The organism is Shewanella sp. YLB-07 (assembly GCF_009377275.1).
The window spans coordinates 1-57,671 of record NZ_VOQB01000003.1; the positions used below are offsets into that span (position 1 = coordinate 1).

Annotated in this window: 55 protein-coding genes and 3 pseudogenes (1 of these 58 running past the window's edge); 20 read left to right on the forward strand and 38 right to left on the reverse strand. The window is 40.9% G+C overall.

Features of this window, described 5'->3' with window-relative positions:
• From tnpA to FS373_RS06845, 7 genes and pseudogenes are all read right to left on the reverse strand, one after another.
• Window positions 1-259 (reverse strand): IS66 family insertion sequence element accessory protein TnpA (gene tnpA, locus FS373_RS06815; RefSeq protein WP_152829126.1); only part of this gene is annotated, 259 nt, incomplete at its 3' end.
• Between the two features lie 82 nt (window positions 260-341).
• A pseudogene (locus tag FS373_RS06820) lies at window positions 342-755 on the reverse strand (transposase); the annotation flags it as partial.
• A gap of 105 nt (window positions 756-860) precedes the next feature.
• A complete protein-coding gene (locus tag FS373_RS06825) occupies window positions 861-1,385 on the reverse strand; it encodes a hypothetical protein (protein WP_144045725.1) in 525 nt (174 codons plus the stop codon).
• A gap of 117 nt (window positions 1,386-1,502) precedes the next feature.
• Entirely contained in the window at window positions 1,503-1,799 is a 297-nt protein-coding gene (locus FS373_RS06830) for a PAAR domain-containing protein (RefSeq protein WP_152829127.1), read from the reverse strand.
• Window positions 1,800-1,807: 8 nt separating this feature from the next.
• Window positions 1,808-2,371, reverse strand: a complete 564-nt coding sequence (locus FS373_RS06835) for a DUF6931 family protein (RefSeq protein ID WP_144045724.1) — start codon at window positions 2,369-2,371, stop codon at window positions 1,808-1,810.
• On the reverse strand, window positions 2,371-4,353 hold the full coding sequence (locus FS373_RS06840) for a type VI secretion system Vgr family protein (RefSeq protein ID WP_152829128.1): 1,983 nt from the start codon (window positions 4,351-4,353) through the stop codon (window positions 2,371-2,373). The genes FS373_RS06835 and FS373_RS06840 overlap by 1 nt, the downstream gene beginning before the upstream one ends.
• 2,048 nt (window positions 4,354-6,401) lie before the next feature.
• Window positions 6,402-6,502, reverse strand: a pseudogene (locus FS373_RS06845) (IS6 family transposase); the annotation flags it as partial.
• 232 nt (window positions 6,503-6,734) lie between these two features.
• On the opposite strand from FS373_RS06845, the gene FS373_RS32685 reads away from it, so the two are divergent.
• The gene (locus FS373_RS32685) at window positions 6,735-6,899 is read left to right on the forward strand and encodes a Tn3 family transposase (RefSeq protein WP_416221753.1); all 165 of its coding nucleotides are present in this window, start codon (window positions 6,735-6,737) and stop codon (window positions 6,897-6,899) included.
• 309 nt (window positions 6,900-7,208) lie between these two features.
• On the opposite strand, the gene FS373_RS06855 is transcribed toward FS373_RS32685, so the two are convergent.
• The 12 genes from FS373_RS06855 to FS373_RS06910 form a co-directional block, all read right to left on the reverse strand.
• The gene (locus FS373_RS06855) at window positions 7,209-8,207 is read right to left on the reverse strand and encodes a type IV pilus twitching motility protein PilT (RefSeq protein WP_152829130.1); all 999 of its coding nucleotides are present in this window, start codon (window positions 8,205-8,207) and stop codon (window positions 7,209-7,211) included.
• 258 nt (window positions 8,208-8,465) lie between these two features.
• Window positions 8,466-8,984 carry a hypothetical protein gene (locus tag FS373_RS06860; RefSeq protein WP_144045719.1) on the reverse strand — a complete coding sequence of 173 codons (519 nt, stop codon included), beginning with the start codon at window positions 8,982-8,984 and terminating at the stop codon, window positions 8,466-8,468.
• A 49-nt stretch (window positions 8,985-9,033) separates the two neighbouring features.
• Entirely contained in the window at window positions 9,034-9,345 is a 312-nt protein-coding gene (locus FS373_RS32690; RefSeq protein WP_152829131.1) for a prepilin peptidase, read from the reverse strand.
• Window positions 9,345-10,367 (reverse strand): type II secretion system F family protein, encoded by a 1,023-nt coding sequence (locus FS373_RS06870; RefSeq protein WP_152829132.1) that lies wholly within the window; start codon window positions 10,365-10,367, stop codon window positions 9,345-9,347. Before FS373_RS06870 ends, FS373_RS32690 begins: the two co-directional genes overlap by 1 nt.
• The gene (locus FS373_RS06875; RefSeq protein ID WP_152829133.1) at window positions 10,345-11,898 is read right to left on the reverse strand and encodes an ATPase, T2SS/T4P/T4SS family; all 1,554 of its coding nucleotides are present in this window, start codon (window positions 11,896-11,898) and stop codon (window positions 10,345-10,347) included. Before FS373_RS06875 ends, FS373_RS06870 begins: the two co-directional genes overlap by 23 nt.
• A 5-nt stretch (window positions 11,899-11,903) precedes the next feature.
• The gene (locus tag FS373_RS06880; RefSeq protein WP_152829134.1) at window positions 11,904-12,389 is read right to left on the reverse strand and encodes a hypothetical protein; all 486 of its coding nucleotides are present in this window, start codon (window positions 12,387-12,389) and stop codon (window positions 11,904-11,906) included.
• Window positions 12,390-13,193, reverse strand: coding sequence for a hypothetical protein (locus FS373_RS06885; protein ID WP_152829135.1), 804 nt, complete (start codon window positions 13,191-13,193; stop codon window positions 12,390-12,392).
• Between the two features lie 6 nt (window positions 13,194-13,199).
• Complete coding sequence (locus tag FS373_RS06890; RefSeq protein WP_152829136.1) at window positions 13,200-13,694, reverse strand: hypothetical protein; 495 nt, start codon at window positions 13,692-13,694, stop codon at window positions 13,200-13,202.
• On the reverse strand, window positions 13,691-15,115 hold the full coding sequence (locus FS373_RS06895) for a hypothetical protein (RefSeq protein WP_152829137.1): 1,425 nt from the start codon (window positions 15,113-15,115) through the stop codon (window positions 13,691-13,693). The genes FS373_RS06890 and FS373_RS06895 overlap by 4 nt, the downstream gene beginning before the upstream one ends.
• Window positions 15,102-15,512, reverse strand: a complete 411-nt coding sequence (locus FS373_RS06900) for a hypothetical protein (RefSeq protein ID WP_152829138.1) — start codon at window positions 15,510-15,512, stop codon at window positions 15,102-15,104. The genes FS373_RS06895 and FS373_RS06900 overlap by 14 nt, the downstream gene beginning before the upstream one ends.
• Window positions 15,509-16,921: a prepilin-type N-terminal cleavage/methylation domain-containing protein gene (locus FS373_RS06905; RefSeq protein ID WP_152829139.1), complete on the reverse strand. Its 1,413-nt coding sequence runs from the start codon at window positions 16,919-16,921 to the stop codon at window positions 15,509-15,511. The genes FS373_RS06900 and FS373_RS06905 overlap by 4 nt, the downstream gene beginning before the upstream one ends.
• Window positions 16,922-17,004: 83 nt before the next feature.
• The gene (locus FS373_RS06910) at window positions 17,005-17,637 is read right to left on the reverse strand and encodes a type IV pilus major pilin (protein ID WP_152829140.1); all 633 of its coding nucleotides are present in this window, start codon (window positions 17,635-17,637) and stop codon (window positions 17,005-17,007) included.
• Between the two features lie 1,051 nt (window positions 17,638-18,688).
• Here FS373_RS06910 and FS373_RS06915 point away from each other — a divergent pair.
• Together FS373_RS06915 and FS373_RS06920 are read left to right on the forward strand one after the other, a co-directional pair.
• Entirely contained in the window at window positions 18,689-18,943 is a 255-nt protein-coding gene (locus FS373_RS06915) for a hypothetical protein (RefSeq protein ID WP_144045706.1), read from the forward strand.
• A gap of 34 nt (window positions 18,944-18,977) precedes the next feature.
• Window positions 18,978-19,259 carry a hypothetical protein gene (locus FS373_RS06920; protein WP_144045705.1) on the forward strand — a complete coding sequence of 94 codons (282 nt, stop codon included), beginning with the start codon at window positions 18,978-18,980 and terminating at the stop codon, window positions 19,257-19,259.
• 337 nt (window positions 19,260-19,596) lie between these two features.
• On the opposite strand, the gene FS373_RS06925 is transcribed toward FS373_RS06920, so the two are convergent.
• Complete coding sequence (locus tag FS373_RS06925; RefSeq protein WP_194165822.1) at window positions 19,597-20,064, reverse strand: response regulator; 468 nt, start codon at window positions 20,062-20,064, stop codon at window positions 19,597-19,599.
• Window positions 20,065-20,343: 279 nt separating this feature from the next.
• Between FS373_RS06925 and FS373_RS06930 the strand changes: the two genes are divergently transcribed.
• Window positions 20,344-21,120, forward strand: a complete 777-nt coding sequence (locus FS373_RS06930; protein WP_227992570.1) for a site-specific integrase — start codon at window positions 20,344-20,346, stop codon at window positions 21,118-21,120.
• A 101-nt stretch (window positions 21,121-21,221) separates the two neighbouring features.
• The gene (locus tag FS373_RS32415; RefSeq protein WP_265575323.1) at window positions 21,222-21,389 is read left to right on the forward strand and encodes a tyrosine-type recombinase/integrase; all 168 of its coding nucleotides are present in this window, start codon (window positions 21,222-21,224) and stop codon (window positions 21,387-21,389) included.
• A 239-nt stretch (window positions 21,390-21,628) separates the two neighbouring features.
• Here the strand turns inward: FS373_RS32415 and FS373_RS06935 are convergent, their stop codons facing one another.
• The 4 genes from FS373_RS06935 to madL are packed head-to-tail and all read right to left on the reverse strand — an operon-like array spanning window position 21,629 to window position 25,719.
• Complete coding sequence (locus FS373_RS06935; RefSeq protein ID WP_144045703.1) at window positions 21,629-23,131, reverse strand: malonate--CoA ligase; 1,503 nt, start codon at window positions 23,129-23,131, stop codon at window positions 21,629-21,631.
• 43 nt (window positions 23,132-23,174) lie between these two features.
• Entirely contained in the window at window positions 23,175-24,488 is a 1,314-nt protein-coding gene (locus FS373_RS06940) for a malonyl-CoA decarboxylase (protein ID WP_144045702.1), read from the reverse strand.
• Window positions 24,489-24,508: 20 nt separating this feature from the next.
• Window positions 24,509-25,273 (reverse strand): malonate transporter subunit MadM, encoded by a 765-nt coding sequence (madM, locus tag FS373_RS06945; RefSeq protein WP_152829142.1) that lies wholly within the window; start codon window positions 25,271-25,273, stop codon window positions 24,509-24,511.
• The gene (madL, locus tag FS373_RS06950) at window positions 25,270-25,719 is read right to left on the reverse strand and encodes a malonate transporter subunit MadL (protein ID WP_152829143.1); all 450 of its coding nucleotides are present in this window, start codon (window positions 25,717-25,719) and stop codon (window positions 25,270-25,272) included. The genes madM and madL overlap by 4 nt, the downstream gene beginning before the upstream one ends.
• A 1,067-nt stretch (window positions 25,720-26,786) precedes the next feature.
• On the opposite strand from madL, the gene FS373_RS06955 reads away from it, so the two are divergent.
• The 3 genes from FS373_RS06955 to FS373_RS06965 all read left to right on the forward strand — a co-directional run bounded on the left by FS373_RS06955 (window position 26,787) and on the right by FS373_RS06965 (window position 32,263).
• Window positions 26,787-28,337: a phosphatidylserine decarboxylase gene (locus FS373_RS06955; RefSeq protein WP_144045700.1), complete on the forward strand. Its 1,551-nt coding sequence runs from the start codon at window positions 26,787-26,789 to the stop codon at window positions 28,335-28,337.
• A 92-nt stretch (window positions 28,338-28,429) separates the two neighbouring features.
• The gene (locus FS373_RS06960) at window positions 28,430-29,512 is read left to right on the forward strand and encodes a linear amide C-N hydrolase (protein WP_194165823.1); all 1,083 of its coding nucleotides are present in this window, start codon (window positions 28,430-28,432) and stop codon (window positions 29,510-29,512) included.
• Window positions 29,513-29,773: 261 nt separating this feature from the next.
• Window positions 29,774-32,263 (forward strand): penicillin acylase family protein, encoded by a 2,490-nt coding sequence (locus FS373_RS06965; protein WP_194165824.1) that lies wholly within the window; start codon window positions 29,774-29,776, stop codon window positions 32,261-32,263.
• Between the two features lie 183 nt (window positions 32,264-32,446).
• Here the strand turns inward: FS373_RS06965 and FS373_RS06970 are convergent, their stop codons facing one another.
• The 11 genes from FS373_RS06970 to paaG form a co-directional block, all read right to left on the reverse strand.
• Window positions 32,447-34,567 (reverse strand): 3-hydroxyacyl-CoA dehydrogenase NAD-binding domain-containing protein, encoded by a 2,121-nt coding sequence (locus FS373_RS06970; RefSeq protein ID WP_152829146.1) that lies wholly within the window; start codon window positions 34,565-34,567, stop codon window positions 32,447-32,449.
• Between the two features lie 108 nt (window positions 34,568-34,675).
• The gene (locus FS373_RS06975) at window positions 34,676-34,993 is read right to left on the reverse strand and encodes an EthD family reductase (protein ID WP_144045697.1); all 318 of its coding nucleotides are present in this window, start codon (window positions 34,991-34,993) and stop codon (window positions 34,676-34,678) included.
• A 24-nt stretch (window positions 34,994-35,017) separates the two neighbouring features.
• The gene (locus FS373_RS06980; protein ID WP_144045696.1) at window positions 35,018-35,944 is read right to left on the reverse strand and encodes a PaaX family transcriptional regulator C-terminal domain-containing protein; all 927 of its coding nucleotides are present in this window, start codon (window positions 35,942-35,944) and stop codon (window positions 35,018-35,020) included.
• Window positions 35,945-36,010: 66 nt separating this feature from the next.
• The gene (locus tag FS373_RS06985) at window positions 36,011-37,108 is read right to left on the reverse strand and encodes a 2Fe-2S iron-sulfur cluster-binding protein (RefSeq protein WP_144045695.1); all 1,098 of its coding nucleotides are present in this window, start codon (window positions 37,106-37,108) and stop codon (window positions 36,011-36,013) included.
• 31 nt (window positions 37,109-37,139) lie between these two features.
• The gene (paaD, locus tag FS373_RS06990) at window positions 37,140-37,682 is read right to left on the reverse strand and encodes a 1,2-phenylacetyl-CoA epoxidase subunit PaaD (protein ID WP_227992573.1); all 543 of its coding nucleotides are present in this window, start codon (window positions 37,680-37,682) and stop codon (window positions 37,140-37,142) included.
• Between the two features lie 4 nt (window positions 37,683-37,686).
• Entirely contained in the window at window positions 37,687-38,469 is a 783-nt protein-coding gene (gene paaC / locus FS373_RS06995; RefSeq protein WP_144045693.1) for a 1,2-phenylacetyl-CoA epoxidase subunit PaaC, read from the reverse strand.
• Window positions 38,470-38,482: 13 nt separating this feature from the next.
• Complete coding sequence (gene paaB / locus FS373_RS07000) at window positions 38,483-38,773, reverse strand: 1,2-phenylacetyl-CoA epoxidase subunit PaaB (RefSeq protein ID WP_407695637.1); 291 nt, start codon at window positions 38,771-38,773, stop codon at window positions 38,483-38,485.
• A 25-nt stretch (window positions 38,774-38,798) separates the two neighbouring features.
• Window positions 38,799-39,755: a 1,2-phenylacetyl-CoA epoxidase subunit PaaA gene (paaA, locus tag FS373_RS07005; RefSeq protein ID WP_144045692.1), complete on the reverse strand. Its 957-nt coding sequence runs from the start codon at window positions 39,753-39,755 to the stop codon at window positions 38,799-38,801.
• Window positions 39,756-39,757: 2 nt separating this feature from the next.
• On the reverse strand, window positions 39,758-40,960 hold the full coding sequence (pcaF, locus tag FS373_RS07010) for a 3-oxoadipyl-CoA thiolase (RefSeq protein ID WP_144045691.1): 1,203 nt from the start codon (window positions 40,958-40,960) through the stop codon (window positions 39,758-39,760).
• A gap of 14 nt (window positions 40,961-40,974) precedes the next feature.
• Window positions 40,975-41,412: a hydroxyphenylacetyl-CoA thioesterase PaaI gene (gene paaI, locus FS373_RS07015; protein ID WP_144045690.1), complete on the reverse strand. Its 438-nt coding sequence runs from the start codon at window positions 41,410-41,412 to the stop codon at window positions 40,975-40,977.
• A 12-nt stretch (window positions 41,413-41,424) separates the two neighbouring features.
• Window positions 41,425-42,234, reverse strand: a complete 810-nt coding sequence (gene paaG / locus FS373_RS07020) for a 2-(1,2-epoxy-1,2-dihydrophenyl)acetyl-CoA isomerase PaaG (protein WP_265575320.1) — start codon at window positions 42,232-42,234, stop codon at window positions 41,425-41,427.
• An 86-nt stretch (window positions 42,235-42,320) separates the two neighbouring features.
• Between paaG and FS373_RS07025 the strand changes: the two genes are divergently transcribed.
• On the forward strand, window positions 42,321-42,935 hold the full coding sequence (locus tag FS373_RS07025) for a phenylacetic acid degradation protein PaaY (protein ID WP_152829149.1): 615 nt from the start codon (window positions 42,321-42,323) through the stop codon (window positions 42,933-42,935).
• Between the two features lie 2 nt (window positions 42,936-42,937).
• Here the strand turns inward: FS373_RS07025 and paaZ are convergent, their stop codons facing one another.
• Window positions 42,938-44,986, reverse strand: coding sequence for a phenylacetic acid degradation bifunctional protein PaaZ (gene paaZ, locus FS373_RS07030; RefSeq protein WP_144045688.1), 2,049 nt, complete (start codon window positions 44,984-44,986; stop codon window positions 42,938-42,940).
• 588 nt (window positions 44,987-45,574) lie between these two features.
• Here paaZ and paaK point away from each other — a divergent pair.
• The 10 genes from paaK to FS373_RS07080 all read left to right on the forward strand — a co-directional run bounded on the left by paaK (window position 45,575) and on the right by FS373_RS07080 (window position 55,161).
• Window positions 45,575-46,867, forward strand: a complete 1,293-nt coding sequence (paaK, locus tag FS373_RS07035; protein WP_144045687.1) for a phenylacetate--CoA ligase PaaK — start codon at window positions 45,575-45,577, stop codon at window positions 46,865-46,867.
• Window positions 46,868-46,892: 25 nt separating this feature from the next.
• Complete coding sequence (locus FS373_RS07040; protein ID WP_152829150.1) at window positions 46,893-48,314, forward strand: aldehyde dehydrogenase family protein; 1,422 nt, start codon at window positions 46,893-46,895, stop codon at window positions 48,312-48,314.
• A 137-nt stretch (window positions 48,315-48,451) separates the two neighbouring features.
• Window positions 48,452-49,666, forward strand: a complete 1,215-nt coding sequence (locus FS373_RS07045) for an amine dehydrogenase large subunit (protein ID WP_144045686.1) — start codon at window positions 48,452-48,454, stop codon at window positions 49,664-49,666.
• Entirely contained in the window at window positions 49,666-50,193 is a 528-nt protein-coding gene (locus FS373_RS07050; RefSeq protein WP_152829151.1) for a MauE/DoxX family redox-associated membrane protein, read from the forward strand. Before FS373_RS07045 ends, FS373_RS07050 begins: the two co-directional genes overlap by 1 nt.
• 16 nt (window positions 50,194-50,209) lie before the next feature.
• Window positions 50,210-50,821, forward strand: a complete 612-nt coding sequence (locus FS373_RS07055) for a thioredoxin-like domain-containing protein (RefSeq protein ID WP_144045684.1) — start codon at window positions 50,210-50,212, stop codon at window positions 50,819-50,821.
• 2 nt (window positions 50,822-50,823) lie between these two features.
• On the forward strand, window positions 50,824-51,348 hold the full coding sequence (locus FS373_RS07060) for a methylamine dehydrogenase light chain (RefSeq protein WP_144045683.1): 525 nt from the start codon (window positions 50,824-50,826) through the stop codon (window positions 51,346-51,348).
• Window positions 51,345-51,770 (forward strand): cytochrome c, class I, encoded by a 426-nt coding sequence (locus FS373_RS07065; RefSeq protein ID WP_227992575.1) that lies wholly within the window; start codon window positions 51,345-51,347, stop codon window positions 51,768-51,770. Before FS373_RS07060 ends, FS373_RS07065 begins: the two co-directional genes overlap by 4 nt.
• A 68-nt stretch (window positions 51,771-51,838) precedes the next feature.
• On the forward strand, window positions 51,839-52,432 hold the full coding sequence (locus FS373_RS07070; RefSeq protein ID WP_194165825.1) for a c-type cytochrome: 594 nt from the start codon (window positions 51,839-51,841) through the stop codon (window positions 52,430-52,432).
• A gap of 29 nt (window positions 52,433-52,461) precedes the next feature.
• Entirely contained in the window at window positions 52,462-54,045 is a 1,584-nt protein-coding gene (locus FS373_RS07075) for an amidase (protein ID WP_227992577.1), read from the forward strand.
• Window positions 54,046-54,057: 12 nt separating this feature from the next.
• Entirely contained in the window at window positions 54,058-55,161 is a 1,104-nt protein-coding gene (locus FS373_RS07080) for a porin (RefSeq protein ID WP_152829154.1), read from the forward strand.
• A gap of 383 nt (window positions 55,162-55,544) precedes the next feature.
• Here the strand turns inward: FS373_RS07080 and FS373_RS32695 are convergent.
• Window positions 55,545-55,868: pseudogene (locus tag FS373_RS32695) on the reverse strand (type I restriction-modification system subunit M N-terminal domain-containing protein); the annotation flags it as partial.
• A 340-nt stretch (window positions 55,869-56,208) separates the two neighbouring features.
• Here FS373_RS32695 and FS373_RS07090 point away from each other — a divergent pair.
• Entirely contained in the window at window positions 56,209-56,535 is a 327-nt protein-coding gene (locus FS373_RS07090) for a hypothetical protein (protein ID WP_152829156.1), read from the forward strand.
• Between the two features lie 149 nt (window positions 56,536-56,684).
• Here FS373_RS07090 and FS373_RS07095 read toward each other — a convergent pair whose 3' ends face one another.
• On the reverse strand, window positions 56,685-57,671 hold the 3' portion of the coding sequence (locus FS373_RS07095; protein WP_194165826.1) for a HipA domain-containing protein. The gene runs 321 nt beyond the window's last position; the window shows 987 of its 1,308 coding nt (coding positions 322-1,308); the start codon falls outside the window, past its right edge; the stop codon is at window positions 56,685-56,687.

Genomic DNA, 57,671 nt, shown 5'->3' on the forward strand with positions numbered 1-57,671 from the left:
ACATTGCCCCTACGGCCAGGTTAATCACCGCCACTTCTTGTGGTGGCTCTGTCGTTAATGCCTCTGCTTTGGGCGTGAGTTTTACAAAGGTTGAATGGAATGCTTCCTTAGCCTTCATCAAATCGCTTCTCTTGCGGCTAAAGGTTTTAACGACAAGGTGATGCTGGGAACAAAAATCAACAATCGTTAATTTGCTTTGTTTATGAAGCTCTATGAGCTCAAGCCATTGTTCTAGTGTCTTATGTTTATGCGAGGCCATCTCAGTGACTCGGAAAGTATCGGTAACAAAGACGCAACTCACTAACCTCAGCAAGAGTTAGGTGTAGATCGCCACCCGTTTACGACAATCCCTTAGCTTCATTACCAAATATCGGAGCTAATGCAGGCTGCATATCTCCAGTAGATATACCTCTAAGATATAGCCAAGATATTAATTCTTCGATGTTTTTTGTTTTCTTTAAATAAGGAGGGATCAGTGAACTATTAAATTTGACGCCCTCTTTTTTTCGATCTCTTACTTTAGGCACTTTAACAGGAATATCGCCTAATCCAGTTTGTATTGTCCGCTCAGGCTGATAGCCATTACGCACGACACGTTGTACCCCTTCAACCTTATCATCTTGATATTGCTCCAGGAGCAATATCAACTCAGCCTCAACGGCTTGAGCTAAAAGCTGCTGAGCACCTTGTTTTAAAATCTGTTCAAGCGGGTTTTCTGGTATTTGAATCGACACTATATTATTATTTTGACTCATTGCGATGCTTCTCCTGTTAATTGTTGATCTGGCAAGATCAATTAACAGATTACATCGCAATGACTTCCTTCATACACCAGAAATGACTATAGCTCCTAAATTCCTCTACATTGGGCTTTCTTTCGAAAACCAATTCGTCGTTTTTTGGGTGATGTCATCATCACGACGTACAGCAAGATATTTCAACTCTTCAGGCGGAATGACCATTTGAAGCCACTGTGAGCGATGAATAAAAAAATCGTTAAGTGCTTGATGACGACCTTGTTCAGATTCATTTAACATCATATTCATCACAGAAAAATCAACGGGGTTCATTGAATTCCATTTACATTGCTGTAGTGGCTTTGTTGTGTATATTTTGAGGATGGTTCTTTTTGCATTGTTTGGAAGAAACGGATTGTGATACTCACCAGTAATACGGCTTACAATCGTTCGCCATATCCACATGTGATGCCGCGCCGGTGCTGTTGCTTGAGTTGCCCCCCATTCTGGGAGATTCCCCTTCATTTTAGCGATGTAAAAACCGGGGCCAATTTGACCTGTTGGTGGCAGGCACTCACGCCGAACACCTGTTTTTAAAATATTTAGTGCAGATGATTCGCTAGTACCATGATATCCAATAAATTGCATAATATTTCTCTTAGGTTATTTTGCTTCAGGCATCGTACCTTTTAACTCGTCTATTTTTGGCATTAACACTCGTACACGTGCTTATTAATTTCATCTCTTTAATCATTGTTGGACAAATTAACCTCCAATTAAAACCGTGGGCATCCCCATCACAATTGTGCCGCCATGTGCTGTGCTATCCCCCATTCTAGCCGCAGGCTTATTATTAATGAGCACCGTTGCGCTGCCTTTTATTATGCTGTCCGGAGGACCAACGCAGATACACATTTGCCCTAGCGTCGCGGCGGGTAATGCACCTATTAGAACCGTCGTTGGCAGGGGCAATAATGGACCTCCGACATGAGGTATGGGCACCGGTGCTGGGGTTTGCATCGGGCATATATGCATGTCAGTGGCGCGTGCTGCAGGTAACATATTTACTCCTAAATTTGTCCGTTGCCGCCTTTAGCGATATGTAGTGCAATATCGATAAACTGACGATAGCGCTTTTTAGCCTTGCTTCCATCGGGAAGAATAGCGGTAAGACTGATACAACCAGCCGCCGCCTGGGCGTATAAATAGGGAGGCGGAGGCACGATTGGATCATCGGGTTGTGTAATACTTCCTCCACTCCAAAATGCGGCCTGGGCCGCCCATCCTGCGCCTGATTCTAATCCTGATTTGTTCGCCATGGCCTCTGCAAAGCGTCGACTGGCCTCATCAGGTATATGTACCCAAGCCTTTGCTGCTCTGATTGCGTTGGCTTCAGCTTCATTCCAATCATCACGACTGTGGGCGCAGCAATATGCCCACCAGATGGTTTCTCGTAAGGGTAAAGCATGAGCTAAATACATCACTGCTTCAGCATAAAGTTCGTTTTCAAAAGCAATCTCTATCAGCTCTAGTGGCAACATCTTTTTATTAGCTAGCTGGCTAAATGACACTTCTGGAGTATAAAGATCTAAGATGTCCTGAGCGGATTGATATGGGATTTTTAATAATGTCATTAATTAATCTTCGCTATTCCTCCTTGAATTTGAACCATAGCGCCTCCTTTTACTGTCGTTTGTACATCACCTTTGAGGGTGAGGAGAGCGGATTTGACTTCTGCGGTAGCATCACCTTTTATTTTGATTAATGCGGCGCTCATTTGCGCTTGGCCACTGGCCTTGATGTTAATTGTAGAGCCATCGATTTTAATCGAAGTACTTTTGATGGTTATCCCTGATGAGGTAATATTAATACTGCTAGCACCGACTTTGAGTTCGATATTTTTTTTACCCGTTAGCGTGATATTGTCACCATCCACCGTGACAGCTGATTTTGCAGAAAGCGCTATATCTTTATCACTTTTTGCAGACCAGTTGTCTTTACTATTCGATTGGAGTGACTTGTCAGATTCGACTAAAATATTATCTTTAGCTTTTAAGGATACGCCTTTATCTACCTGAGTTCTTTTTTCGCCTTTAACTGTTGAGCTGTGGTTGTTGTTGATATCGAACATCAGGTCTTTTTCTGCATGAATAAAAAAATGTTCTTTATCTTTTTTATCTTCAAAACGAAGTTCATTACCCTGACTACTACTGCCCTTTGGGCTGGTTCGTGTTTTAATACCACTTTGCGTTGCTTCAGAGTAGGGATTAGTATTGACCTTAGTGTACAGTGAGCCAACAATAACAGGTCTATCTGGATCTCCATCAATATATTGCACCAGTACTTCATCGCCGACACGAGGGATAAATTGACTCCCAAATCCTTTACTTGCTAAGCTTTGCGATACAGGTAACCAGCAGGAAGAGTTCTCATCTTCCTTGCCTTGAGAGTCCCAATGAAACTTCACTTTTACTCTTCCCAGCTTATCTCGGTATATTTCTTGACCTTTTGGCCCAGTTATTGACGCTGTATGCACACTGTGAACTCGTGGTTTATTGATTGGCTGAGGTCGATAAGTAGAAGTGGTGGGCATACAGACAAACTTGTTGTGATAAATGGATGTGTTTTTGTTATGTTCGCATTCTATAAGGAAGTTAATTTTAGTGACTAGATATTCTTGATTACTCTTGGAAATTGGATGATTTTTAAGGTTGAATTTTCTTCCGCATGACAATCCTGCTAAATCAGACTCTGCATATGTAGTCGATAGCTCTGAATCTAATGCTTGAATATGACGATCTGCGGCCGAACGAATGGCATTTTTACTTTCATTACCTAGACCAAAATGGCTTGCTGTAAATTCTGCAGGATTGTGAGGAAAGGTGCTTTTCATTTCGCCACTGTCAAAGACTTCAGCTTGGTTTTGTGTATGATCTGTTAAAGACACTTTACTTGTCCCAATACGAGTTTTAGTTACCCAATTGTTTATGGTGAACTCGTCTGCATCGGTTGTTCTACCTGCATAACCAATGGTACTTAATTTACCTATTTTAAATTTGTGATTTGAATCACCAATGACCACGTAGGGTTTATATTTACTATTGTCGTATTCAAGATGGTAATGCCAGCCCTCACTTGCTAGTAAACGTTGAGAGAACTGGAGGTCTGTTTCATCAAGCTGGACACAATATTCGTGTTTCATCCCATTAACAGCAGTAGAGAAACTGAAGTATTTTCCGAACCCAGAATTGTCAAAGAGTTCTTGTAATATTGCTTTTGTTGTCATGTTCTGAAAAATTTTACGATTATGACGATAAACCAATAATGAAAGGGGATCACAAGCACAGATCGTATAGTAATAATGCTGATCAAATTTTACGAGCTCAATACTAGAAGCGATCCCTTGATAAAGCTGTGTATCAATGGTTTGCACATATGTTACTTCAAGCGGTTTACCTAATACTTTATTAATGTTTATTTCGTTATCAGCTATAATGGAAAGAGTAAATAAACAACTGGAAGAAATCGATTGTTCAGATTCAACTCTTGTCACTGTATGGTTTGTTTTATCCGCCAGTTTAACGCTAACTGGGCAAGATGGATAACATAATGCCAAATGTAGTTACTCCCCCAGTCATTTAAAACATTCTATCGCTTCGCGGCCATTGACCACCAAATTAACGTCAACCCCAAACGAGGTAAAAATATCCTTATTCACCCTTATTGAAATCGAATCATCATCCGCTATCAATATTCGCTTCTTTGCCTTTATGCGCTTTTTTGTCATTATCTCTGTCATTCCATACGACTAATAATTTCTGATTCAACATAGTATGGTCCCTCATCACATAGCCAAAATAAAAAGATATAAATCATGGTAAATCACTTTTCCAAAAACAGAATAAATACCAAATTTACATATAGACATCAACACTCTGAATAGAGCTTTATTTGCTACACGGTATTTGCCGCTAAACGCTCTACCTAGCTTCTGCTTTAGCTGTGAGTTTTACCAAGGTTGAATACTGTGTTTTCTTGGCCCTCATCAACTCACTTATCTTGCAGCTAAAGGTGTTAGTCACAAGGTAATGCCGAGAGCAAAAAAATCGTTAACTGACTGTGCTTATGAGCTCTATGAACTCAAGCCATTGCCCTAGTGTCTTATGCTTATGCTTATGCTTATGCTTATGCTTATGCGAGGCCACCTTAGTGACTCGGAAAGTATTGGTTCCTCTGTAATAGTTAGGTGTATATTGTCTCCATGTACCATACATCAGCCAATAGAACGAAACGGTTTTCTGAATTTAATCAAGAAGACCTAAAACCTAGGAAGGCAAGGGATAGAGCGACATTTCAGACTACTTATGACCTACTTTCACACGTATTTCGACTTACCCCGGTAAAAACAATCAAGAGGCTGTAAATATGATTGCCGATTTATCACCAGTGGCATGACGGCATATAAAATTGGCAGGTAATTATACGTTTGGAATTAAGAAAAATAACATCAGCGTAGACAGATTGTTGAAAAATATTGACCCACTAGCGAACGAAGAGTATTCAAGGTAGCAGCCTAATCTTTTAATTTATATTGCGATGCTCTGCAGGCTAACTATGAACTTTCCGATGAAATGCCCCTCTCTATCACGAGTTAAGGCAGAATATTAGATTATTGCTTGATGAAGGAAAAAGTTGGTCCCAAGTGCAAAGCTTTTTAAAATGTAGCCGTTCAACGACCGCAAAAGTGATAAGTATCATATTTAACGAAAAACAGTGAATTCTATGAGCTGACCGACATTCTAGACAGAATGTGATCTATATTCAGAGGTATCGTTTAAGATCAAAAGTAGTAGATGGGGGATTGGTTAAACCGTCCCCCAATAAGGTGTTACACTTTTATCACTCATTCTAAAGGTAGAGGAAATGACCATTCACTACTTAAAGCGCAACATTATCAGGCTTATATTTATTACCAGTGCTGGCTTTGCTTTAACGCAGCTGTCAGCATCCTGGTTGTGCCTTACTCTGGTTCAATTTCGGATAGAACGAGATTCTGAACAATTTATAACTAAAACAAAGTACAACTTTAATCATGAAAGAGCTTACCTTTCGACTTTGATATTGCCCAATACCTGCTCTAATGATGTGCATCAGGCTTTACAAAAAAGAAACAAAATTTGCTTATGTGACTCCCTTGACATTCTATCATCATCAGCAATTAATATTTTCATTCGCCCCTCTTTATTGAGCTGCAACACGTTATCGGAAAGATATAACGCTTTTCCCCTGAACACTTCAACATCAATTCCGGCCTAGGAAAAAATCGTCAGCTAAGTTCCTTCTTTAATTTTTTCTTGGCTCACTCATAACACTCTTTAAAAGGTAAATGATGAGTAATGACAAATGGAATGACAAGACCTAACCCAGCCATATAGAGCGACAATTACCTTGCTCAGTCTAAATCAACCAATAATATTCATGGAGATACTTTCTCCTCAAATGTCATTGTCCATTTTATAGCCTATAGGTGTGTTCACCCCCTACTCTTTTACACAGAATCGAGTAGCCATGCTAACAGTGCCTATATCCATAATAAAATTTAAAGGCGACGACTAGGCTGACACAGAAGGTTATTGAGCGATCTTTCTCATGTGTTAATACCCAATAGGTTTCATCGACCTTCCAGCCCAATTCCTCCAATACCATCTTAATCGTTTCTCTATTTCTGGCGCATAACGCTGAATCCAGCGATAACTTGTACTATTTATATATACGAGAATTGAGTTCAAAAATATTGAGCCAAATCCTCTAATTGCCTTGACAAGCCCCCTTACTTATACTGTAGGACTTGTACAAAGGTTATCCACTAAATCTGTGGATAACCTCATCAAATACTCATAAAACTGGCATGGAAATATGTTCAACTTTGACATCAATCTGAGCCACTAAATCATCAACACTTCAGCTTACTTCGTCAACTTTGCGACAGAACCAACAATACCCTGTGGTCAGGAAGATCAACTGGGGGCTCTTGGCTTAATACTGAACATGATCGTCTACTGGAATGCGCTTTATATTGAGGAGACGGTTAGGCAATTAAAGATTGAAGGTTTTGAGGTAAGTGACGCAGACATAGACAAGGTATTTACCTTTACTTTCTAGTATATGAATGGGCAGTATGTTTTTTAGCTCCTAAAGAGGTAAAAGAAGGTAAGGTAAGACCATTGAGAGAGCTGGTTGAAGAGGAAGATCATTCCTTCTCATAGTTTTTCGTTCCGTTGCACCTTATAGGCCAGGTTCTACTACAACACTAACGGGCGGAGAGCCGAATTTAGCTCAAATCTAAACTAACATGCTCTTCAAAAAACGGGTAATTGTCAGATCAGGTCTGAGCCACTACAGATTATAGATACCGGATGTGGCGGCTTTTTAAGCATTCCACGCAAAGGCGCGTAGAGCCAAAATACGAGATCAATTGTAAGAAGAGGGTAAAATACCCTTCTTTATTAATCTCTTAATATGATCTTTTCTGGTGATCATGCCTAAAGAATTATCCAATTGTATGATTGAAGGTATTTGCAATGATTTATTCGTTCTAATTAAGTTAGAAACTGCCTTGTTATTTATAATAATTTCTTGAATTGGAATAATGTTTCCATCTTTATCTAACGTTAATTCCTGTGATATTATGGATGTGAGCGTTTCAGATAAAATGTCTCTCACTAAAGGCTGCTCATCTCCAGAGAAAAAATTAATAATTCTATCAATTGTTTTTAAGGAAGAATATGTATGTATAGTAGCAATCACTAAGTGTCCGGTCTCTGCCGCTAATAATGATGCTCTTAATGTTTCTCTATTTCTTATTTCCCCTACAACGATAACATCAACATCTTCCCTAAGAGCGGAATAAATAGCATCTTCAAATGAAGCGACATGGGTGCCAACTTCCCTTTGATTGATGATTGATTTTTCTCTTTTAAACACTGTTTCTATTGGTTCTTCAATAGTCAGAATATGGATGTTTTTTCTTTTGTTTATATAATCAACCATCGATGATAAAGTTGTTGATTTACCACTATTTGTGCTTCCAGCTAATAAAATCAATCCTTTTTTATGATCGGATATTCTTTTTAAAACTTCACCATTATCATAACACCCTAAATCAATAATACTTTGATTTAAAATTCTAATGACTAGTCCTAACCCCAAATTATGCCTAAAAAAGTTAACTCTCAACATGGTGTCTTCATTAAATCTGTAAGCATAGTTAATATCTTCCGTAAAATTAAAACCTGTTTCCTGACAGGTTTCACGTATAAATTCAATAATTAAATCATCATTTACCGTAAAGTCTGAAATTTCAAAAATTGAACCTTTTTTTCGGACATGAATTTTTTCTTTAGTGGATAAATGAATGTCAGAATATTTACTCTTTATACTTAATAATATTATTTCATTTATATTTTTCATTTATAGTTCCCTACCTTAGTTTAAAAATATTTCCAGCTTTTAAATAACAACGATCCTGACATAGAGGAATGATAATGTTCTCCCATGATAACAAACAGGTAATGATGATCATTATAGAATCAACAGTTAATTTATTGACATTTTTATCGACTGAATCATTAGACCCAACATTTCACAGAACCCACTAAGAATAGACTTAAGGTCATCGTTAACTTAAAATTAATGCACAGTTAAATACACGTAGAGAACTATTAAATATCACATGGTCTCAAAACGGAGTAGTGTAAATCTACAGTCACGCTTATTATTAGTAATAAGGCCAGATACAATAGTTTTATTAATATCATTCTGATCTATTTTATAGTTAGGATTAAAACTACAGATAGTATCTTCCGCACTAGCGCCATCTTGATCCATAAAAGTACCATCGAGTGTAAAAAACGGATGTCTAGCATCCGACATCACGATAGCACTAGGAGGACTTACTTCTATATTATATTGTTTATTATTTGTATGGTTTTTTTTATCATATTCCCATATTATTGAATCAATTGGTTTATCATTCATAACAGGAATAACAATCTTACCAAACCATTCCAACCCACGACCAAATAGCCCATCATACCCATCAGTCGTTACTCTAAACGTGATATAAAACGGCTTAATTGATCCTTTTATATATGATGTAGAATGTATAATGTCTCCATCACTATTAGCATGAACCACTGAAGAAAGTAACAGTAGAGTGGTTCCTAATATAGATAAACACTTAAGCATGGATTAACCCCTTGATATTAAATTAATATAAATTATCTCATATTCCATATCATGAAATGGAATATAATGAATTTAAAACATAAAAAAAAGCCATAACAAAAACTGATACCTCAGCAATGAAATACTTTAGCGAAATAGACTCGTTACAATATTGACATGATCCTTCTGAGATTAAAAAACCATAAATAGGAATGAGAAAAATAGCATTTATTTTACTCTGACAATGTTCACAATGTGAAGGTTTAAAAAGTATATCAACCAAGCTAAATCCAGACTTCATTCTATAAAAACAAAGTTGTAAAAAACTAATAATACAGCTACAAACCATGGCAATAATCAGAGACATTAAAATATTAAACATTACCGTGCACCCGCAATTGAACCACTCAACATAAAGGTTGAGCCAAATATTGCTAATACAACACAAGCAAAGAAGATTAATGATAATAGATTCAGTAATCCAGCTAATTTTTCAATACTTTTAATGGTGGATTCGTTAGATTTATTCGAGATTTGAGTTAACATTTCCACGAATCCATTCAGAGAGCTGTATATACTGATGACAAAAATGTCCTCTTTGGAAAAAAATCCCGTGTTGAGTGCTTCCTTATAGGATCGTCCTATCGACAGGTTTCGATACATCAAATCATAATGATATTTTACCCAACCGGTAGACATTTCAGCCTTTTTTTCAATCGCATCTGCAATAGGAACACCTGACTTGATCAAGATAGAGATATCCATCAAAAACTGGGACGACTGCAGTTTCTTATATGTCTTGAAAGGCTGAAGTTTATCAAGCACTTTATTCCTAAAATTACCGGTTAATGAAGTCATTGACTTAGAAATAATAACAAATAAAACAATAAATATAGTAGATAAAATAATCAAACCTGATTTCACCAACCATAGTCCCGAGCTATACATGAAATAGGACAGAGCAGGCCATTTATCTAATGGTATAACCGCTTCAAAGGACGGGAAAATCATTTTGCTATACATGATAACAACTAAAATACAGGCAAAGATTAATATGGCTGGGACCGTTAGCGCACTGGCTAATTTCGCTTTTATTTGTTTTTTAACCTGAACAGTAATAATCACAGATTCAAAGCCTTCAGCCAGGTCGCCCGCGAGCTCCGATGAGGCTAACACCGATTGTTCTCCATCGGGAATAATGCCTGAAAACGCAGCAGCAATGGATGAAGACTGCTGCAGTTGCTCTGTAATCAATTTGATTTTTTTTAAAAATGACGCTTTATATATTCCAGTTCCTTCTTTTTGTATGAGACCTAATGACTCAAATAAAGGCAAGCCATCTTTCATTAAGTCAGCTAACATTTGATACAGCTGTATACGGTCACTGGTTGATAGTTTTCTCATATATCTCTCTCATAGTTGTTTCGTCTATTGCACCGTAAAAATTAATGAACCATTGGTAGTCGACTATCCCTTTCATAACCAAAACAAATATCTTCTCTTTCATCAGATAGCCTTGATTGAATTTCTGCTGTTCATTATGTTTATCACGCCAATATTTATAGACCTTTGTCGGATTACCCGCTGCGATTTCCTGTAAAATATTGAGATCCGGCAGCAACATTTCAAATACTGGCTTTCTCCCAGATGTTCCCGAATACTTACAGTTTTCACAACCGGGGTTATGCTTGGTAAAAAGTTGATTTTCAAAGATATCTCTCGCGCAATATATTTTACAATGTTCACATAGTGTCGGGATTAGTGTTTGGGTGACGATCCCCGCGAGAAATCCGGGCGAAGCTAAACGGTCTTTTTTTACCCCTAAGCTTTCTAGTCGTTGAATGGCTGTAGTCACAGATCCCGCATGTACTGTCGTCACCGCATAATGGCCACTTTCAATGGCCCCAGTTAGCGCGGTCGCGGTTTGCTCATCACGGGTCTCACCTATCATTAACACATCGGGGTCTCGCCTCATGGCTGATTTCAGTGCCGGTAAAAAAGGATTCACATCCGATTTAAGCCGGACGACAGAGCTTTGTACTGCCCCCATGATCCGATATTCCACCGGATCTTCTACCGTCACGAAACAGGCATTAGTTCCGTACTTTTTGGTATACATCCACTCCAGTATATTTTTGATTGTGGTTGATTTACCGGATCCTGTGACACCTGTGATTAACAAAAGGCCATGGGGGCATTGCATCATAGTTTGTAAATCCAGTTGCTCATCAGCGCTGAGCTGCAGTATTTCTAACGGGTCTTTGTCTTCAACAACATCAAATATCTCGCCGGTTTCCGCCTTAATTATCCTCAATACCGTATGATAGCACCCCCCCAATCTGCCAAATATTGGCATATGAGCGTACCTAAACCGGTAGGAGCCAGAAGGCAAATCCCGCAATATATTGGCATCCTGAGGAATATTTCTATTCCATGTGGACTCCTTTGTGGTGGCGAGGATATTGTAAGAGACAAACATCATCTCATCGCAACTTTCTGAGGATATGGTCTTCATTTTTGTCAATGAGCCATTAACCCTAAGAGATATCACTGCAACTTGATCATTTCTGACAAAATGAATATCACTGGCCCCAGTAATGATGGCACTTTCAAACAAGGCATCAATAGAATCTACGATATCCGTGCTTTGTTTCGACTCATTATCTGAGCTAGTATCCAGAGCGGTAAATACTTTGTAAAAATCAGTATTAGAGATAATCGCAACGGCATTAAATTTAGGTAAAGCGCCAAATTCATTATTAAAATTATCCAATATCAAGTAATCAAAGACAGCTTGTTTTCCACCACTATCGTCAACCAAAAAGTAATCATTGTGACTGGTTAACCAGCAGATCATTAACCCTTTTTTACCCGGTACAATGTGGCTCTTCTCAAGACTGATATCATCGAACTCAGCAGTAATTATATTTTGCATCGGCGCTAATACCCAAACATATAATCTTGTCCGTTGTAGTTGAAAACAACATCATCAGCATTAATTAACACATTGTAACCTTTAAACTTTTCGCCAGGTACACGATTATACTTGCGACCATAAAAGCTAAACACCACCATTTTTTGGCTATTTTGTAAAGATGTCACGGATAAAAGCCTAATGCCATTTTTATTAAATGGTCCATCCGCCGGATTGTCAACTTTAGCTCTAGTCACACTATGATATTTATCGATTTCTTTTTTAATTTCGATATTACTCAATAATTCTTCATTTAAAGATTTATCCAGTTTTTCTTTTGCAAGCTTAAGCTCTAATAGATTAATTTCATCCATTAGGTTTGCCGTTTCTAATACATCCCCTGCAACTTGTTGATCCCTCTTTTTCTTATTATCAGCATCATTGTCCTCGGTGACAGCAAAAACGTTAACAGAGAATAACAAGGTTAATACACACAATAATTTAATTTTCATTTAATTCGCCTTACAATAAATTGTTCCAGTCACGCTGTAACCTAGGTTATTGTCACCATAGCGTTTACGCATTGCTGATATCCCAACATTTTTTCGATTTAAAATATATCTGGATAAATAACTTATTTTCATCCGGTCAAATCCCTGTGCATTCCAATTAATACCATAGATATCTAGATAGTTAGCCCCTGCTTTATCTAGCAAGTTTTTACTCTTTACTAACGCAGCAGGTTGCTGAAAAGTAAATGTCGATGCCTTAGCGCCTCCTTGATTACCCACTGAAAAGTCTGCAATATCAGAAAATTTCCTCATATCAGATAAAGAGTCAGTACACAAAGGCAAGCTTTCATAGGCGGCTTCATCAAACACTCGCTCTACTTTTACAAGATTAATGCCCTTTATCATCAAGTTGTCACCCGACATAAGGGTATTTAAACCTTGATACCCCATGGCCACATTAGGTATGCCAACATAATGCTTATTGTCAGTATTTAATGTATATTCACAGGCTAGAGATTGACATATGAACTCTACCGGCTGCCAACCGAGTAAATTGAGATTCGAGAATTCACTTTCTACTTTTTTATAATCCGAGAGAGAGAATGACAATTTTTTTTCGACACTGCTCGTTAATGTTAAGTAGTCTTTTTTAGCCGCGCTAATTCTTCTCAGTTCCTGTTGATGTGCTTCTTCCGTTTTCTTTTTTTCTTTATAAACATAGGTGCCAAAGGCCCCCCCCATAACCACCGCAGATACTGCAGCGACCAATAAATACAACTTGGCTTTACTTAATACGATATCCATAATGGTCTATAAAAAAAAGTAGGCTAACGATGCCAATGCCGACGAGGTAAATATACCAAGCATTATTTTTATTACTGTACTCATTTTAATCATAATCTCTTCATTTTTGACCAATTTCAGGTCTTCTTTACCCAGCACAATCGTTTGAGTGTCCTTGATAGAAAAAAATCGTTTTAATTGCTTAACGATATGCTCACTGCACACTCGGTCTGAAAAAGGATAAATCATGTCATTCTTATAAAAAACACTATATTGGTTACCATCTTTATAATCGACATAATAGTGACCTTCATGGGTAATATATTCTTTATCTAAAAGAAATTTTGCCAATGGAATATTTTTAGATTCATCTTTTCTTTGTAATTTCAGATTGATACAAAGATTTATTTTCCCCGATTCATCACTATTAAATATGAGTTTGTATATACCTTTATTCTTCTCGAGGAAGCTTAGTTTTTCCGGGTGGCTACAATACCATATTGAATCAGTGATAATTTTCATGTCTTGGTATCAACCTTAACGATGAGCATGGTAACACTCCCTAAATCTGAATCACTCATTGACTTACCCATTAGCCCAGTAAAATCACCTCGAGTGATTTGCTCCTCCGTGAATATGGCAGCCACGGTTTCTTGACCTACTTCTACGATAAAGTTATTAATATTCTCATTGCGTGACAGATCAGGTAATTGCACCGAATCCCCTGTCGCGCCAAAGGATACTAACTGATTTAATTTTTTTCTTGAATATCCCATGGTGATATTCACTCGACCGTCGGCTAACACTTGCGGGACAATCATAAAAGACATGCCCGTTTCTAACGTATCGGTTTCGATTGTCTCCGCCGCATCGTTATCGCCGGTACCTGGCTCCCGAGTAATGGTACTCACATAGCCTATTTCATTTACCGAATTCACAGGGATAGGTTTGCCGTTTAAACTCACGGCTACCCCTTCGTTCATCACTCGAGCGCCACTTTTTATTAATTGTGCGGTTAACGACCCCCCAATTTTATCTGTACTGCCATCTACCGCAGAGCCAAGTAACGCAGAGCCCACATCGAGACCACCAAAGCCATTGGCTGCCGACGCATCGATTTGGAATGATGAACCATCACCGCCTTGAATATCCGCGCCAATGGCCTTCAACGTCGATTGACTAATGGTCACTATTTTGTAGGAAATCTTAATTTCCGTAGAGGCTAATTGATTATAATTCTCCACTAATAGCGCGATACGATCCAACTCTTTTTTATCACCTGTCGTCGATATTTGAGAGAATTCTCTAAAAATAGAATACCTAAAAGAGGCACTGTCCTCTTTCATCGACTCCAAATAATCCTCAACCTCTTTCCATAAATCGACCGTACCGCCAATTTCTATTGAACCTGAAAACCCATTTCCTCCTTCGCTATCGACGACCGCTGAGCCAAACGCATATTTTGATTCATTTTTAAGATAGCGTGAATTATAGAGTGTATATATTTTTGTCTTATGGTTTCTTTTTACAATTTTACTTTTATCCACATCGATAAATACATCATAAGCATCCGCTAGATATTTAAGATAGTCATCCACCGAGCCTTCAAACATGATCTTTCTTTTGCGGTTGGTATGATCTCCTTTGTCAAAATAAGATACATGCATTTCATTGGCGAGCTTGTTAAGCACCTCATTAATGGTAACGGGGGTAAAATAAGTTGTTTTTATATTCAATCCCCAATAACTATTTGGATATATGCTATTATCTCGCAGGTCTAAATAATTAGTTTCTGAGACTTTAAAGGCTGAAAACTGTTTATCCATTTCAGATTTATTACTATCAATTTCATCGGCTTCCCGTGAAAATGATGACATATCTGCACATGCCGACAAAAGAGCTGTAATTGTAACAACAATAACAGCCAATTTATTTACTTTCATTTTCTACCACCAATATATTATTCTTATAAACAGTGGCTTTAATTAGCTTACCATTTTTACGAACATCATTCACAAATTCTTTAAGAACATCCATAGGGTCTTCGCCTTCATAACTCACTCTATAGCCCGAAATAAAATCTTCGGTATCCCATTTTATTTGATAGTCAAACTGTTTAATAAAATGGGTAACAATCAACTCGACACTATTACCTTTTTCAATGATGAGACTTATTTTTTTACTATCATCATTTACTACTAAATGACTATCTACACCAATTCCTATATTACTGTCGTCATTCATTAATGTATTATCATTTGCAAACGCAGCTATCGGCAATATGCTTAAAATTAATTCTGCTATTAATATTGATTTAAATATATATTTTATTTTCATCATGACTTTTTAACTTCACACCAACGTAATACCACTATTTGTAATGATTCTGGATTTTTTCCATCATCACCGTTTACATCATTTGGAGAGCCGACAATGCCCGACAGCGACCAAGATAGTCCGTCTATATCCTCCTCCCATCTAAATAATACTCCCGACACCAACTCTGCAGGTTCATCAGCACTAGAGATACTATTATCCCCATAGTCAGAAGCATCCACTTCAGGAAAGTCACCAAAATGACTGCCCGAAAAAGAACTGCTGATCACAGACAGATGGGGCAGTAACTCATTTCCTTGGATTGTCGGGCACACGGGTTTGGCAATTGTAATATCGTTACCAGAGGCATCGAAAGCATCCACGACCACTTCTACTGGGGTGCGATAAACCTTATCCGGCGACACTTGATCCGCTGTCTGGTACAGTAAGTTACCGTCGGTTTGTAAAAACCTTGATGGCTCCCGGTTACCATCGTGGCCATTATTAACATTATCTATTGATGAAATGGCCGATTGACAGATAAAGCCATTCTCGGCAGCACCAACGGTGACATTCCAGCACAGCGAGCGACTTTCTTGCATCGCCACCATGCCATCATTTCTTAACGCTTGAGTACCGCCATCTAACTGAAAAACGATGGCAAGGCCCATATCTCCAGTTATCGGAATTAACGTGTCATCTAACAGGGCTTTATAAGCTTCAAACCCTGTACCTTTATTATAAGCATTAGGGTCACTCCCTCTAAAATCTGCAATATAAATATCCGCATAGGCACCGTTTTCCATGTCATCGATTTGTGACACTTGCTCACTGGCCGCTTCGGCGATATCAATAATATCCTTAAGCTGGGTTCGACTCTCTAAGCCATCAATAAATATCGTGAGTAAAGTAGGTTTAATATCACTAACATCTGAATTATTAACATGATTTATCGAAAAATACGATTGATCTACGCCATCGACTTTTATGCCTTTGACACTGTACCCCTTGCTCAAGGTAAACGTGTCAGTCAATCCCGCTGTACAGTTAACGCGTTCATTTTTTACTCCGTTAGTCATGTTGCAACTATCAGTACTATCGCCATTAAAAAAATTAGCGACGTTTTGGTTAGTAGATCCTGCATCAAGATAGATATAGCTAACCGTCGTCAGCGCAGTTTTTAATCCACTAATGGTGTCATTAGTTTCCCAGTCTGAAATATCATTTGGATCTGAATTTTTTAAACTTACCAAGGGCTCAAACATAACCTGAGTACTGAGTTGATAGATTTTTGCCACTTTGGCTGCTGCTAGTGTTTGTGATTGATGCTCCAATTGGCTGCTTTGTAATTTAGCCACATATAACATTATCATTCCAACAATTGAAACAGCGATTAAGACTTCTAATAGCGCAATGCCATGTTGCTTTTTCATAGTAAGGCACCCAATGAACTGGAAGATTGAGTCCAAATGTTCAACCTACCTGGTTGAACATTTCGCTTTTATCCGATTATTGATTAATAGTATCCAGCAGTAATCATATTTGATGGATTCTCACAAACTTGAAACGCTTCAAGAGGATCGCTCATGAGTTCGCTAACTCCATCGGTAGTCGTTTTAATTATTCCGCTGGGAGTTCCAGTAGTAAATGTATTCGTGACAGAGAAGTCAACGGCGGTAGGAGCAGTTCCTCCAATCGTGACTTCCACGTACTCAGCATCCTCAAGCAGTCCACCAGTAACTAAGGTGGTACATAGGCTAGGACTTAATGCGTCAACAGTGATGACAAAAGCATCATCAGTAGATGTTGCTGTTCTGGCTGCTGGGAAGAAGCCATAAAAGTCACTTGTTTCTGGGTTTATTGCTGCCGAATCAGCGATCACATTTGCGTCGGAGAGAGCTTCAACAGTATTATCAGTGGTAGCAGTGTATGTGGCTGTACGCTTAAATCCGTTTTGAATGGAGATAGCCATATCAGTTAAATCTTCATTAATATCATTGGCACTTTGTGCTTCAAAGGTACGAGAAGCTAAGGTGGCAACACCAGCGGCGATTAATCCTAATATACCAATCGCGATTAATATCTCGAGTAATGCTAATCCGCGTGCTTTTTTGTGACCGTGAAAGTTTTTACGTGTTTTACGTTGCATTTTAAAGTTTATCCTAAGTTAGCTAATTTGCCGTTTATCCAAGGGCTTTCGCCCCATTTCTTTTATTGCTGCAGTTGGCCCCCTTAATATATTGAAAATTAAAGAGGGCTAACACCCCGACAAAAATTGATGGACGGGGAGAAAAACGACTGATATCAATGAATGCCTGTCGATCGCCATGTCGATATTTGAATACTCAAACATCGATGTGGACAATGATTCTATTCGCTGTAAAAGCCGTAACAATGTGTTTTTGAGTTAACAAAAACCAGTTTAACCGTCATTCGGTAATTGGTTTTTAGCTTTATTACCTAAATCGGTGAGCGGCGCTACTTTGAATGAAGATACTGTAAAAGCGTTAGTGAAATGATGTGATTTATATTTTTTATGGCTAACCCTCTGTCTACTAAAGATTTAATCTTTTCTATATATTTTATATATGCTGTGAATTTACTTTAAACATAAAATTGACAAATATCCTCTTGCTTCTAGCTCCAGTTACAGGAGGCTTATCTATAGGGAAGTGTAATTAATTTGTATGCTAAATAGGCTTTGCTTTGATTAAGGGAATTGTATAAGCGAGCCTAATATGAATCTTAGCGTACGTGTCATTGTTGAAATCGTAAATGAAGCTGGCTAAGTAAAATCTCACTCGCTCATTAATATCAAGTCGATGACCTCGATGTAATAACAAAATCATCCGCAATGGTTACGTGAAATCCAATTTTCATGGCGTCTACACTGACCACAAAGTTCCCACCAGAAAGCAAATCTGTCTCAAATGTAAATGGAAAAGTATACCCAGTATCAATTCACTTTTTGGTAGCGCTATTCACCCTGATCTTGCTAGGATTCAAACTGAAATGGGCGCTAAACACAGTTACCAGGATGCGGAGCATATAATGACTTTACTCTCATCAAAGAAGCGGAGTATTAATAGCCATGAGCGGGTTAAAAAGCTACAGAATACATCGGATAATATCTTAGTTTATCGGTAGGTACTGATAACTCTATCCAGCCCCAAGTAGCTGATAAAAAGCGCTTTGAAGTCATGACCGCGGTCATCTTTGATCCAGAGCAGATTGATTACCGCGGGGGACAGCTAAAGCAGGAGGGGGCAGTTTCGACCTTAAGGGGTAAATTAACCATCAAACACTGCACCGCTTCGGCCGACGAACAATCATACCTTAAACAAGCAGCTCTGGAGTCAGCCATCAAGCAAGGCATGAGCAAAGATACCTCAAGGACAGCGATATGTGGCGGTGCTGATAATTGCTGGAATGTGATAAATGCGGTAGCGCCATGATGTCACACGGATACTGGATTGGTTTCATATTGCCATGAAATTTGAGAATCTTTCACTAAAAAATCAAACGCTACTAGAAAAAGCAAAACGTGCTAAACGGCATTTGTGGCGAGGCTACCCAGACAGGGCAATAATCCGGCTTGAGGAGATAAAAAATCACCTCCAAGAAAAACAGGAACAGCGGCAACAACATATGAAGTGGTCACGTAAAGGGCTGCACTCTCTACTTCAGGTTAGGGCTTCAATATCCAGTAATAGCGGGCAACAACATTGGGAACGCTATGCCGGTGAAGCAATGTTGAAAACAGCAGCGTAAGCATACAATCAATTACACTGCCGATCCCCATTGCCGTTTTTCGCCCGTCATTGGCTCTTTCTAACATTAGCTCAGCCTCTGCCACAGCGGCTAAGCTTTTGATCACCCTCTCCCCCGTGGGGCCTTTGGTACTCAGTCCATTGCTAAAACTTAAGTCTAGTCCCCCTTTGATAACTACTGTCCACAATATGGTGCACTTTCGCCCTAGGAGCAAACGTTGCAACAGCAGCGTTAACAGCCCCGCCATTTTGATTAAAAGTAGCGGGTATATTCCTTCAATGACAGTCAACGAGGCAGAAATACTAAGCGATGGAGGAGTAGACTGTCTCTTCATGATCTAGACAGTAAGGAATGGATAGACGGGTCTGCGTTCCTGAGGCTTAATATTCAGCTTTATCAGTAATTCATCCATGACATCTATGGATAATGGCTTTAGTAAATAAGCATTTATTAAGTTTTTCACACTCAATATACTGTTTCTATTTCTTTTGCATTTTTTAGACGTCATCATCGCAATGGGAATGGGTACAGTTTTCACGTCAGTATTACTGGCCTCCATGAGTCTAATTTCATTCAAAGCATAGGTACCGTCGAAAAATGGCATCACCATATCCAGACAGATAAGGGAATAGGGGGAATGTTCTTGTAAAGATAACTTAAAACATTCTATCGCTTCGCGGCCATTGACCACCAAATCAACGTCAAACCCAAACGAGGTAAAAATATCCTTATTCACCCTTCTTGAAATCGGATCATCATCTGCTATCAATATTCGCTTCTTTGCCTTTATTCGCTTTTTTGTCATTGTCATTCCACACGACTAACATTTCTGATTCAACATAGTATGCTCCCCCATCACATAGCCAAAATAAAAAGATATAAATCATGGTAAATCACTTTTCTAAGAACAGAACAAATACCAAATTTACACTTAGATATCAATAGTCTGAATAAACGTGAGATTTAACTTCATCATCTGCAATGTTAAGGCAGCCCTATCCGTACCGGAGCCAACATCATGGACTGAGTTACTGATTGACGAGGAAGTATATCCGACAGCCAAGTCCGTGTTCGACAATGAGTTTTGAGCACCACTCCTTTTGGCGTTAATATCACTATGTCTATCCGTAATCTCAAAAACGACACTAACAAACCGTGGCTATGTGAATGCTACCCCCATGGACGGGGCACGGTAAACGTATCCGTAAAAAGTTTGCCACTAGAAGGTGAGGCTGCCGCGTTTGAGCTATTCACCATGAAGAAAGTTGATGACAAACCCTGGCTAGGTGAAAAGGTCGATCACCGTCGATTGTCAGAATTGATAAAGAAGTGGCATGATCTTCACGGGCGTCAATTGACCAAACCCGAACAGCGCATGGCTAAGTTAACTATGATGAGTCATGCCATGGGCGACCCTGTTGCCAGTAAGATCTGCGTCAATGACTTTGCTAACTATCGCCAAATGCGACTCGATGGGGAAGTGGAAGATGCCCAGGGCAATAAGAATAAAGTGAAGCCGCACACGGTCAATCATGAACATGCCTATTTAAATACTGTCTTCACTACGCTTAAAAAACTCGGTGAATGGACACACCCCAACCCGCTAGAGGGTCTTGAGCAATTTAAAATAGAAGACATCGAGCTGGCGTTCCTCTACCCGGAAGAAATTCCACTTATTTTAACCGAGTGTGACAACGCTAAATATAAACACCTGAAAACCATCGTACTCACTTGTTTAGCCACCGGCTGTCGTTGGTCAGAGGCCGAGGGGCTGCACGGCAGTCAAATTGCACACAATCGGATCACCTTTATTAAAACCAAAGGTAAAAGAACCGCACGGTACCGATTGCCCAAGAGTTAGCAGACATGCTCCCCAGAGTACGTGGTCCACTATTCAGGCCCTGCAGGAGATCCTTTGAGCAAGCGATAATGCGAACCGGCTTACAGTTCCCTGATAGACAAATGACGCATATCTTACGGCACACGTTTGCCAACCATTTTATGATGAAGGGTGGCAACATATTAGTGTTAAGACAGATACTCGGACATTCAGATATCAAAGACACCATGCGCTACGCCCAGTTTGCCCGATCATCTGGACGACGCCATTACCAAAAATCCGATAGCTGATTTATTAAGTTCAGCGATTTAACGATATGGGTATTGTAATCAAGTGATATTTAATACATTCACTTTGGTCATATCCGCAACATAAAAATAAGCAAGTTTACCAACACTGGCCGTAATCTTTCTTGAGTAAGCATGAGTATTCGTTTTCCCCCATCCTGGCGGCAGCGTGCTCGAACCCAACGATGCCGCAGCCTGGAAAATGCGCTCTCTGAAGAGATCATCATTGATAGGGCTAGCGCCTAATCCATAAAGGTTTCACGTAACTTGTTTTTTTGCACTTTTCCCATGGTATTACGGGGGAGTTCATCAACAAAAAATATTCGTTTAGGTTGTTTGTAACGAGCGAGCTTGTTGCTAATTTGCGTAAGAACTTCACTTTCTGAAATATTCGCTCTGTTGTTGAGTACAACGACAGCAACGACAGCTTCGCCAAAGTCTTTGTTCGCGATCCCAATAACGGCTGATTCGAGGATCTCCGGCACGTCATCCAGAGAGAGTTCCACTTCTTTGGGGTAAACATTAAAACCACCGGTAATAATCAGATCTTTGGAGCGGCCAACAATTTGGAAATAACCATCTTTATCGGCTGTAGCTAGATCCCCGGTAATAAAATAACCGTCATCAGTAAACTCCTCACGCGTTTTTTCCGGCATATTCCAGTAGCCTTTAAAGACATTAGGTCCCTTGATTTCCAAGCCACCTATGTCACCCTGAGCCATTTCTGCCCCAGTATCTGGATGACAAATACGTGCCGCTATGCCTGGCAGTGGGAATCCAACTGATCCGGGCCGTCTTTCACCATCATAGGGATTAGAGATATTCATATTGGTTTCTGTCATGCCGTAGCGTTCCAGAATACAGTGGCCAGTACGCTCGGAAAACAGCTCATGGGTTTCCGTCAACAGAGGCGCGCTGCCTGATACAAACAATCGCATGTGAGCAGTCAATGTCTGGTTAAAACGTGGGTCATTTAACAGGCGGGTATAAAATGTCGGCACCCCCATCAGGACTGTCGCATTGGGCATTTGTTCAATCATTGTATCAACATTAAAAGCGGACATAAATATGACCGAACTGCCCGCGAGCAAGGTAACGTTCATCGCGACAAACAAGCCATGAGTATGAAATATTGGCAACGCATGCAGTAATACATCGGTTGCACTAAACTGCCACAGGTCAACCAATGCTTTTGAATTAGATAACAAATTAGCATGTGACAGCATCGCTCCCTTTGGCCTCCCGGTGGTACCCGAGGTATAGAGCATTGCGGCGAGATCATCATCAGCACGCTCAACGATGTCAACCTGCCGAGTTTGTTCTCGTGCTAGCTCAGCCAGTGATCCACTGCCATCACGATTAAGTGTCATCACGGTCGCACCGACAGTGTCGGCAATATCAATGATACCGGCATACTTACTTTCGTCACACAATAACACTGCGGGGCGTGCATCATTGAGAAAATACGCTAGTTCCGTTGTGGTATAGGCAGTATTGAGCGGTAAATAAACGGCGCCAATCTGTACACTGGCAGCATAAATCGCCAGCGCTTGCGGCGTTTTATCAACCATAACCGCGATTCGGTCACCAATATCCACGCCCACATCCTGCAAGACCGCAGCAAATCGATTGGCAGTCGACAGGAAATCATCATAGCTTATATGTTCGCCGTCAGTCATTCTCAAAAAAATATCGCTGCACCCTTGGTGTGGTTTGAATAACGCGTCATATAATATGTTTGTCATAATGTCAGATTCCTCAAAATAATCTCAAGACAGGAAATAGGTTTTAATGATCCTGTAAAGCGGTAATACCTTTGGTAACGGCAACTATATTGTTATTGCTATAAGCCTCGTGATTCGCCTCAAGACTGGATAAATCATAGAGATAATTAACCATGATCCCACTAGATTGACGCAGACCTTTGTCAGAAAGATCTGCCAGCCAGTTTATTTGTTTTAAGATCGCGCCATTACCCAAATGAAAACGGGCAACCGGATCTAAAGGTTTGCCGAGCTTATTTTTGGCGGTAAGGAAATAAGTCGCTACTAGTTTCATCAACCGATCCCGATGTTGTTCGCCCTGATCTCTCCATTGTTGTAGGCTCAATTCGTTGATGGTTAAATACAGCTGATTGATTTCACCATCCGGATTTTGTTTCGCTTGTTCTCGTGCCTGGCTCCCGAACCATTTCATGAATCCTGGCACAGGAGACAAGGTGACAAAAGTTTTGACATTGGCAAGCTCATTTGACAACTCTTCAACCACCTGTTTAATCAAAAAGCTACCGAACGAAATCCCTTTAAGTCCTCGCTGGCAGCTGGAAATGGAGTAAAAAACTGCAGTATCGGCGTTCAATTCACTGAGCTCAGGTCTATCTTCGGCTAACACGGTTTGAATGGATTGTGGGATCCCTTCACACAGGGCAACCTGGACGAAAATCAGTGGTTCGGTTGGCATCGATGGATGAAAAAAAGCAAAACAACGTCGATCAGACGGTAGCAAGCGACGGCGCAGATCATCCCAATCATTAATGGTGTGGACCGCTTCATAGGCAATAATTTTTTCGAGAATTTCAGCGGGTGTCGACCAATTTATCGGTCTTATCATTAGAAAACCGCGATTAAACCACGACATAAACAAATGCTGAAAATCGATATCGGTTTTGCTGATCTCGGGGTTATCCGCGGTTAAGTCCAATAGATCTGTACGCATCCTCACCAACTGCTCGGTTGCCCCACTGACTAAGTTTAAGCGGCGCAGTAATTCCTGACGTCGAGGTTCTGTTGCTTTGAGTAGGGCGTAGAGATTAGCCGACGAGTCATTGGTATCGTAAGCTTGAACAGCGTCAATAATATCACAAGTTGAGATGTCGAAATTGTCGGTAAGATCCCGGAAAAATCGGCATTGATCAGCCTGACTGGTTTCACTGTATTTATTGAGAATACTGTTAGCCAGTTTCGCTACCGTCACTTCGCTGTTTTCTACCAGCAATGCCTCACATAAATCATTAAGTTGTCTTTTATCTTGATCCTTACCCAATTTTACAGATTTGCTGAATATGTTAGCGAACATATCATGTAATATTCTGCCATAATTCATTGCTTATCCCTCACCATTAATCACATCAGACCACGTACCATAAAAAACAACACTGAAGGTGCAAGCAAACACCCCACACCGGTATAGAAAGTAGCCGTCATTGCACCATAAGGAACGAGTTTGGGATCGGTCGCAGCAAGGCCGCCAGCCACACCGCTGGTTGTCCCCATCAATCCGCCGTAAACCATAGCCGCCTGGGGATTATCTAGCCCGATATGACGAGCAAAAAGCGGTGTCCCTACCATCACCAGCACTGACTTTACCAGTCCGGCGGCAATGCTCAGTGCTATGACTTCGCTCGATGCCCCCAGGGCCGCACCAGTCACTGGCCCAACGATATAGGTCGCTGCACCGGCGCCAATAGTCGTCACAGAGACAGCATCGGTATAACCAAAAACCACGGCGACAACCGCCCCAACGACGAAAGAAAGCACCACGCCAATAATCACCGAAGAGGCGCCGACTAAACCGGCCTTTTTTAAGTCATCGGTATCGACACCGAAGGCCGTTGCAATTATCGCAAAATCACGAAACATCGCACCGCCCATTATAGAAACACCTGCCAGCAGTGGATAGTCTGCAACACCTTTACTCCCCCCAGTATCGAGTCCGGCGAAATAAGCCAGCAATAAACCAAGCGTTATCGCAATCGCAGAGCCGTGAATTCGGCCAAAGGTTAATTTGCTGGAGATCAGATACGAAAACCAAACAACGACACCAACAAACAAGAAAGCAATAATCAGGCTATCTTTACGGATAATACTGTCAAGGGCTGTGGTAATCATGAGTTTTCCCTTTCCTGTTTGTTAGAAACCGTCTCTGAACTTTCCCCGAATGAGCCCTTATTTGCTACGCTTTGCCCCCATCGGGTCAACACAGGGATCAATGCGAAACTGGCGGCAACAGAAAGTACTCCAGCAACCAGAGCGACAGGACCTGCGGACACGGCGGCTAATACGTTTTGTTTGGCTGTCATCGCAACAATTATCGGAATATACATCGCGCTCCAAAAACTGATGCCGATGGCCGTGTCATTATGCAATTTAAATGGGCGGTCACCACTACTGCCTCCTCTTCGACCATAAAAGTGAATAAAGGTGACTAGCAGCAAAATTGCGATACCCACACCACCAATATTCGCCTTCACTCCAAGTAATTCACCCAGAATATTCCCCAGATACAAGCCCAAAAGCATGCACACTGAGAGTAGAGCCACACCGTAAACAACCATAAACCTTACCTTTATTATACTTACGTTAATTGTTAGAAAAGAGTCAACAGACGTCACTTGGGGGTTAGGTAATTCCAGTATATTTTTTGGATGACGTTACGACCCAGAAAATAATTAAACAGGTAAGCACGTTTAAACAATTCATCATTTACACCCCATACCATTAACAATCGAATTTATTAATATACATATATTAATGCTGCCATCTAGCATCGTTTTGTATCCTTGGGGTTTCTTATTAACGGGGATCAGCCTCTGTTGCACGGCTAGCAGATCCCTGCTAAGGCGTTTATATCTGTAGATATAGCCCTATATTTAGTGATATCGCCATTACGGAAAATTCATCTTCAAACGGTAGATAGTGAATGTTCCGTATGTTTAACTATTGACCTTATGGATTGCTTAACCTTTATATATATTGTCACGTTCTAGGAAGATGCAGAGAAGAACTTTTACCTTTTCTTTGCACTGATGACATATTACCTTTGGTTTAACCACTTCAAATATATAAGCTATATGAGATCCTACAGTAAAACCTACTTCACTCTGCACGTTACCTTCCTCCACAACGCCCAACAAACTTGTATTATAAGTTAACTCACTCTAGGAATTAACACGTCACTTATAACAACCAATAACCTCTATAGATATTATTAACTGCTGCACAACTTCTTTAACTCAGATTACTCACGTAGCGATTTAAAGTCGACAGAAGAAAATTAACCTTAACTTTACCTCCTAATACACAACGTACGCAAAACCAAAAAACAAATCAATTAATTAATTAGTTCCAACTCAATTCAAAAACAAGCATAGGAATCACATCATTTAATTCATAGAAATAAAGTCGAAACACTGCAGATACAAACAAAACAACACAAAGCCAGCAGAACACCATAGTATCCAACTTGTAATGTTTATATAGATAAAATTAATATCCCACAAACAATGGTGACATTATTAACGTTCAACTACTCAATTATAAATATTACGCACCGTCATTTATAAAGTTACATGGACCAATTAATATTTTCTACCACCAATTAAAAATTTAATTAAGGAAGTGTATGAAATTCTCAAAATCATTAATTTTTATATCTATGACACTCGCTAATATGGCCTTCGCAGATGATAGCGACCTTATAGGCACACCAGCAGAACAACAAGTAAGAGTAGACAATCTCAATATTTATACTCAATCTACAGGCGCGGATAGAGGTGAGCTGTTATTTACTCAAAGCCAAGTTGAAGCTATCACCAATTCCGCTTGTGCTAATTCTCTGGCCTACTTAGCTGACAAATACAGTAATAACGCCGCCACTATTGGTAACTTCATAACGATGAATTCTAAAATGCATTCATTACCTGAGTCATATATCGGTGTCTATCCCCTAAACCCTGATACCCCCGAAGGTGAAGACCCATCTGCACTAAACCCTTGGGAGGGAGGCACCCCAGCCCAACTATTTCAACGCACTATCGATGTCTTTACTAACTGGTGTCAGTTTTTACCTGATATTGAGGGTGACAAGGATACTGGCCTTGCCTACATTCAAGAGTTTGCTTGGTTTTATTACCGAAATGACTTAGCAAAATTATGGGTCCAAGGTGAAGATCCTGAGGGAGGGCTTTTAGGTGAATATGTAGGCTATAACTTCGTGAACAGTTTTACTACTGAGCGCGGCACCTATATGGACTCTTCGGATTCTCTTGGACTGGTAGATAATTGGACTACAGATGATAGAATTGAAATCGAAGATTATACTGTTCCAGAAGGTGGATTCAGTAGTTGGAATGATTTCTTTACTCGCAGTATCATCATTGATGTCGATGCCGACTCCGGCGCACAAACCATCAGAGATCGACCCGTCACAAAGCCTGATGAAGATTATATTATCTCTTCACCAACAGATTGTATCATGAACCCGCTCACTCAGGTGTTGAGTATGGATGATACCCTTATCACTGAAACCGCCTATATTGAAAATCCATTAGAGTTAAACGATGTGATCGATGTAAAAAATACCCCAATCAGTATCAAGTCTTTATTGGGAGATGCTACCAACGAAATGAAAAATCATTTTGTCGGTGGAACGGGCTTATCTTGTGTCTTGATGCCAAACACTTACCACAGTTTTCATACGCCAGTATCAGGAGAAGTCATCTATAAAGAGGTCGTTAACACTGGCACTTATGGCTATCCTGATTTCGTTAACTGGGTTCCATTATCGGGTAACGTCGGCCGCTCTGGCACTGATTTTTCTCAATTCCAAAAATTCCAACGCGGTGTTGTCATTATTGAAGTTCAATATGATGCAATAGACGATGAAGGGCAAACGGTATCCAAGACAGGGTATGTAGCCTCCATTCCGGTTGGGTTAGATACTATTGGCTCAGTGGTATTATCCGATGAATTTATCGTCGGCGACACTGTAAAGCGCGGATTCACCCGCTTAGGTAATTTTAGATACGGCGGCTCTTTGGATATATTATTATTCTCAAAAGGCATGGTTGCGCCTGCTATACAAACCCGCTTAGGGGCGCAGATTGCAATTATAGATGCAGGTACAACACCTGAAGTCTCTCCTGCTATACCGGCCAGTAATAGCGGGATCTAAACAACACGCTCAGCTTATGTGCCTCTTTGTACTTGGTTGCTAAGAGGCATTTTACTTTACCACGTCCCCATTTAATGAATCGCGGAGTGCTTATGCGTTATTTAAACAGTTTAAGTCAACCTCATTTAACAGCCTGGATGAGCATAGGTATCATTGTTTGTTTGTTGGTTACAATCTCATTCAGTTTTGCTTGCACTAAACTGGTTTGGGACACAGATGACTTTGGGGTCATCATCTCCAGAACCGAAGATTTCGGTTTCCCAACAGAGCCCAGCCTGGAAGTGAGGGCTAAGGGACAAACCTATAAGGACCCGAACTCAAATAACCCTGTGATCTGGACGTCAAAATACAGCAGTATTATATCTACGTTAGCCCATTTTACCGCCGTTGAGGGCATCAATGAAGCCGGACTGTCTATGAGTGCCCTGTCACTAGATGAGGAAACCAATACCCGCCCCATAGAAGGACAACAAGATTTAATGAACACCTTGCTAGTCCCTTACGTTGTAGATAACTTTAAAACGGTCAATGAGGTCGTCAACAACATAGGTAAAATCAATATTTATAAACACCTGTTGAATGGTTCAATTGTCGGTGGCCATTATATGGTTCAAGATAAATCTGGAGATTCAGCGGTGATTGAGATTTTAGACGGAAAATTTAAGATTTATCATGGTCCGGAAAATAATGTGCTCACCAATAGTCCAGCTTATAACTTCCAATTGAAAAACTGGGAAAAATTAAAACCCAAGAGTACCCGTGACATAATAGGTTCCTTCCCTTTACCCGGGAATGCAGAAAGTTCACAGCGATTTGTCCGAGGTAAATATATGTTGGAGGCTTTACCCACTCCTACAAGCTATATCAACGCCATCCTTACCCTAGAAAGCGCCTTACCGAGTTCAGCCATTAATATTCCCTATAAACATAAGAAGGGGAAAATGATAAAAACGGCGTCTCAGTACAGTATAACTTATGGGTTAAATCAGAAAATAATTTATTTTCAGTATCGGTACCAAAATAGTTTCACGCTATTTAGCACTGATTTTAATAAGTTGAATGATGGTAAGAATTATACTCTAGATGCGACACGCGCAGATCTTGCTGGCGATGTCACGGGTGAATATAAAGAAGGTCTAGGTGTTATGCAATTATATCTGGTTAAACATAGCTAGCCCGTTATTCCTTCATGGGGGTTTGTTGAAGTTAACTAGTCCATTCTCACCATTCGTTTTATGTCTAAACGCACGAATTCAAATAACCGGCGACAAATTTAAATGACAACACTAAAAACATCAGCTGACCAACCTCCAAAGGCATAATGATGATATTTGGGACACAAGCTCAATACTTCAGAAAGACTATGATTAGAGATAGAAATGCAAATAAATCAGACTGTAATAACACAGTATTTTGAGTCTAGACAAGGAGCGACTATGTTTCATAAATATTTAGTGATAATATTTCTATCATTAATCCTTTCAATTATTGGTGGTTGTAATAGTTTATCTGAAACGCAAAAAGTGACCATAATACGTGACACTTACGGTACACCACATATTTACGCAGATACCCATTATGGACTATTTTATGGTTATGGATATGCGATTTCTCAAGATAGACTCTTCCAATTAGAAATGGCAAAGCGAAGCGCTCAGGGAAATGTTGCACAAGTCATGGGGCAAGCATATCTTCCTCTGGACATCAAGATTCGAGAACACTACAACCCACATACTATTCATGCTGCAATGCTTAAGTTATCACAAGCAGACTCCGCCATTTTTAAAGGGTACGCAGATGGCATTAACCAATGGATAGTTAAGATAAATCGATCACCAGACACATTAATGCCAAAACAGTTTATTGATCATCAGTTTACTCCGACAACATGGACTGAATTTGATGTGATCATGGTATTTGTTGGTTCTATGATAAACAGATTCGGTGATTATAATACCGAACTCGACAACCAGCAGCTTTTAATGGCTCTCATGAATAAGCATGGTTCCAACAAAGCGAATGAAATTTTTAACATGTTGTTACCTCACATGAGTAAAGATGCCATAGATACCATTGCTCCCGGTGAGTGGTCAGTTACTGGCAGAGATCGTTATAAAACCGAATTAGTTAACAGATTAGAAGGCAAAAATACTGCTTCCTCCCCGTTACTGACAGCTAAAATACAACCTACAGTGTCGACATCTGGCCGTCATGGTACTTTGAGATGGCAAGGTTTTAATGAGGCGCCGTTTAGTAACATTCTTATTCTGGGAAAAAACAAACTTAAAGACGCTGAGGCAGTGCTTATTAATGGTCCTCAATTTGGTTTTTATCGTCCAGCCTACACGTATTCTGTTGGACTTCACGGGGCTGGCTACAACGCAGTGGGCAACTCTCCTGCAGGGTACCCGCTTATCCAGTTCGGTCACAATGATCACATATCATGGGGCAGTACTTGGGGAGCGGGAGATAACGTCGACATCTTTCAGTTAACGTTAGATCCTCAAGATAGCAAAAAATACCTTTATAAAGGATTGTATATTCCTTTCGAACAAGAAAAACAGATCATAAAAGTCAAAAATCAACCAGATAAATCCATCACAGTCTATCGCTCTGTTTATGGCCCAGTGATTAAATACCAAGCCAAACAAGGCATCGCCTATGCAAAAAAAAGAGGTTGGGCTGGAAAAGAGTTATCCACTTTATTGTCATGGAATAAAGTCTCTAAAGCACAAAACTACCAACAATGGGCAGACTATGTTGCAGAGAGCGCAATCAATGTTAATTGGTATTATGTCGACCAATCAGGGAATATTGGTTACACATTAGGGGGATTTTATCCCGTTCGTCGACCGGGCTTTGATGGCAGAACCCCGACTCCTGGTGATGGCAGTGCAGATTGGCTTGGCTTGTATCCCTTTCATACCAATCCTCATGTCCTTAATCCAATCAGTGGTTACATTGCCAACTGGAATAACCGTCCGGCGGCTGGCTTTCCAAATCCTGATCAGTGGTGGTATAACTGGAACACCATAGATCGCGCACTAGAGCTCACCACACAGGTAGATGCTAATTCAACACTCTCTCCTAAAGCAGCTTGGGAGGTCATGAAACACGCAGCATTTGTTGACCCTAATGCGCGTCATTTTGTCCCTTCATTAATCTCATTAGCACAAAACAGTAATGTACCGTTACACCGACAGGCTGCTAACATCCTTACTCATTGGGATTATAGTAATACCGATAATAATAATGATGGAAAATATGATAACCCAGGTTCAACACTATTTAGAGCATGGCTTAAAGAGGCCCTTAGAATCACTTACTCTGCTGTCATCCCAGACAGTCATCTACACTGGTTCACTAACCCGGGATATGGCAATAAAGATAAATTAATGACCAACAGCTATAACATTTCAATCGGCACTAAAGTGCTTAACACAATCTGGACCAATTCAAGTCTATTTAATCACCAAGATAGCAACAAAATTCAGCTTGATTCCTTAACGGCAGCAATAAAGACTTTGACCCTGCAATACGGTGAGAACAATCAAACTTGGCTTGAAAACGTCGATACATTGCGTTTTAACAATAAAAACTATATTGGTGTACCGCAGGCGAATGATGATGAAACACTCGATACGCCCATAGCGCTTAATCGTGGTACTGAGAATAATATGACGGTATTTTATACCAATAAAGTGGCAGCCTATGAAGTCGTTGCACCTGGCCAGTCAGGGTTCATAGACCCTCATGGTTTAAAAGCCAAGCACTACAATGATCAATATAAAAACTTCATTAACTTTCATCTAAAACCCGTTAGTAATGAATACGATAATCTAAAAATAGACAGCACTGACAAAACGGTACTTGTCATTCCATTGTCTGGTTCTGTCAAACCTTCACAGCGTAATGAGTCACAATAATATGGCTAAAGAGGTATGACACTGGCCTTAACCCGTTTTCTCATTGAGTTCAACGACGGTTAACAGTGTTGTATCTGACGCAAGTAGTGACAACGAATTATTCACCAACGTCTAGCAATCAACAAGGTATAAACAGGGCCTACGCTAAGTCTTAACCCAAACATCAGCCCTTAATAATGACGATCATTGTAAAGCCAGCTTCTCGCTTGTTTCAACTAAGCGCTCCAGTATAGGGGCAATGACCCAATGGCCTTTGCCAGTCAATTTTTTAAATCCCTTTATTATTGCCACAAGCTCAGCTAACCCGAATTCATCTGCATAGAACATCGGTCCCCCCAGGTAACGAGGAAATCCATAACCATTAAGCCATATCACATCGATATCACTAGCACGGTCAACAATACCTTCTTCCAGAATATAAGCCCCTTCATTAATGAGAGCAAATATCAAGCGATACTGAATTTCTTCATCGCTAATATCACTACGCTGCACGACTCCCAACCTATCAGCCTCTGCAGATAAAAACGTTAACACCTCAGCATCCTCTATCCTGCTCCCGTTGTCCTTATCGTATCGATAAAAGCCAGCAGCGGTCTTTTGGCCTAAACGGTTAGCCTCAACCATAAGATCTGCCGCTCTGAAATAGTGCGGATCATTGCTATAGCCCCCATTCTCTTGCCGTGCTTTATAGGCTATGTCAATGCCGGACATATCATTCACAGCTAACGGCCCCATTGCCATGCCCCATTGTTGCAGCGCTCGATCAATCTGGCCAGGTGTCGCCCCTTCAAGTAACAAAGCGTTAGCCTCTCGCCCATAGCAGGCATACATTCTATTGCCGACATAACCATAACAGACTCCAACAGCCACACAGACTTTGCCTATTTGCTTACCCAGCGCCATGACCGTTTTCAGACTTTGTTGATCGGTCTTATCGGCGCGGACCACTTCCAGAAGTTTCATGATATTAGCAGGACTGAAAAAATGCATGCCTAACACTTTATGAGCTCGATGGGTGGATTGCGCTATTTCATTGATATCTAAATATGACGTGTTGCTCGTGAGTATGGTCTCAGGCTTACATACCTCATCTAAAATTGAGAAGATCTGTTTTTTCACCTCCATGGATTCAAAAGCCGCTTCCACCACCAAATCCACATCGCCTACGTCTCGGTATTCACACGTACCTGTTATCAACGCCATAGCCTCCGTTAACTGAGCCCCACTGATGATCCCCCGCTTGACAGATTGATGGAAACGGCTTTCTATCGCACTCAGTCCTTTTGCTACACTCTCTTGCTTCATATCTAATAAAACGACGGCAATACCAGCCTGAGCAAAACACATAGCAATACCGACCCCCATAGTACCCGCCCCAATAATGGCGACAGAATGAATCTTCAATGCCAGTGCATCATCTTCATATTTGGTCAGCTTAGCCGCCATACGTTCAGCAAAAAAAGCATGACGCATAGCGTGTGATTGAGCAGAATTTCGACATTCATTAAACAATCTTCGTTCTTCTTGCATAGCTTGTTCAAATGGTAATGACAACACATTTTCAATGGAGTCGATAGCATATTGGGGGGCCTGCTGTCCGCGCATCTTCTTAGCTATCTTTGACCGCCAGAGACTAAACAATTGAGCATATTCTTGATGATGTGCTATAACAATTTTCGATGTTCGCCGTATGTTTTTTTGTTGAACGAGCACATTACGACTAAATTCAATAGTACGTTCGAGTAACGCTGCACTATCATCAACAGTGAGATCGATCACTCCTGTATCAGATAACGATTGCACCGATTTGGGCTTACCCGAGGTGATCATCTCAAGTGCCAATTCAATCCCCCCAATACGAGGTAATAATTGTGTCCCACCGGCGCCGGGAATGAGGCCTAACGTCACCTCTGGTAATCCAAGCTTAGTTCCGCTAACAGCGACCCGATAATGGCATGACAAAGCCAATTCAAACCCTCCTCCAAGCACAGTCCCAAACAATGCTGCGACTATTGGCTTGGTGCACTGATCAATTTTTTCCAGCACATAGGGTAATTGAGGTTCGAGAGGAGGATGACCAAACTCAGAGATATCTGCGCCGGCTATGAAAGTTCGCCCATCGCATTTAATCACTATACATGTAACGCTATTATCGGTGGTCGCTCGCTCTATACATTCAACCAATCCCTTTCTCACCGCCTGAGATAATGCATTAACAGGGGGATTATTAATACTAATAACGGCAATATCACCATCATGGGATAAGGTTACCGGATCCGCTGACTTATATTGTAAAGCATCCATATTTCCTCCTATGTATAAAAGACGGCTCGATGAAAATCCGTCACCTAAAACCTCAGGTTTAATAGCCTAAGATGTGTCTTATCAATTTTTATGACTGGTCATTGATGATTAAGTAAGACGAGTGTATTCACTGATCTGAATCTTAGGGGCTATATTAGTAAAATTAATGATGTCTTTTAACAAATGGCTGCCAACCTCATCATAAGCCGTCATAAATTGTTTAACCGAATCGAAAAGCAGATAGCCGATCGCAATGTAAGGCGCGGCTTGAGGTCCATTTTTCACTTTCGCTTCATCTATTTCCACATCAATAAGCCCTAAGCCTTGATACGCGTTGATAACTAACGGCATGTGTTGATTGCGATAATAATCACAATCAAAATGCTTATCGGGTTCGTTGGGATACATCACGGCTATCCGGATCATTGTCTGCTCCTCTTGAATAAATAGTTAACTGTTAATCAAACCACCGAAACGCGTATAAAAATGGGGAGACGCATCAGGGAGAGTGCCTTGAGCATTATTGAGGTTTTGCTGAATATACAACAGAGATGACTTGGCCAGTAATTTATAGCTTCGTTGCACGAGATCCTGTGCCTCGTATCCAACCCAGCCTTGGGGGAGCATGGCATTGGGGAAATCAGGGTCTCGTAACAGTATGCGTCTAAAATCATGGACCATAGCCAGTCGCAACATAAAACAATCACGTGGTTCGGGTAAGTTCGAAAATATCTTTTGACACCAGGGGCGATAAAAAGCCAAGAAATCAGTGTAATACCCTTCAAGTTCAGTAAACTTCCACAATGATTTAGTTAACCCCTTGAGCGCGCCTTGAGAATAGAGATCAGCAGTCGTTGCCTTGAATACGACAACGTCGTTAAGTATGTTTAACTCATGAATAACTTCATCCAAAGATGAACGCTGTGATGAGGGGTGTGCGAACAATCCCGAGCTTAGCGCATTAAATCCCAGCCAAATAAGACTCTTGCGAAACTCTTCTTTTTTATCATCTGCTATTGAAACCAGTAAAACCAGCGTCCAGGTATGGTCCCATTCACCATGGTCACTCGCATAAATCCGCCGGGAAGCTTTCTCGTAATGTCCCGTGGCAGATTCTGTCAAACAATAGTAGCTACAACGCCCTACTTTATTCACCTGTAGCCAATCGCTTTGTACTAAGCGATAAACGGCGGTACGCACCTGGCGTTCATTAAAGCCAAATGGCTCTAATGCCGTTATCAGACTCGAGAGCCACACCCAATTACCATGTTGAGAAATTACATCTCCAAAAACTGTGACCACCATAGAGGTACAGCTCACACCCTGTTGTTTTATGTGTAGGCTAATATCGTCTGTCCGCTTGCTAATCGATGTCAAAACACGTCCTATAATGAGTTATTAGAATGTGAGCAGTTTAACTCACTGTCGATATCTTACTTACTATTATCGTTCATCAAAACTCACGACAAGCTCATCCGATAATGGATGTGCCTGACAAGTTAAAATGAACCCTTGTTCAATTTCATGGGCTGCTAACCCATGGCTAATATCCATGTCCACTTTGCCTTTAATCACTTTGGCCTTGCAGGTGGAACACACACCAGCTTTACAGGAGAAAGGTAAGTCAAGACCATTTTCAATTCCAGCATCTAAGATATTTGACCCGACTGTTGCCAACTCAAAATTGATGGCTCGGCCATCAGATATCAAGGTCAATTGACTGGTCTTATTCTCGCCATATTCATGTACACGTTGAAGCGATTTTTCTAAAATCACTTCCGAGTCCACGGCTGAATGAGCAAACAACTCGTAATGGATTTGTGACTGGTTTAATCCCTCGAGCCTAAACCCTCGTGAAACTTCAGAAATCATCGATTCTGGACCACAGATAAATACGTAAGCTGTATTATGGATATCGATCATTTTTTTCTTTTGCAGTTGATATCCTTTGTCATTATCTATCTTGCCGTTAAGCACATCTGAACCTTGATCTTCCTGACTCATGATATTGATCCACTTGAATCGTGCTAAGTAACGGTTTTTTATGAAACTTAACTCCTCTTTAAACATAACCGACTTGGTTCGTTTATTACCATATATTAAGGTCACCTTACTCTGGTCAGACGATGATAAAATAGATTTTATTATCGATAAAATGGGGGTTATACCACTGCCAACAGCAAGGCACATATAGCTGTTAGTATCGTCAGCATAGAGTAACGGGTAGAAGTTACCTTGGGGAGGTAGTACTGATACTATATCGCCGACCTTAAAGTGATCATTAGCATAGTTTGAAAATTGACCATGTTTGATTCGTTTTATCCCAACACGCAGATGAGTATCATCAACCCCCGAACAAATAGAGTACGCTCGGCGGATCTTCTGGCCGTCAAGCGCTATTTCTAATGTCAAAAACTGACCAGGCTTGAATCTAAATACGTCCTTCAACGCCTGCGGCACTTCAAAACTGATGCATACAGCACTTTCTGTTTCAGGCTGAACTTGTGATATTTTTAATGAATAAAGCTGAGTACTAGACATAATATACCTTTAGGTTTTGCTATTTTGTCATTTAAATATGTTTAAACAGATCAAATGGTTCCAAGCAACGGTGACATTTAAACAACGCTTTACATGAAGTGGAACCAAACTCGCTGATCAGACTGGTATCATCACTGCCACAGTGGGGACATAACGCTCTGGTGTCTTCATCGACAATATTTGATTCTGTTGCCACCACATCCTCAGGTGCTGCGATACCAAAGCTTCTGAGGTGGTCACGCCCCCTAGCCGTCATCCAATCAGTAGTCCAAGCGGGTGAAAGCTCCACAACCACCGAGACTTTTTTAATACCAAAAGAGACTAACGCGTGGTGGATATCTTCAGACATCACATCCATCGCGGGACAACCTGAATAAGTCGGGGTAATGATCACTGTCACTTGCTCACCCAGCCGCTTGATATCTTTCAGCACACCAAGATCCCACAGTGATAACACAGGTATTTCAGGGTCGGTGACCCGATCTAATACCGCCCACAGCTCAGGGACGGCCGAATGACGACGATATTGTTCTCGTTCAAATTGAACCGGTGATTTAGTCGGAATTGCCAACATGACGTTACCACCTAGCATCGGGAATCGATCGATGAACAAACTGTAGCTCGGTCAAGATATGTCCCAAGTTTTCAGTATGGTAACCTTCACGGCCACCGCGCACCGACCATTGTGCCTCAGGCAGTTTGAGCCCGCTCTGTGATATTATTGCAGTGATATCCTGTTCCCATGCCTGTTTAAAACGAGCACAATCTACGGCAACCCCTCTATCAATAAGGCGTTGCTCTAATTCATCCTGTTCAAACATTTCATGGGTATAACCCCAGATATCATCTAACGCATTCTGCATCCTCAGCTTACTTTCGGCAGTGCCATCACCAAGACGTAAAGTCCATTGTTTACTCCTGCGACTATGGTATGAGGTCTCTTTAGCGGCTTTATGGGCAATGGCAGATAATTGCGCTTCACTTGACTGTTTCAATGCCTCGAGATAGTACACATTATAGAGATCAACGATAAGTTGACGCACTGTGGTATAAGCAAAATCTCCCCGGGGTAATTCATTAATTAAGTGATTTTGATACTGGCGTTCATCACGAAGATAAGCATAATCATCTTCAGATTTAACGTTCATCTCACCGCATTGATTGTGAATATCAGCAGCGAGACTATAATACATCCTCGCACGGCCAATATAATCAAGAGCGATATTACCCTGTGCAATATCTTCTTCTAAAAAAGGTCCATTGCTGACCCATTCAGAAAGGCGATGACCCAATATTAAAGAATCATCCCCAAGACGAATAGCATACTGTATAAGATCTTGTTGTTCTGCAGATACATTCATACCAATTAACTTCCTACATGTTGGTGACAGCTTTGGGGATCGGATAATAGGCAGCATGGCGATACGGTTTATCATCTGAGGGGGCGAAAAAACTATCACAATCATCTTCTTGCGATGCACAAATATCATTTGACTTAACCACCCAAAGACTCACACCTTCACTGCGGCGGGTATAGACATCTCTTGCATATTCCAACGCTTGCTCTTGATCCTCAGCATGTAAACTTCCGACATGTTTATGATCTAAACCACGCTTCGAGCGTACAAAAACTTCAAACAAGGCTAAATTTTCTACATTCATCATAATCTCCAGTCTATTGCCGTCTGTTCTATGCGACATGTTGAGCTTTAATGTGTTTATTTTTATACGCAGCCATCGCCTCACGTACCCAAGTCCCTTCTTCATGTGCCTTAATATGATGTTGAATACGCTGACGATTACAATGACCATTACCATTGATGACAGCGTAAAACTCGTCCCAATCGAGTTCACTACTATCGTAGTGACCTCTCTCCTCATTCCATTTCAGGTTTTTATCCGGATGTTCAAGGCCTAAAAACTCTATTTGACTCACGGTTTGATCAATGAATTTTTGCCGCAGATAATCGTTAGTCTCACGCTTAATTTTCCATTTCATGGATTTAGCAGAATGCGCAGATTCAGAATCATGTGGGCCAAACATCATAAGGGCAGGCCAGTAAAATCTATTGAGCGAATCTTGCGCTAAACATTTTTGCTTTGAAGAACCTTGGGCAAGCTCTATCATCACCTGATAACCTTGACGCTGATGAAAGCTTTCTTCTTTACAAATCCTAACCATGCTACGCGCATAAGGGCCATAAGAAGTTCGTTGTAATGAAACTTGATTAACAATAGCCGCACCGTCAACGAGCCAACCAATCGCTCCCATATCTCCCCACGTTTGAGCAGGATAATTAAAAATTGATGCATATTTGGCGCTGCCATCCTGCAAAGCAGCGATGAGTTCACTGCGAGATACGCCTAAGGTCTCAGTCGCACTGTAGAGATAGAGTCCATGCCCTGATTCGTCCTGTACTTTAGCCAATAACACCGCTTTTCGACGCAAAGAAGGCGCCCTTGTGATCCAGTTCCCCTCGGGTTGAGTGCCTATGACCTCTGAATGCGCATGTTGTGACATTTGCCGGATAAGGTTTTTACGGTAAGTGTCTGGCATCCAATCTTTAGGCTCAATTTTTTGTTCATCCTCAATTCTTTGCTGAAAAATAGCGTCAAGCTCAGCTTCAGTCTTACTATGCTTGCTCATTATTAGACCCTCTCAATAATCAGTGCGATACCTTGGCCAACTCCAATACACATGGTGCAAAGTGCATAACGACCATTGACACGATGTAGCTGATACATCGCTGTAGTCACCAGCCTTGCCCCACTGGCGCCTAACGGATGACCCAGCGCAATGGCGCCACCGTTCGGATTAACATGCGCCGCGTCATCTTCAATGCCCAACTCGCGAAGGACCGCCAGTCCTTGTGCAGCAAACGCTTCATTAAGCTCAATGATATCCATCTGCTCTAAACTTAATCCGGTTCTAGCAAGCACTTTACGGGTCGCCGAAACAGGGCCAAATCCCATAATTCTGGGCTCAACGCCTGAAGTAGCCATGCCGATCACACGGGCTTTGGGAGTTAAGTTATGCTGTTTGACACCAGAAGCTGACGCCAGTAGCAAGGCACAGGCGCCATCATTGACCCCAGATGCATTCCCCGCGGTGACGCTCCCCCTTTCACGAAATGGAGTCGATAACCCTGCCAATGTTTCAATACTACTTATACGCAAGTGTTCATCGGTATCAAAAATGACATCAGGTTTCTTACGTTGTGGAATAATCACAGGTGCAATTTCCTGAGCAAAAATACCGTCTTTTTGGGCCCTAGCCGCACGTTGTTGACTATTAAAGGCAAAGGCATCTTGTGAAGCGCGATCTATACCAAACTGAGCTGCGACATTTTCTGCCGTTTCAGGCATTGAATCGACACCGTAGGCTTGTTCCATTAATTTGTTAACAAAGCGCCAACCCATCGTGGTATCACACATTTCGGCATTGCGACTATAAGCACTATTGGCCTTTGCAACGACAAAAGGCGCTCTAGACATAGACTCGACTCCGCCTGCAATGATGAGATCCGCCTCATCGGCTCGAATCGCCCTCGCCCCCGTTCCCACCGCATCCATGCCAGATCCACATAAACGATTAAGAGTGATCCCCGCTGCCTCAATGGGTAAACCAGCGAGTAATCCGCTCATGCGAGCCACATTACGATTATCTTCACCCGCTTGATTGGCGCAGCCAAAATAAACATCATCCAGCATGCGCCAATCTACCCCTTGATTACGTGCTATAAGTGCCTTGATTGGCACAGCACCCAGATCATCGGCCCTAACACTCGCGAGGCTCCCGCCGTAGCGGCCAAAAGGTGTTCTTATTGCGTCGCAAATAAAAGCATCATTCATTTTTATTCCTTAACTCATTGGGGAAGTACAGTACGCTTTATCCTGGTAGAATTACCTTTAAACAGTGCAACAGTTTGATTATCTTGATTACACATCTGTACCAGATAAATCCCTGTACGCCCGCCTTGATGTGACAGTTTGGCGTGTGCAGTTAACACATCCCCTTTTAACGCTGGCAATATATAATCAATGGTGCAACTTGCGGCCACAGCGGCTTGGTTCTGTGAATTACAGGCAAGCGCAAATGCGGTGTCGGCCAAGGAGAATATATATCCACCATGGCAGGTAAGATGACCATTTAGCATCGCACCAGTGACGGTCATACTCGCCGTGGCGCAACCCGAAGATACCCTGTCAATGTGAATACCCAGTATTCTTGACGCGGTATCATTTGCCATCATGTACTCGGCACAGGCTTGGGCTAATGCTTGTTCCTTTTCGGTATAGTCCATTATCTTGTGTCCCTATTGACCCATAAAATCAGGCAAACGCTTTTCCTTGAAGGCACTCACACCTTCTCGATAATCATCCGACTGCCCCAATGTCTGCATCGTTTCTCGTTCTAATTCCAATTGGTGATGCAGCGGATTTGAGAAAGATCCATTCAATAATGTTTTAATCGACGCTAAACCTTTGGTAGGTTGAGTTGCTAAATGCCGAGCCATTGTTAAGGCTTTATCCATTAATAGCTCGTCATCAACACAATCCCAGATCATGCCCCATTGCAGTGCTTGCTCAGCACTCAACTTATCACCAAGCAGCGCTAGCCCTTTAGCACGAGGCAGACCAAGAGCACGGGGCAGGTTAAATGTGCCGCCAGAATCAGGAATAAGACCAATTTTACAAAAAACTTGTACAAACTTGGCACTACGAGCGGAGATCACGATGTCACAAGCTAAAGCAATGCTCGCTCCTGCTCCTGCTGCAACGCCGTTAACCGCACAAATGATCGGCTTCTCCATCGTCATAATGTTACGAATTAGCGGATTATAATTTTTCTCAACGGAGTCCCCGAGATCTGGGGCTGTGTCACTTGCAGTGACAGCACGATCGCTTAAGTCTTGTCCCGCGCAAAATCCACGACCGTTGCCAGTTATCACTAAGCAACGTACTTTAGAATTGTTACGGGCATCTTTCATTGCTACACGTACTTCGTCATGCATTTGACTATTGAAGCTGTTTAATGTTTCAGGGCGATTTAGGGTAAGAATACCCACGCCTTTAGTTAACTCATATGTAATGGTTTCGAAATTCATCATAATTTCCTTACTCATCTATTAAACTTCAAATGTATAGACATAAGTGTTTTTTCCAGCCACCATAGATCCAAAATAAATTTAGATATCAATAAGGTAGCCAGATGCCCATATATGCCATAGAAGATTTGATCCCAGTGATCGACGCCTCAAGTTATGTCCATCCTACGGCCGTGATCATCGGAGATGTGATTATCCAAAAAAACTGCTACGTAGGACCTAATGCCGTGTTACGTGGCGACTTTGGTCGTATCGTCCTTAAGCAAGGTTGCAATGTGCAAGATACCTGTGTGATCCACAGTTTTCCCGGCACTGACTGCATCATCGACCAAAATGGTCATATTGGTCACGGGGCCATTCTTCATGGTTGCCACATTGGCCAAAATGTTTTAGTGGGTATGAATGCGGTCGTCATGGACCATGCCATTATCGGTGAAAGCTCTTTTGTTGCAGCGACCACCTTTGTAAAATCTGGCTTTCAATGTCCGCCAAAAAGCTTGCTTATCGGCAATCCGGTGCAAATAAAGCGGACACTAAGCGAAGATGAAATAAAGTGGAAAGCCTCTGGCACTGCCGAATATCAGGAGCTGACCCTACGTTGTTTACAATCCATGACCGAAACCCCCCCACTCACCGAAGTTCAGCCACAACGTCCACGCTTTACATCAAGCTCTCATCACACCAAAACGATGAACACTTACACGAAGACAACGAGATGAACTTATTCACTCAAACGCTCAACCAAAGTCAAAATGTCATATAAGGCAACGACTGTGCCGTGTTGATTCATCACCTCAACATCCCATACCACGACACCTGATGCTTTCTTCTCTTCAGGTCGTTTGTCCTTCTTGATCTTTTTCTTTGCGGTGATTTTTACCTGAATGGTGTCGCCTATGGCGACAGGCTCGACAAAACGCAAATTTTCCAGACCATAATTTGCTAATACTGGCCCTGGAGCCGGATCAACGAACATCCCTGCTGCTGCAGAAATAATAAAATAGCCATGTGCAACGCGTTGTCCAAAGAGTGAATCTTTTGCAGCAAGATCATCAAAGTGGGCATAGAAGTGATCACCGGATAAACAACCAAAATTAACAATATCGGTTTCTGTCACAGTTCTACGATGAGTAGTTAAGCTTTCGCCAATGTATAATTCTTCGAAATACTTTCGAAAAGGATGACTGGAAGAACTCGAGGTATTAGCGCCTGCCACATACTCTTTTGTTACCGCCATTAATGTACTGGGTGAGCCTTGAATGGCAGTACGCTGCATATAATGTTTAATGGCCCTCGAACCGCCTAACTCTTCCCCTCCTCCAGCTCGACCCGGTCCCCCATGCACTAAGCCGGGTAATGGTGAGCCATGACCCGTTGATTCTTTGGCGCAATCGCGATTGAGAATCAAAAGACGACCATGATATGCAGCGGCGTTGAATACAAAATGAATAGATTCTTTATCATCATGAGTCACAATAGAACCGACTAAACTTCCTTTGCCAAGCCGCGCAATCTCAACGGCTTGGTCAAGATCATCGTAGGGCATAATCGTTGCAACGGGACCAAATGCTTCTATATTATGAGGGGCGTGTATCGTTAAGGGTTTATCACAAAGCAGTAACGTCGGAGGATAGAATGCGTCAATTTTCGTGTCAGGCCCTACCAGCTTAAAGCTTGCGTCATTACCTCCATAGATCAACTTACAAAAATCACTCAATTTTGCGACGGCATCTTTTACATCAAGACACTGATCTCTGCCCGCCAAAGGGCCCATATTGACGGCACTCGATGCAGGATCGCCCATTACCACTTTATCCAGTCTGAGCTTTAAGGCTTGACTCACTTCATTAACCTTGGCAGCCGGCACTATAATCCGTCGAATTGCCGTACACTTTTGACCCGCCTTAACGGTCATTTCTTTAGCGACTTCTGTAATAAACAAATCAAATTCAGGATCGGTAACCTTGACTGTCTCTCCCAATATGGCGCAATTAAGGGAATCAGCTTCCATATTAAATGGAATACTTTTCTCTACTATATTGCTATGACTGCGAAGCTTCTTGCCTGTGGTAGCAGAACCGGTAAAAGTCAGTACATCTTGTTCATCTAGATGCGCCAATAAATCGCCGACAGAACCACAGATCAACTGAATGGCGCCTTCCGGTAAAAGGCCTGACGCTATCATCTCTTTAACCATAGCTTGTGTTAGATAGGCAGTCGCGGTCGCGGGCTTGACAATGACAGGCATACCCGCAATCAAACTAGGAGCTATCTTTTCGAGCATGCCCCAACATGGGAAATTAAAGGCATTAATGTGAACAGCCACACCGCGTTTAGGCGTCAGAATATGGCGAGCGATGAAACTCCCCTTCGCCGACAAGATTTCAGGCCCTCCCTCGACAATAAACGCTTCATTCGCAAATTCTCTGCGAGCGATACCTGAATAGCTGAACATAGTGGCTAGCCCGCCCTCAATATCTATCCAACTATCCACTTTAGTTGCACCTGTTTGAGCAGCAATGTCATAAAAAATATCTTTCTTACTCATCAGGTGCTTAGCAAGAGCCTTAAGCATATTGGCGCGATCATGTATGGTCATTTTACGCAAAGCAGCCCCGCCAACCTCCCGGCTATATTCGACCATACGCTTAAAATCTACACCATCACTATTCACCTTGCACACCAAGTTACCATTTATAGCATTATAAACTTCAACACCTTCATTCAGGCCTTCCAACCACTCACCGCAATGGTAACTAGGTAACTTCATTTTCAATCCTCAAATTAATGCGAAACACAACTTACTCGAATATCATTCACAACTAACAATCACACATTACGATACTAAAAATAAATAACATGTCAATATACCGTATCACTTTTAACCTGGTTAAACGTTTTACGTCAAAGTAAACTTTGATAAAAGAAACACTGGATAGGTTAAAGGCTCACATCAAAAAACAAATGATAAAAAACGCATAAAAGCCATCTTTTAAGATCGGTGAAAACAAACGAAAGAAAAATAACGGAACAAAAACAACGGAACAAAAAATAAAATAAAACTTTAAAAACAATAAATTAATAACAACCAGAATCTATACCCGCTATCAATCACTCCATCACCAATACGATAAATAAATTTTAACCTCACTGTAAGTCAACAATAAAACAGGTGATACCCAACTGAATACTCAAACATTATCTCCGGGTAAAATGACAAGAAGTTATAACAACAAACCACGATATGAAACATTGCCGAAACAAACTAGCGATACATTTATATTGATCTAAATCAAATTAATGCACTACATTATAATCGATGTTGAAAAATTGTAATAATTCAGTGAGGAGGTCGAGTATGGGAAATGATAGAGCAGGTCTGGATGAGATAGAGACGGCGAGTATCGATGAATTACAAGCTCTACAGTTAAATCGACTAAAAAAGACGCTGAATCATGCGTATACGAACTCCTCAGTATACAAAGAAAAATTTGATCTGCACGGTGTTCATCCCGACGATTTGAAAACACTCAGTGATCTCAGTAAATTCCCATTTACCACCAAGAAGGATTTACGCGAGAATTACCCATTTGGCATTTTTGCCAGCCCTATGAACGACATAGTCCGTCTCCATGCTTCCAGCGGAACAACAGGGAAACCGACAGTTGTTGCTTATACCCAAAACGACATAAACAACTGGGCTCATCTAGGTGCCCGCTCTATATATGCAGCAGGCGGACGTAGAAAAGACAAAGTGCATATCTCATATGGTTATGGTTTGTTTACCGGAGGATTAGGGGCACATTACGCCGCTGAACGCCTGGGCTGCACAGTGATCCCAATGGGTGGCGGACAGACACAAAAACAAGTTCAGCTAATCACTGATTTTGATCCAGACATCATCATGGTTACCCCTTCTTATATGCTAAACATCGCCGATGAGATAAAGCGGCAAAATATAGATACAAAAGAGTTGGCTCTACGGATCGGTATCTTCGGTGCCGAGCCATGGTCCAACATGATGCGCAATGATATTGAAAGCAGAATGTCAATGGATGCTGTTGATATTTATGGCCTATCAGAAATGATGGGGCCCGGTGTCGCACAAGAATGTATCGAAACAAAAGATGGCCTTACTATCTGGGAAGATCATTTTTATCCTGAAATTATCGACCCAATTACAGGTGAAGTGTTACCGGATGGCTCAGAAGGTGAATTGGTATTTACCAGTCTCAGTAAAGAAGCCATGCCAATGATCCGCTACCGTACCCGTGATCTTACACGTCTGTTACCAGGATCAGCGCGTACGATGCGGCGCATGGACAAAATAACTGGACGTAGTGATGACATGCTAATCATTCGTGGAGTCAATGTATTCCCGACTCAAATTGAAGAACAAATTATAAGAACCGACGGCCTTTCTCCCCATTATCTTATTGAAGTCAGTAAGCGTGGAAATATGGACACGATAAATATAAGAGTCGAGGTCGACGCCAATAATGATAAACAAGATCACGACATTTTAATTAATAAGTTAACTCACAACATAAAAACATTTATCGGTATTTCAGCAAGCATCAATATAGAGGCTCCTTTTAAATTACCTCGCTCTCAAGGTAAAGCAACAAGAGTTATAGATAACAGATTATAAATTCATCAATGAGAAAGGAGGTAATATGAAACAGTTTAATATGTTTATCGATGGCCAAAGTATCAATATGTCATCAAAATTAGACATTATAAACCCTGCTACAGGACAGGCATTTGCCCAATGTCCAAATGGTACCCCAGCAAATGTAGATAATGCCGTATCTTCAGCCCGCCGTGCCTTTAAGCTCTGGGGCCAGACATCATCAGAGGAACGTAAGCAAAAAATACATCAATTAGCCGATACCATTGAAGCCAATATGCCTGAGTTAATGACGCTGATTACTCAAGAAACAGGTAAGCCAATAAATGGCTTAAGCGGGGTTGGCTCAGGCATGGAAGTCGGTGGTGCAATTGCATGGACGCGTAGTACAGCCGAACTAGACATACCCATTGATGTCATACAAGATAATGAAGATGCCCGCATCGAGGTTCACCGTAAACCTTTGGGTGTCGTAGCTTCAATCACACCATGGAATTGGCCACTGATGATTGCTATCTGGCACGTGATTCCTGCGTTGAAAGCGGGAAATACAGTCGTCATCAAGCCTTCAGAATTAACGCCTTTGGCAACCATTCGATTCGTAGAACTGGCCAATGAAATTCTCCCTCATGGGGTTCTTAATATAGTGACGGGTGGTAGCGCCGTAGGCACAGCCCTATGTGCGCACTCGGGGGTGGATAAAATAGTCTTCACAGGTTCAACAGCAACCGGTAAAAAGGTCATGCAGATGGCATCTGCGACATTAAAGCGTCTGACGTTGGAGTTAGGTGGAAATGATGCCGGTATTGTACTCGCGGATGTTGATATTCGATCCACAGCTAAAAAACTGTTTGACGCTTGCTTCCATAATAATGGCCAAACCTGTGCAGCGTTAAAAAGACTCTACGTACACGAAAGTATCTTTGATGATGTCTGTGATGAAATGGCCCGCTTAGCCAGAGAGGTTAACGTTGGCAATGGTGAACAAGAAGATACCGAATTGGGGCCAATTCAAAATGCTCAGCAATTAAACATCGTGATGGATCTGGCAGCCGACGCTAAACTTAACGGTGGCCACTTTCTAACCGGTGGGAGAAAAATAATTGGCGCAGGATACTTCTTTGAACCAACCATAGTCACAGGCCTCACAGATGGTAGCCGACTGGTCGATGAGGAGCCGTTTGGTCCTATCCTCCCTATCATTAAATATACTGATATCGAAGAGGTTATTGCTAGAGCAAACCGTAACCAGTCAGGCCTTGGGGGGTCTGTATGGTCGAAGGATATAGCCAAAGCGACGCACATAGCTTCCCGGTTAGAATGCGGCTCCGTTTGGGTTAATACTCATGGTGCATTGCAACCAAACGCACCTTTTGGTGGTATCAAACAATCAGGATTTGGCATTGAATTTGGACTCCAGGGGTTAGCAGAGTTTACCTCTATTCAGACAATAAAAATTAACAAATAAACTGCAGATAATAATGAAATTATTATCTGCAGATGAATTTATGACGTGACTATAAATTCATCTGGTTAAAAAACATAATTTACGATTGTTATATATAGTAAACCCAATAATAACTATAAAAACATCAGGTATATAAAATGAATATCCGATCGAACATTAACACGTTAAAAATACTAGTGGCACTGTTATTACTTCAATGTGGATATGCTTTTTCTATTGATTCCTCAGCAATTAAAAAGGCAATAAACCCTAAGCTTCCTCCATTACCCATTGAAGAAACGGGTAATGTCATGATATTACCCGATGTATTCCCTGAGACCTGGATGTTTGTCGATGAAACAAGCTTCACGAATATGTTTGGCGGTAAAATGATCCTGCTCGATGTCGCCGAAACTCGTCACTCAAAGCGAATAAAAGGCACGGCTGACAAAAATTTAATGGGCAATTTTATTCAAGCAAAAACGCGACCTGAGTTTTACATCATGGAAAGCTTCCACACCCGGGGGGCACGTGGGCCATTAACCGATGTACTCACTATTTATAATAAAACAACCATGGCGGTTATTAAGGAGCTTGTGTGGAAAGATCGGCGTCTGCAGGCATTACCACGCCGCAATGCAATGGCTCTTTCTGCCGACGAGAAGTTTCTTTATGTTGCAAACTTTAGCCCTGCTGGATCATTTACAGTTGTTGAACTTAATAGCAAAAAAATTATTGAAACTATAGAAACACCTGGCTGTGTACTGACTTTCTCAACAGGAATTCGTAGTATAAGCTCACTTTGTAGTAATGGTGGTATGTTAACCACAGTCATAGATGAGAAAGGACATTTAAAATCCAGACACAGGCTTAAACCTTTTTTCGATACCGATAAAAGCCCTATTTTTGAACGTCCTGCAATTATCGATGGCATCGCCTACTTCCCATCATTTGATGGTCTACTCCATGAATTAAATCTCAGTGGAAAGGTAGCTAAGCATATTACAAGCTGGTCATTACTTAATGAGCAAGAGCGTAAACAAAATTGGCGACCGGGTGGGCTAGCGCTTAATGACAGTGATGAACAGGGTTTAATGTATATCATCATGCACTCTGATGGCCATGATGGAACTCAAACTCAAGGGGGCAGTCAAGTATGGATATTTGATGTGCGAGCGAAAAAAAGAATCAAAGTGATTGATATACCTAACTGGGCAGTATCAATTGCGCTTACCCGCGGTATAAAACCACTATTAGTAGTCACGAATGGCGAGCTCAACCTCGATATTTACAATCCTGAAAGTGGTGAATTAATCCAAACATTAAAAGACTTTGGAAATATTAGTCCTCTGGTTATTCATAAGGCTTACTAATGATGAGTACACTTCTTTCTGATGCTAGCGCATTATTTACCCTTTGGCTTTTCATTCAGTCAGGTTGGAGGAAAATAATGCACGATAATAATAGTTACTATCAAGATCTCATCAGTGATTATTTTAATTTATCGAATAACACATATAACTCAAGATTATTAATTAAAATTATAGGGTTATATGAAATATTACTTTCCATCAGCATCATAATTCCTGGCACGCGTACTGTCGCTGCTATCGGAGTTGTTTTCACCCTATGGATATATTTCTTAATCATGGCTTATCAACTTTACCGAGGAAAAACCAATATGGACTGTGGCTGTGGCGGACCAGAAGGGAAAATAATAATAAGCACATATTCACTAATAAGAAATCAAATTTTTACAGGTATAACATTACTTGCTCTAATGCCTGGATCAATTACTTTCAATGCATTATCAATTTTATCACTCTCTATAGCGATGATTGTCATCCTAATAAACTTATGCGTTGAGCAGCTTATTGCCAACACTCAACTAAAATATTAAAATAGAGGATTCATCGGTGAACTTATTAATAGTTTCAAATGCTGTTTTATGGATAGTTATAATTTGTATCGTTTTCATTATTTATGCTTTAACCCGTCAAATTGGCGTACTTTACGAACGTGTGGCTCCCGCAGGTGCACTGGCGATCAATCAGACAATTGAAGTGGGACAGTCTAGTCCTAATTTGGCATTACAGTCCATATCTTCAGGTCTCATAGAGATTGGAGCGGGTAAAAATACCGGCAAGTCTCAACTTATTTTTTTTATCTCACCCGACTGTCCTGTATGTAAGACCTTGATGCCTGCAATTAAATCGAGTGCACAATCTGAATCCGATTGGGTCGAGCTTATTTTCGCCAGTGATGGTCAAGAGCAAAATCATCAAGGGTATATACAACAACACTCTATAGAAAGTTATCCCTATATCATTTCTGAAATACTAGGAAAAAGTTTTGGTATTGCCAAACTTCCTTACGCTGTCTTAATCAACAATGAAGGCACCATTTCTGCTATGGGCATCATTAACTCCAGAGAACACATAGATAGTTTATTCGAAGCAAAGGATCTAAAAACGGCTTCAATTCAGGAATATATGGCCAATCAAACACATCTGGCCAAAAGGGTATAAAAATGAGTTTATTCGATAATTTTTTTGAAAAGAAAGCTCGTAGCATAGCGCAGACCAACGGCAGAAGAGGGTTTCTTAAAAGTTTAGGCTCTACTTTAGTTGGGGTTACCACGATTCCATTATTACCTGTTGCCCGCGCCGCAGATGCACCGGTATTGCCACAAGAGAGCGGCGACCCATCAAGTTGTGATTATTGGCGTTACTGTGCAGTCGACGGCTTTTTATGTGAGTGCTGTGGTGGTAACTACAACACCTGCCCTCCAGGTACTGAAATGTCTCCTATTACTTGGATAGGTACTTGTCGTAATCCCGTTGATGGAAGAAATTACGTTATCTCTTATAACGATTGTTGTGGAAAAACTCAATGCGGAACCTGTTTATGCCAAAGGGATGAAGGTGATAGGCCTATTTATCGTTCAGATAAATCCAACGATGTAAATTGGTGTCTAGGTGCAACAAGCTCTGTATACCATTGTTCAACAGCCATTGTTGTGGGTGTTGCATTCGAACAAGGCCACGACAAGTGAATATCTTAACAGGATTGATAGGACTGCTAACCCTATTAGCTGCGTTATTTAGCACACCGTCACAGGCAACCGACATCAATAATGAGAGAGCCAAATACAATTACCAACTGCTCTGTCAAGGGTGCCATACACCCGATGGGAGTGGCAGCAAGAGCATTCCTCAAATAAAAAATCATATTGGACGCTTCTTGGCCACTTCTTCTGGTCGAGAATACCTGATCCGCGTGCCTGGTGCGGCAAACTCCACACTTGATGATAGTCAGCTCGCTGAGGTACTCAATTGGATGATACTTGAATTTGGAGGTCTTAGTACACCAGCTAACATGGAGTTATATACCGCAGATGAAGTTAAAGTATTGCGTCAATCGGCATTATTTGAAGTAACTGAATACCGTAATTTTTTATTATCACAATTACCATAATGCATATGGATTTACCCATCTCCCACGATGGTCTCATACAATTTATACCCCATAATTCAGGACATAAGATGAGAAATATAAAGCAAACCAATTCAGGACTTAGATTATTGTTTTTTATGCTGATGATAACTTCTAGTCAGTTTACCTCAGCTGCATCAAATGAAAATATCGATTCACTCATCACTCAATGCGAGTCTTGTCACGGCACTAATGGTGTGTCAATGGTTGCAACCCAGCCAAACTTAGCCGGTCAAAAAAAGGGCTATTTAGCTAAACAAATAAGAGCATTTCGTGATGGTAACCGCAAGAACTCAATGATGAATAAGATAGTCGAAGGCTTATCCGAACAGCAAATGGAGAGTTTAGCCGACCACTTTAGTAAACAGGTTAACTCCACAGCAGCGAAGAAAGTTCAAAACATAGCTGGTAAGCATGTTAGGGCTCGCTGTATATCTTGTCATGGTATGAAGGGATTTACGGTCAACAGCCTATGGCCAAACCTCGCTGGTCAACATAGTGATTACCTGCAAAAACAATTATTGGATTTTAAGAGCGGGGATCGTCAATCTCCTACGATGCAAGTGATCGCCAATGAACTGAATACAGATCAAATACATGCTGTAGCAGAATATTTCAGCCAACAGAAAGCCAGTCTTCACTAGATCATTATCCTATATAAAGGTAAAACAAAATGAAAACAGCTATCGATAACCAACCAAGTGAAAAAATAGACAAAAAAAAAAGAACACTCTGTAAAGCGATAATTGCCAGCAATATTATAATGGTACCAACAAATGTTTTCGCTAATAAAAAATCTATTGGTCATCAGTTTTCAAGTGCTGATGACATCATAAAAAACACCAAGGCAATTAAATTATCTGAAGCAATAAAAAATAGATCTATATCCTGTGTTGAAGTCATGAATGCCTATTTAAATCAAATAAGCAAAAAAAACCCATTAGTTAATGCAATTGTGGCATTAGAGGAAAGAGATAAATTAATAGAACAAGCTCAACAAAAAGATAAGGATTTATCCAACGGTATATACCATGGCTGGATGCACGGTTTTCCGCATGCTGTTAAAGACCTTGCATTAACCAAAGGTATCGTTTCATCCATGGGATCGCCAATTTTTAAAGATTACATTCCAAAACATGACGATATTATTGTTGAACGGATTAAGAACTCTGGCGCAATTTTAATAGGTAAAACAAATGTTCCAGAATTTGGACTCGGTTCCAATACATATAACAAAGTATATGGCACAACAGGTAATGCATATAATCCTAAATTAGTCGCCGGCGGCAGTAGTGGCGGTGCTTCGGTCGCCCTCGCAATGAACATGGTTCCAGTTGCTGACGGAAGCGATATGATGGGTTCTTTAAGAAATCCTGCTGCTTACAATAATATAATTGGATTTCGTCCATCATTTGGCCGCGTGCCCTCTGGACCCACAAATGAAGTGTTTATACAGCAACTTGGGTACAACGGCCCCATGGGAAGGAATGTTAGAGATACAGCCATGCTTCTTTCCACCATGGCTGGATATGATTCACGATACCCACTGTCAATAGATGATGATCCACTCCAATTTACAAATAACTTGGATGTCGATGTTAAAGGTAAAAAAATTGCTTGGCTAGGTGATTTAAATGGCTACTTGCCTATGGAGAAAGGAGTACTTGCATTGTGCGAAAGTAATTTGAAAATATTTGAAGGTTTAGGGTGTCATGTTGAAAGTGTAATCGTTGACTTTAATATGGAACAGCTTTGGGAAACTTGGTTAATAGAGCGACATTGGCTTATAACAGGTATTGCTAGCAAGCTTTATTCAGATCCCAAGAAGAGAGAGCAGTTAAGCAGCGCTATGAGGTGGGAAATAGAAAATGGATTGAAACTGACTGGCGTTGACACTTATAAAGCTTCAATTAACAGAACAAAATGGTACAGCACATTAAACAGCTTATTCGATGAGTATGACGCTGTCGTTTTACCATCAGCACAAGTTTTTCCCTTTAACAAAGAAATTCATTACCCAACATCAATTGGAAGTAAGAAAATGGACACTTACCACAGATGGATGGAGGTGGTAATTCCAGGAACCTTATCTGGTTGCCCTATAGTTAACATACCAGCCGGATTTAACTCTCAAGGCTTACCTATGGGCATGCAATTAATAGGTAAAAACAAAAGAGACTTTGAAGTTCTTCAGCTCGCACACGCTTATGAAGAAGCGATGCCAAAAATAATCAGGCATGCATTTAACATCGTATAAGAAGGAGTATTCATGAATTATAAGTCTATTGGTATACATAAAACAAAGAATAATTACATATTAATATTAGTGATATCTTTTATAACTCTATGCATACCCACAAAATATTGCCATTCAATAGAATTGAATATTAATAAAAACACAAATTTTGAATTCGGGGGCTGGATCGCAGCTGAATACAATTACAATATTGACGACAGCCCATACGATCTAGGATTAAACTCTAATGCTTCCCGTGTATTTGTATCAGGAGAACACTCAATATCAGACTCATTGAAACTATATGGAAAAGTTGAATATGGGATATCTTATATAGAAAAACAACATAAAGATGTAGATTTCATTGAACGCCTTATGTATATAGGTATAAGTTCACATTTTGGCTCAGTAGAAATAGGTCGAGTATGGAGTCCATTTTATGATATTGCGATGTACAGTGATACTAACTTCAGCTTTAAAGATACAGCTTCTGGCGCTTTTTTCTCTCCCGTATCACACATTGCAGGGTTTGGTCGTAGTAATAACTCCATAAAATACAAGACAAGTTTCAAATTAGATACTAGCAAACTTTTTTTTAGTGCGTTAATCGGTGACCAAAAGGGAGATAACGTTAACTCAAGAGTCAGTATTAATACAAACTATGGTGCATCTATACGTTATAAATATAAAGGGTATCAAGTAGGACTCGCCCATCAAATTGCTAATGCTGATGGTTTATCAAACTATGATGATTCAATCAATGCTACAATAATAGGAGGCATGTTTAATTCCGATTCATTCCTAATAGGCGGGAATTATACCATAGGTAAAAACAACCAATATGACATGGGATTAAGTGGTAACTTAGTTAACTCAAAAGGTATCGAAGGTTCCATACACTTCAGGTTTTCTAAGAGTTACAAGGTATATACAGGATATAATAAACTGACGACTAAAAAAGATTTATATAGCACAGAGTTTGTGAATTTCGGTTTATTAAAAAACTTCAACAAAAAAATTGCCATATATACTGAGTACCGATTAGATCTTGGAACAACTAAAACAAGTTTATTTTTTGGAGATGCAGTTTCCGTAGGATTAGTATATTTCATCTCAGATTACTCCCACTACTTTTAACCCTGGCCTGAAAGGATCAGGATTCCAGTAATAAGCGCGTGAGCCGCTATATGTTGAGATCAACGCGCCAAGGGAGTAAGGACTCTAAGACACAACTCAAAACAGATAGATAGTGTGTTTATTGGACGTTCTGTGTAAATTTAAACTCCCATGATCTCACCCTGAAGGTATGCCAGCGGTATCATGAGTGGTTGGTATCGATAGAGAGTGCCCATTCTCGATCTTGCTTGCGTATCAGCTTTAGCCACTGATTTAACGTATAGCGACTTTCTTCGTCAAATTTCGATGACAATTCATATAACTTCTGGATTTGGAATAACTATGAGGGATCTGTAAGGTTTGCTTGATTGATACAAGAGGCAACAGACACAAGTCCTGAGGTCAAAGCCATCAATATAACTTTCGAGGTTGGCCTTAATCCCCGTTTCACCCAGCTTGGACATATCCATTTTTGATATATTAAAAAATGACAAACCACTGGCTCGCAAAAGCATTTTTTCTGGTGCTTCTTCAGGCAAGTTCATCTTCTAAACCTTTTCATACTCTGCCAGTACAGCTTCTTTGCTCTGTTCCAGCACTCCTTCCAAACGACGCAGTAAGGTGAATGGCAGAATGATGCGGCCGTATTGGCTTTGCTTAAAATCACCGCGTAATAGGTCTACAATTGACCAGCAGAAGGCGGCAAGATTATTTGGAGTTTGAGACATTAAGGAACACCTAGTTTAGATAAAGTCGTCCAGTTTACGGTTGAGAAATTACGATTAGGTTACGTAATTATTCAGAGACGTCTGCGGATATATGGACACTATAATGGATAACGAGTCTGCCATAAATGCAAGGCGAAACACAGGGGTTAAGTCAAAGATATGGAAGGTTATTCCTGTTAAAGGTTGATAGCGAATGCTTAATTGTTGGAGTCTGTTACATGAAAGTAACGGTTTGCCTTCGAGTGGCAAAAGCCAACTTGATAACGCACTTAAAATCAGCTAGAAATTTAGTCATTTTTCACTTTTGCTTCATACTCATCTATTTCGCGTGGAGCATGTTATGACTGAGAGTGAATTTGTATCGACAATATACAACGCTATTAAGATTGGTGACATCATTCATAAGCCACGAGTGACTTCGGCAATATTAGATATTAAAGAAAACGGCAACATCTATTACCGAATAGGTGAGGCAGACAAGAAATTTGTTTCCACTAGAGAGCTGGTGGACGTGTATGCAGTGCTCAGTACTAGTCAACTCAGCATCAAGGAGATTTGCAATATTGCTTCAGCATCTTGCAATTCAACTACGATTCAGTGGCTGCTAACCCATGCACGACTCGCTAAACGAAATCAGCATGGTCATTTCTCAAAAAGCTGGGAGTAAATTTCAGAGCGAGTGGTTTAGACCTACACATAGAAAGCCACCCTACACGCTCAGGTAATACTCATTAGCCGCGTTCAACATGCAAGTGCCCCCTTACATCTAATACGTCTTTCAGCTTAGTGAGTTGCTCTTGGTATTTCACTAGATGCTCACAACTCTATCTTAGGGATCTCTTGCGCTTGCTCGATAAAATGCTGACAACGCTTTTCTACTTGCTGGTGGTATTTAGCCATATAAGCCTGTTGAGCGGGACTTAGCTCCCCTAACAGACCAATTGCACTGCTAAGCTGTTCAGTGATTGCTTTAGCTGTTTTCAGTAACTGTCGCATAAGTAGTTTATTGTTGATTTGGCAGCCATCGGCAAACTCCATGAGCTGGTAAGCATTTATAGCATGGGGGTTGAACTCATCCCCTATTGCCATCGCAAGCTCTTGTTCAAACTCTGGGTACATCTGCACATTCACTAGGTCATACAAGGGTGTTGGTTCTAAACCTGCTTTACTGACAAAGAAGCTCATGTTCTTACCATGGGCGTCATGGTTAAATAAACACAGATTGAACAGTACCCAATTCAGCAGAGTTAACTTTGCGGCAATGGGGTTCTGGCACACTTGAGTTAGCTCAAACAGCTTTTTAAGACTGACACCATCACGAATATGAGCAACATCACGCTGCTTACCTAAGTTACGCTCATACTTTCTATCAACTCCCAAGTTACAGGCCTGGCAGGCATCGATAAGATGCTTTCTCTTTACTACGTCATTAATCAATTTACGGTCAAAGCGCTCAACCACCAGCGCGGGATATTGGTCAAAGTAATGCAGCTCAATATTGGCTGTTGGTAAGCCTATCAACTGGGCGAGTTTCATTGTCACAAACTCATTAATGACTAGATGCTGCTGAGTACTTTTTTCAAACTTGATGATGTGAGTTGAGCATAAGTCACCACTACCAAAACCAAACTCGCCATTTAGCTGCAAGACGTTAATTTTTGACTGTACACCGGCAACAGAGAGCCTTGGTTTGTCGTCCCACACTTCCATGGCAAATAAGCTAGGGTCGCTTAAGCGCTGCACTAACTCAGCGGTTGTTATAGGTCTAAATTCTGTTTTAGCTTCGATATTCTCGCCCTGTCG

Bases quoted from the DNA above. Each gene is read 5' to 3' on its own strand.
- FS373_RS06915 (WP_144045706.1), top strand. From the start codon at position 18,689: ATGACCGCGGTCATCTTTGATCCAGAGCAGATTGATTACCGCGGGGGA.
- FS373_RS06940 (WP_144045702.1), bottom strand. From the start codon at position 24,488: ATGAATTATGGCAGAATATTACATGATATGTTCGCTAACATATTCAGC.
- FS373_RS07060 (WP_144045683.1), top strand. From the start codon at position 50,824: ATGAGTTTATTCGATAATTTTTTTGAAAAGAAAGCTCGTAGCATAGCG.
- FS373_RS07070 (WP_194165825.1), top strand. From the start codon at position 51,839: ATGAGAAATATAAAGCAAACCAATTCAGGACTTAGATTATTGTTTTTT.
- FS373_RS06835 (WP_144045724.1), bottom strand. From the start codon at position 2,371: ATGACATTATTAAAAATCCCATATCAATCCGCTCAGGACATCTTAGAT.
- FS373_RS07075 (WP_227992577.1), top strand. From the start codon at position 52,462: ATGAAAACAGCTATCGATAACCAACCAAGTGAAAAAATAGACAAAAAA.
- FS373_RS06830 (WP_152829127.1), bottom strand. From the start codon at position 1,799: ATGTTACCTGCAGCACGCGCCACTGACATGCATATATGCCCGATGCAA.
- FS373_RS06925 (WP_194165822.1), bottom strand. From the start codon at position 20,064: ATGACAAAAAAGCGAATAAAGGCAAAGAAGCGAATATTGATAGCAGAT.
- FS373_RS06870 (WP_152829132.1), bottom strand. From the start codon at position 10,367: ATGAGAAAACTATCAACCAGTGACCGTATACAGCTGTATCAAATGTTA.
- FS373_RS06855 (WP_152829130.1), bottom strand. From the start codon at position 8,207: ATGAAAAATATAAATGAAATAATATTATTAAGTATAAAGAGTAAATAT.
- FS373_RS06860 (WP_144045719.1), bottom strand. From the start codon at position 8,984: ATGCTTAAGTGTTTATCTATATTAGGAACCACTCTACTGTTACTTTCT.
- FS373_RS07090 (WP_152829156.1), top strand. From the start codon at position 56,209: ATGACTGAGAGTGAATTTGTATCGACAATATACAACGCTATTAAGATT.
- pcaF (WP_144045691.1), bottom strand. From the start codon at position 40,960: ATGAATGATGCTTTTATTTGCGACGCAATAAGAACACCTTTTGGCCGC.
- FS373_RS06955 (WP_144045700.1), top strand. From the start codon at position 26,787: ATGAAATTCTCAAAATCATTAATTTTTATATCTATGACACTCGCTAAT.
- FS373_RS07045 (WP_144045686.1), top strand. From the start codon at position 48,452: ATGAATATCCGATCGAACATTAACACGTTAAAAATACTAGTGGCACTG.
- FS373_RS06880 (WP_152829134.1), bottom strand. From the start codon at position 12,389: ATGAAAATTAAATTATTGTGTGTATTAACCTTGTTATTCTCTGTTAAC.
- FS373_RS06825 (WP_144045725.1), bottom strand. From the start codon at position 1,385: ATGCAATTTATTGGATATCATGGTACTAGCGAATCATCTGCACTAAAT.
- FS373_RS07050 (WP_152829151.1), top strand. From the start codon at position 49,666: ATGATGAGTACACTTCTTTCTGATGCTAGCGCATTATTTACCCTTTGG.
- paaG (WP_265575320.1), bottom strand. From the start codon at position 42,234: ATGAGTAAGGAAATTATGATGAATTTCGAAACCATTACATATGAGTTA.
- FS373_RS06875 (WP_152829133.1), bottom strand. From the start codon at position 11,898: ATGCAAAATATAATTACTGCTGAGTTCGATGATATCAGTCTTGAGAAG.
- paaC (WP_144045693.1), bottom strand. From the start codon at position 38,469: ATGAATGTATCTGCAGAACAACAAGATCTTATACAGTATGCTATTCGT.
- FS373_RS06910 (WP_152829140.1), bottom strand. From the start codon at position 17,637: ATGCAACGTAAAACACGTAAAAACTTTCACGGTCACAAAAAAGCACGC.
- madL (WP_152829143.1), bottom strand. From the start codon at position 25,719: ATGGTTGTTTACGGTGTGGCTCTACTCTCAGTGTGCATGCTTTTGGGC.
- FS373_RS06935 (WP_144045703.1), bottom strand. From the start codon at position 23,131: ATGACAAACATATTATATGACGCGTTATTCAAACCACACCAAGGGTGC.
- FS373_RS06960 (WP_194165823.1), top strand. From the start codon at position 28,430: ATGCGTTATTTAAACAGTTTAAGTCAACCTCATTTAACAGCCTGGATG.
- FS373_RS06970 (WP_152829146.1), bottom strand. From the start codon at position 34,567: ATGGATGCTTTACAATATAAGTCAGCGGATCCGGTAACCTTATCCCAT.
- paaA (WP_144045692.1), bottom strand. From the start codon at position 39,755: ATGAGCAAGCATAGTAAGACTGAAGCTGAGCTTGACGCTATTTTTCAG.
- FS373_RS06985 (WP_144045695.1), bottom strand. From the start codon at position 37,108: ATGTCTAGTACTCAGCTTTATTCATTAAAAATATCACAAGTTCAGCCT.
- paaK (WP_144045687.1), top strand. From the start codon at position 45,575: ATGGGAAATGATAGAGCAGGTCTGGATGAGATAGAGACGGCGAGTATC.
- FS373_RS32415 (WP_265575323.1), top strand. From the start codon at position 21,222: ATGACGCATATCTTACGGCACACGTTTGCCAACCATTTTATGATGAAG.
- FS373_RS06900 (WP_152829138.1), bottom strand. From the start codon at position 15,512: ATGATGAAAATAAAATATATATTTAAATCAATATTAATAGCAGAATTA.
- FS373_RS06890 (WP_152829136.1), bottom strand. From the start codon at position 13,694: ATGAAAATTATCACTGATTCAATATGGTATTGTAGCCACCCGGAAAAA.
- FS373_RS06905 (WP_152829139.1), bottom strand. From the start codon at position 16,921: ATGAAAAAGCAACATGGCATTGCGCTATTAGAAGTCTTAATCGCTGTT.
- FS373_RS06975 (WP_144045697.1), bottom strand. From the start codon at position 34,993: ATGATCCGGATAGCCGTGATGTATCCCAACGAACCCGATAAGCATTTT.
- paaD (WP_227992573.1), bottom strand. From the start codon at position 37,682: ATGTTGGCAATTCCGACTAAATCACCGGTTCAATTTGAACGAGAACAA.
- FS373_RS06920 (WP_144045705.1), top strand. From the start codon at position 18,978: ATGAAATTTGAGAATCTTTCACTAAAAAATCAAACGCTACTAGAAAAA.
- FS373_RS07040 (WP_152829150.1), top strand. From the start codon at position 46,893: ATGAAACAGTTTAATATGTTTATCGATGGCCAAAGTATCAATATGTCA.
- FS373_RS06895 (WP_152829137.1), bottom strand. From the start codon at position 15,115: ATGAAAGTAAATAAATTGGCTGTTATTGTTGTTACAATTACAGCTCTT.
- FS373_RS32690 (WP_152829131.1), bottom strand. From the start codon at position 9,345: ATGTTTAATATTTTAATGTCTCTGATTATTGCCATGGTTTGTAGCTGT.
- FS373_RS07080 (WP_152829154.1), top strand. From the start codon at position 54,058: ATGAATTATAAGTCTATTGGTATACATAAAACAAAGAATAATTACATA.
- madM (WP_152829142.1), bottom strand. From the start codon at position 25,273: ATGATTACCACAGCCCTTGACAGTATTATCCGTAAAGATAGCCTGATT.
- paaZ (WP_144045688.1), bottom strand. From the start codon at position 44,986: ATGAAGTTACCTAGTTACCATTGCGGTGAGTGGTTGGAAGGCCTGAAT.
- paaI (WP_144045690.1), bottom strand. From the start codon at position 41,412: ATGGACTATACCGAAAAGGAACAAGCATTAGCCCAAGCCTGTGCCGAG.
- paaB (WP_407695637.1), bottom strand. From the start codon at position 38,773: ATGATGAATGTAGAAAATTTAGCCTTGTTTGAAGTTTTTGTACGCTCG.
- FS373_RS07025 (WP_152829149.1), top strand. From the start codon at position 42,321: ATGCCCATATATGCCATAGAAGATTTGATCCCAGTGATCGACGCCTCA.
- FS373_RS06965 (WP_194165824.1), top strand. From the start codon at position 29,774: ATGTTTCATAAATATTTAGTGATAATATTTCTATCATTAATCCTTTCA.
- FS373_RS06885 (WP_152829135.1), bottom strand. From the start codon at position 13,193: ATGGATATCGTATTAAGTAAAGCCAAGTTGTATTTATTGGTCGCTGCA.